The 42,261-nt window shown below is 73.1% G+C and carries 40 protein-coding genes, 5 tRNA genes and 1 pseudogene; 13 read left to right on the top strand and 33 right to left on the bottom strand.

Going from position 1 to position 42,261, the window contains the following annotated elements:
• Nucleotides 1–110 precede the first annotated feature (110 nt).
• Nucleotides 111–1,319, bottom strand: coding sequence for a signal recognition particle-docking protein FtsY (gene ftsY / locus ABT092_RS25505; RefSeq protein WP_351247743.1), 1,209 nt, complete (start codon nt 1,317–1,319; stop codon nt 111–113).
• 129 nt (nt 1,320–1,448) lie between these two features.
• On the opposite strand from ftsY, the gene ABT092_RS25500 reads away from it, so the two are divergent.
• The gene (locus ABT092_RS25500) at nt 1,449–2,684 is read left to right on the top strand and encodes a GNAT family N-acetyltransferase (RefSeq protein ID WP_351247741.1); all 1,236 of its coding nucleotides are present in this window, start codon (nt 1,449–1,451) and stop codon (nt 2,682–2,684) included.
• Nucleotides 2,685–2,717: 33 nt separating this feature from the next.
• Here the strand turns inward: ABT092_RS25500 and ABT092_RS25495 are convergent, their stop codons facing one another.
• The 4 genes from ABT092_RS25495 to ABT092_RS25480 form a co-directional block, all read right to left on the bottom strand.
• The gene (locus ABT092_RS25495) at nt 2,718–4,130 is read right to left on the bottom strand and encodes a sugar porter family MFS transporter (RefSeq protein ID WP_351247739.1); all 1,413 of its coding nucleotides are present in this window, start codon (nt 4,128–4,130) and stop codon (nt 2,718–2,720) included.
• 195 nt (nt 4,131–4,325) lie between these two features.
• Nucleotides 4,326–7,901, bottom strand: a complete 3,576-nt coding sequence (gene smc / locus ABT092_RS25490; protein ID WP_351247737.1) for a chromosome segregation protein SMC — start codon at nt 7,899–7,901, stop codon at nt 4,326–4,328.
• Nucleotides 7,902–8,192: 291 nt separating this feature from the next.
• Nucleotides 8,193–8,402, bottom strand: coding sequence for a hypothetical protein (locus ABT092_RS25485; RefSeq protein ID WP_351247735.1), 210 nt, complete (start codon nt 8,400–8,402; stop codon nt 8,193–8,195).
• A gap of 380 nt (nt 8,403–8,782) precedes the next feature.
• Nucleotides 8,783–9,064 (bottom strand): acylphosphatase, encoded by a 282-nt coding sequence (locus tag ABT092_RS25480; protein WP_351247733.1) that lies wholly within the window; start codon nt 9,062–9,064, stop codon nt 8,783–8,785.
• 136 nt (nt 9,065–9,200) lie between these two features.
• Here ABT092_RS25480 and ABT092_RS25475 point away from each other — a divergent pair, with 136 nt between their 5' ends.
• Complete coding sequence (locus ABT092_RS25475; protein WP_351247731.1) at nt 9,201–10,517, top strand: CAP domain-containing protein; 1,317 nt, start codon at nt 9,201–9,203, stop codon at nt 10,515–10,517.
• Between the two features lie 4 nt (nt 10,518–10,521).
• On the opposite strand, the gene mutM is transcribed toward ABT092_RS25475, so the two are convergent.
• The 9 genes from mutM to ABT092_RS25430 all read right to left on the bottom strand — a co-directional run bounded on the left by mutM (nt 10,522) and on the right by ABT092_RS25430 (nt 19,806).
• A complete protein-coding gene (gene mutM / locus ABT092_RS25470) occupies nt 10,522–11,397 on the bottom strand; it encodes a bifunctional DNA-formamidopyrimidine glycosylase/DNA-(apurinic or apyrimidinic site) lyase (RefSeq protein ID WP_351247729.1) in 876 nt (291 codons plus the stop codon).
• An 82-nt stretch (nt 11,398–11,479) separates the two neighbouring features.
• Nucleotides 11,480–12,289, bottom strand: a complete 810-nt coding sequence (gene rnc / locus ABT092_RS25465; RefSeq protein WP_351247727.1) for a ribonuclease III — start codon at nt 12,287–12,289, stop codon at nt 11,480–11,482.
• Nucleotides 12,290–12,308: 19 nt separating this feature from the next.
• A complete protein-coding gene (rpmF, locus tag ABT092_RS25460) occupies nt 12,309–12,482 on the bottom strand; it encodes a 50S ribosomal protein L32 (RefSeq protein WP_006139588.1) in 174 nt (57 codons plus the stop codon).
• Nucleotides 12,483–12,484: 2 nt separating this feature from the next.
• Nucleotides 12,485–13,135, bottom strand: coding sequence for a YceD family protein (locus tag ABT092_RS25455; RefSeq protein ID WP_351247725.1), 651 nt, complete (start codon nt 13,133–13,135; stop codon nt 12,485–12,487).
• A gap of 175 nt (nt 13,136–13,310) precedes the next feature.
• Complete coding sequence (locus ABT092_RS25450) at nt 13,311–14,426, bottom strand: cell division initiation protein (RefSeq protein ID WP_351247723.1); 1,116 nt, start codon at nt 14,424–14,426, stop codon at nt 13,311–13,313.
• A 129-nt stretch (nt 14,427–14,555) separates the two neighbouring features.
• Nucleotides 14,556–15,038 carry a pantetheine-phosphate adenylyltransferase gene (gene coaD / locus ABT092_RS25445; RefSeq protein WP_351247721.1) on the bottom strand — a complete coding sequence of 161 codons (483 nt, stop codon included), beginning with the start codon at nt 15,036–15,038 and terminating at the stop codon, nt 14,556–14,558.
• Between the two features lie 26 nt (nt 15,039–15,064).
• Nucleotides 15,065–15,664: a 16S rRNA (guanine(966)-N(2))-methyltransferase RsmD gene (gene rsmD / locus ABT092_RS25440; protein ID WP_351247719.1), complete on the bottom strand. Its 600-nt coding sequence runs from the start codon at nt 15,662–15,664 to the stop codon at nt 15,065–15,067.
• A 110-nt stretch (nt 15,665–15,774) separates the two neighbouring features.
• A complete protein-coding gene (recG, locus tag ABT092_RS25435; protein ID WP_502968503.1) occupies nt 15,775–17,955 on the bottom strand; it encodes an ATP-dependent DNA helicase RecG in 2,181 nt (726 codons plus the stop codon).
• 156 nt (nt 17,956–18,111) lie between these two features.
• On the bottom strand, nt 18,112–19,806 hold the full coding sequence (locus ABT092_RS25430; RefSeq protein WP_351247715.1) for a DAK2 domain-containing protein: 1,695 nt from the start codon (nt 19,804–19,806) through the stop codon (nt 18,112–18,114).
• Nucleotides 19,807–20,061: 255 nt separating this feature from the next.
• Between ABT092_RS25430 and rpmB the strand changes: the two genes are divergently transcribed.
• Nucleotides 20,062–20,247, top strand: coding sequence for a 50S ribosomal protein L28 (gene rpmB / locus ABT092_RS25425; protein ID WP_003957616.1), 186 nt, complete (start codon nt 20,062–20,064; stop codon nt 20,245–20,247).
• A 115-nt stretch (nt 20,248–20,362) separates the two neighbouring features.
• On the opposite strand, the gene thiD is transcribed toward rpmB, so the two are convergent.
• Both thiD and ABT092_RS25415 read right to left on the bottom strand, forming a co-directional pair.
• Entirely contained in the window at nt 20,363–21,208 is an 846-nt protein-coding gene (gene thiD / locus ABT092_RS25420; protein WP_351247713.1) for a bifunctional hydroxymethylpyrimidine kinase/phosphomethylpyrimidine kinase, read from the bottom strand.
• A gap of 69 nt (nt 21,209–21,277) precedes the next feature.
• Complete coding sequence (locus ABT092_RS25415) at nt 21,278–22,243, bottom strand: thiamine-phosphate kinase (protein WP_351247711.1); 966 nt, start codon at nt 22,241–22,243, stop codon at nt 21,278–21,280.
• 254 nt (nt 22,244–22,497) lie between these two features.
• Between ABT092_RS25415 and ABT092_RS25410 the strand changes: the two genes are divergently transcribed.
• A complete protein-coding gene (locus ABT092_RS25410; protein WP_351247709.1) occupies nt 22,498–22,731 on the top strand; it encodes an Lrp/AsnC family transcriptional regulator in 234 nt (77 codons plus the stop codon).
• Between the two features lie 19 nt (nt 22,732–22,750).
• On the top strand, nt 22,751–23,257 hold the full coding sequence (locus ABT092_RS25405; protein ID WP_451361968.1) for a DUF3515 domain-containing protein: 507 nt from the start codon (nt 22,751–22,753) through the stop codon (nt 23,255–23,257).
• 15 nt (nt 23,258–23,272) lie between these two features.
• Here the strand turns inward: ABT092_RS25405 and ABT092_RS25400 are convergent, their stop codons facing one another.
• The 3 genes from ABT092_RS25400 to ABT092_RS25390 all read right to left on the bottom strand — a co-directional run bounded on the left by ABT092_RS25400 (nt 23,273) and on the right by ABT092_RS25390 (nt 26,298).
• The gene (locus ABT092_RS25400) at nt 23,273–24,424 is read right to left on the bottom strand and encodes a D-alanine--D-alanine ligase family protein (RefSeq protein ID WP_351247707.1); all 1,152 of its coding nucleotides are present in this window, start codon (nt 24,422–24,424) and stop codon (nt 23,273–23,275) included.
• A gap of 93 nt (nt 24,425–24,517) precedes the next feature.
• On the bottom strand, nt 24,518–25,528 hold the full coding sequence (locus ABT092_RS25395; protein ID WP_351247705.1) for an NAD(P)H-dependent glycerol-3-phosphate dehydrogenase: 1,011 nt from the start codon (nt 25,526–25,528) through the stop codon (nt 24,518–24,520).
• Complete coding sequence (locus tag ABT092_RS25390; protein WP_351247703.1) at nt 25,525–26,298, bottom strand: lysophospholipid acyltransferase family protein; 774 nt, start codon at nt 26,296–26,298, stop codon at nt 25,525–25,527. The genes ABT092_RS25395 and ABT092_RS25390 overlap by 4 nt, the downstream gene beginning before the upstream one ends.
• Nucleotides 26,299–26,511: 213 nt before the next feature.
• On the opposite strand from ABT092_RS25390, the gene cofC reads away from it, so the two are divergent.
• The gene (gene cofC / locus ABT092_RS25385; protein ID WP_351247745.1) at nt 26,512–27,177 is read left to right on the top strand and encodes a 2-phospho-L-lactate guanylyltransferase; all 666 of its coding nucleotides are present in this window, start codon (nt 26,512–26,514) and stop codon (nt 27,175–27,177) included.
• A gap of 9 nt (nt 27,178–27,186) precedes the next feature.
• Entirely contained in the window at nt 27,187–27,390 is a 204-nt protein-coding gene (locus ABT092_RS25380; protein ID WP_351247701.1) for a hypothetical protein, read from the top strand.
• An 84-nt stretch (nt 27,391–27,474) separates the two neighbouring features.
• Here the strand turns inward: ABT092_RS25380 and ABT092_RS25375 are convergent, their stop codons facing one another.
• From ABT092_RS25375 to leuC, 4 genes are all read right to left on the bottom strand, one after another.
• Nucleotides 27,475–28,149, bottom strand: a complete 675-nt coding sequence (locus ABT092_RS25375; protein ID WP_351247699.1) for an HU family DNA-binding protein — start codon at nt 28,147–28,149, stop codon at nt 27,475–27,477.
• A gap of 168 nt (nt 28,150–28,317) precedes the next feature.
• Nucleotides 28,318–28,545 carry an SCO5555 family protein gene (locus tag ABT092_RS25370; RefSeq protein WP_351247697.1) on the bottom strand — a complete coding sequence of 76 codons (228 nt, stop codon included), beginning with the start codon at nt 28,543–28,545 and terminating at the stop codon, nt 28,318–28,320.
• A 337-nt stretch (nt 28,546–28,882) separates the two neighbouring features.
• Nucleotides 28,883–29,476 carry a 3-isopropylmalate dehydratase small subunit gene (gene leuD, locus ABT092_RS25365; protein ID WP_351247695.1) on the bottom strand — a complete coding sequence of 198 codons (594 nt, stop codon included), beginning with the start codon at nt 29,474–29,476 and terminating at the stop codon, nt 28,883–28,885.
• A gap of 5 nt (nt 29,477–29,481) precedes the next feature.
• On the bottom strand, nt 29,482–30,912 hold the full coding sequence (gene leuC, locus ABT092_RS25360) for a 3-isopropylmalate dehydratase large subunit (RefSeq protein ID WP_351247693.1): 1,431 nt from the start codon (nt 30,910–30,912) through the stop codon (nt 29,482–29,484).
• A 186-nt stretch (nt 30,913–31,098) separates the two neighbouring features.
• On the opposite strand from leuC, the gene ndgR reads away from it, so the two are divergent.
• The gene (gene ndgR, locus ABT092_RS25355) at nt 31,099–31,815 is read left to right on the top strand and encodes an IclR family transcriptional regulator NdgR (RefSeq protein ID WP_010984119.1); all 717 of its coding nucleotides are present in this window, start codon (nt 31,099–31,101) and stop codon (nt 31,813–31,815) included.
• A 45-nt stretch (nt 31,816–31,860) separates the two neighbouring features.
• Here ndgR and ABT092_RS25350 read toward each other — a convergent pair whose 3' ends face one another.
• Nucleotides 31,861–31,986 (bottom strand): hypothetical protein, encoded by a 126-nt coding sequence (locus tag ABT092_RS25350; RefSeq protein ID WP_502968502.1) that lies wholly within the window; start codon nt 31,984–31,986, stop codon nt 31,861–31,863.
• 168 nt (nt 31,987–32,154) lie between these two features.
• Here ABT092_RS25350 and ABT092_RS25345 point away from each other — a divergent pair, with 168 nt between their 5' ends.
• Nucleotides 32,155–32,400: a hypothetical protein gene (locus ABT092_RS25345; protein ID WP_351247691.1), complete on the top strand. Its 246-nt coding sequence runs from the start codon at nt 32,155–32,157 to the stop codon at nt 32,398–32,400.
• A 106-nt stretch (nt 32,401–32,506) separates the two neighbouring features.
• Here ABT092_RS25345 and ABT092_RS25340 read toward each other — a convergent pair.
• The 9 genes from ABT092_RS25340 to ABT092_RS25300 all read right to left on the bottom strand — a co-directional run bounded on the left by ABT092_RS25340 (nt 32,507) and on the right by ABT092_RS25300 (nt 36,473).
• Nucleotides 32,507–32,579, bottom strand: a tRNA-Glu gene (locus ABT092_RS25340).
• 21 nt (nt 32,580–32,600) lie between these two features.
• Nucleotides 32,601–32,672: transfer RNA gene (locus tag ABT092_RS25335), tRNA-Gln, on the bottom strand.
• Nucleotides 32,673–32,703: 31 nt separating this feature from the next.
• Nucleotides 32,704–32,776, bottom strand: a tRNA-Glu gene (locus tag ABT092_RS25330).
• Between the two features lie 86 nt (nt 32,777–32,862).
• A tRNA-Glu gene (locus ABT092_RS25325) sits at nt 32,863–32,935 on the bottom strand.
• A gap of 21 nt (nt 32,936–32,956) precedes the next feature.
• Nucleotides 32,957–33,028, bottom strand: a tRNA-Gln gene (locus ABT092_RS25320).
• Between the two features lie 88 nt (nt 33,029–33,116).
• On the bottom strand, nt 33,117–33,839 hold the full coding sequence (locus ABT092_RS25315; RefSeq protein ID WP_351247689.1) for an HAD family hydrolase: 723 nt from the start codon (nt 33,837–33,839) through the stop codon (nt 33,117–33,119).
• A 16-nt stretch (nt 33,840–33,855) separates the two neighbouring features.
• A complete protein-coding gene (gltX, locus tag ABT092_RS25310; RefSeq protein ID WP_351247687.1) occupies nt 33,856–35,331 on the bottom strand; it encodes a glutamate--tRNA ligase in 1,476 nt (491 codons plus the stop codon).
• Nucleotides 35,324–36,121: a fumarylacetoacetate hydrolase family protein gene (locus tag ABT092_RS25305; RefSeq protein ID WP_351247685.1), complete on the bottom strand. Its 798-nt coding sequence runs from the start codon at nt 36,119–36,121 to the stop codon at nt 35,324–35,326. The genes gltX and ABT092_RS25305 overlap by 8 nt, the downstream gene beginning before the upstream one ends.
• Nucleotides 36,122–36,290: 169 nt before the next feature.
• Nucleotides 36,291–36,473 carry a hypothetical protein gene (locus ABT092_RS25300; protein ID WP_351247683.1) on the bottom strand — a complete coding sequence of 61 codons (183 nt, stop codon included), beginning with the start codon at nt 36,471–36,473 and terminating at the stop codon, nt 36,291–36,293.
• 606 nt (nt 36,474–37,079) lie between these two features.
• On the opposite strand from ABT092_RS25300, the gene ABT092_RS25295 reads away from it, so the two are divergent.
• The 4 genes and pseudogenes from ABT092_RS25295 to ABT092_RS25280 all read left to right on the top strand — a co-directional run.
• Nucleotides 37,080–41,228, top strand: coding sequence for a sensor histidine kinase (locus ABT092_RS25295; protein WP_351247681.1), 4,149 nt, complete (start codon nt 37,080–37,082; stop codon nt 41,226–41,228).
• Nucleotides 41,229–41,238: 10 nt separating this feature from the next.
• Nucleotides 41,239–41,652 (top strand): roadblock/LC7 domain-containing protein, encoded by a 414-nt coding sequence (locus ABT092_RS25290; protein WP_030787430.1) that lies wholly within the window; start codon nt 41,239–41,241, stop codon nt 41,650–41,652.
• Nucleotides 41,653–41,793: 141 nt separating this feature from the next.
• A complete protein-coding gene (locus tag ABT092_RS25285; protein ID WP_351247679.1) occupies nt 41,794–42,204 on the top strand; it encodes a DUF742 domain-containing protein in 411 nt (136 codons plus the stop codon).
• Nucleotides 42,185–42,261, top strand: a pseudogene (locus ABT092_RS25280) (ATP-binding protein); the annotation flags it as partial. The gene ABT092_RS25285 and the pseudogene ABT092_RS25280, both read left to right, overlap by 20 nt.

Below are 42,261 nucleotides of genomic sequence, written 5' to 3'. Positions count from 1 at the left end.
CAACAACCCGGCGGCCTTCGAACTCTTCTCCGAACTCGCCTGGACGGACGGTCCGCCCCCGACGCCGCCGGGCCCGCTGGGCCGGCCGGCCAGCCGCACCGCGGCCGCCGTTACTCCCCGATAAGCGCATCCACGAACGCCTCGGGCTCGAAGGGTGCGAGGTCGTCCGCGCCCTCGCCGAGGCCCACCAGCTTCACCGGTACGCCCAGTTCCCGCTGGACGGCGATCACGATGCCGCCCTTGGCGGTGCCGTCCAGCTTGGTCAGCACGATCCCGGTGATGTCCACCACCTCGGCGAAGACCCGGGCCTGCACCAGGCCGTTCTGTCCGGTGGTCGCGTCCAGGACCAGCAGCACCTCGTCCAGCGGGGCGTGCTTCTCGACGACCCGCTTGACCTTGCCCAGTTCGTCCATGAGGCCGGTCTTGGTGTGCAAGCGTCCGGCGGTGTCGATCAGGACGACGTCGGCGCCGTCCCGGATGCCCTCCTTGACCGCGTCGAACGCGATGGAGGCGGGGTCCCCGCCCTCGGGGCCGCGCACGGTCCGGGCGCCCACCCGCTCGCCCCAGGTCTGGAGCTGGTCGGCGGCGGCGGCCCGGAAGGTGTCGGCCGCGCCCAGGACCACGTTCTTGCCGTCCGCGACGAGCACCCGGGCGAGCTTGCCGGTGGTGGTGGTCTTGCCGGTGCCGTTCACGCCCACGACCATCACGATGCCGGGCGTGTCGAGCCCCGACTCGGTGTTGACGGCCCGGTCGAAGTCCGGCACCAGCAGGGTCAGCAGTTCCTCGCGCAGCAGGGCGCGCAGCTCCTCGGGGGTGCGGGTGCCCAGCACCTTGACCCGTTCGCGCAACCGCTCGACCAGTTCCTGGGTGGGCTGGACGCCCACGTCGGCGGTGAGGAGGGTGTCCTCGATCTCCTCCCAGGTGTCCTCGTCGAGGTGCTCCCGGGAGAGCAGGGTCAGCAGGCCCTTGCCGAGGGCGTTCTGGGATCGGGAGAGCCGGGCGCGCAGCCGCACCAACCGACCCGCGGTCGGCTCCGGCACCTCGATCGACGGTGCCGCGGGCTCCTCGACCACGGGTTCCGCGGCGGGCTCGACCGCGGTCGAGGGCCCGGGCAACGGGACCTCGTCGACGGTGCGGCGGGGCTCCTCTCGGGGAGGCTCGGCCTCTTCGCCGACCCGGGGTTCGGCCGGCGGGGCGGTGAGGTCGGGTGTGCTCGGCGGCGGGGGCAACGGCCGCTTGCGGCGGCTGCCGACCACCAGGGCGCCGATCGTCCCGAGCGCCACCACGGCGATGACTACAGCAAGAATGACGATGTCCATAACGCCCTCCAGTATCGACCACCCGGGCCCGGTGGCGGGCGTAGGAAGCGATCCCGGCGGGCCGTGGGCGCGTTGCCGCGGCGGAAAACCGGAAGACCCGCCGCCGCGGCCCGGGTTAGCGTCGCGGCCATGACCGTGGAGTACCGCACGATCCCCGAGACCGACCTCGACCGCGCCCTGGACCTTCACTACCTGGTCTTCCTGGAGAAGTCCCCGGAGGACGAGACCCGTACCGGCCACCGCGAGATCCTCGCCCGCTGCGAGCGCATCGGCGCCTACGAGGGCGAGGACCTGGTCGGGCTGCTGGCCGCCCACCACTTCGACCTGTCCGTCCCCGGCGGCGAGCTGCCCGCGGCGGGCGTGACCTTCGTCTCCGTCGCCCCCACCCACCGCCGCCGGGGCGTCCTCACCGGCATGATCGACGAGCTGTGGCGCCGCTGTGCGGCCCAGCGGCGCCCGCTGGCGGCGCTGTGGGTGTCGGAGGCCACCATCTACGGTCGTTTCGGCTGCCACCCGGCGACCCGTGCGTACACGGTCACCATCGACGCCACCCATCCGCTGGACCTGCGGATCGAGTCGGACGACCGCCCGCTGCGCCTGGTGCCGTTCGCCACCGCGTCCGAGACGATCGGCGCCCTGCACGGGGCGGCCCGCCGGGAGCGGGCGGGCCGGGTCTCCCGGGACGAGTGGTGGTGGCGCACCCACGTCCTGCCGGAGGCCTTCGAGGAGGACGAGGACATGTCGGAGCCCCGGGTGGTGACCCTGGGCGAGCCGGGCCAGGCGCCGGCGGGGTACGTGGTGTATCGGACCAAGTCCGACGACGAGGGGCGCGGCACCGCCCACGTGGCCGAGCTGGAGGCGGAGTCCCCGCAGGTCGCGGCGGCCCTGTGGCGCTATCTGGTGTCGATCGACCTGGTGGACAAGGTACGGGCCTGGGGGCGTCCGGTGGACGACCCGCTGCTCCGTTTCAGCGCCGACCGCGACCAGGTCGACGTCACCCGCGAGTTCCCGGCGCTGTGGCTGCGGCTGGTCGACGTGCCGGCCGCGTTGGAGGGCCGCACCTGGTCGGCGCCCCTGGACCTGGTGCTGGAGGTGACCGACGCGGGGGTGCCCGACAACGCCGGCCGCTACCGGGTGACGGCGAAGCCGGACGGGGAGGCGTACCGGGCCCGGGTGACCGCCACCGGGGACGCGGCGGACCTGACGCTGGACGTCCGGGAGCTGGCCGCCTGCTACCTCGGCGACGCCGACCCGGCCGAGTTGCTGCGCGCGGGCCTGGTCACGGAGCACCGGCCGGGCGCGGCGGCCCTGTTCGGGGCGGCGTCCCGCACCGCGCTGCTGCCGCACACCTCGGACGAGTTCTGAGCGGGGTCCCGTGGCCGCCCGGGCCGCGGGACCTCAGCCCATCTCCTCCAGCGTCTTGCCCTTGGTCTCCTTGACGAACCGCAGCACGAACGGGATCGAGAGGGTGGCGAAGCAGGCGTAGATGACGTAGGTGGCGGAGAGGTTCCAGTCGGCCAACGAGGGGAAGGTCGCGGTGATGGCCCAGTTGGCGATCCACTGGGCGGAGGCGGCGACGCCCAGGGCGGCGGCGCGGATGCGGTTGGGGAACATCTCGCCGAGGAAGACCCAGACGACCACGCCCCAGGACATCGCGAAGAAGAAGACGAACCAGTGGGCGGCGATCAGCGCTACCCAGCCCTGGGTCTCCGGCAGCTTTCCGTCCACCAGGTCGTAGCTGAAGGCCCACGCCTCCATCGCCAGCCCGATCACCATGCCGACCGAGCCGATGAGGGCCAGCGGGCGGCGGCCGATCCGGTCCACGAAGATCATGGCGACGACGGTGCCCACGATGTTGATGATCGACGTGGTGAAGGAGTAGAAGAAGGAGTCCGTGGGGTCGACGCCGACCGACTGCCACAGCGTGGACGAGTAGTAGAAGGCCACGTTGATGCCCACCAGCTGCTGGAACGCGGAGAGTCCGATGCCGACCCACACGATCGGCAGGAACCAGAACCGCCCGCCGAGCAGGTCCTTGAAGGTGGGCTTGTGCTCGCGGCGGAGCTTCTCCTCGATCTCGACGATGCGGGCGTCGAGGTTCCCCTCCTCCCCCTCGACCTCCTGGAGCACGGTGCGGGCCCGGTCGCGTTTGCCGACCGAGATCAGGTAGCGCGGGGACTCCGGGATGACGAAGGAGAGCAGCCCGTACAGCGCGGCCGGGACCACCATGACCCCCAGCATCACCTGCCACGCCTCCACGCCGAGCAGTTCGCCGCGCTGGTCGCCGTCGGCGGCCTGGAGGATGCCCCAGTTGACGAGTTGGGAGGTCGCGATGCCGATCACGATGGCGGCCTGCTGGAACGAACCGAGCCGGCCCCGGTAGGCGGGCGGGGAGACCTCGGCGATGTAGGCGGGGCCGATGACCGAGGCCATGCCGATGGCGAAGCCGCCGATGATCCGCCAGAACGCCAGGTCGTACAGGGCGAACGGCAGCGCCGATCCGATCGCGCTGATCATGAAGAGCACCGCGGCGATCTGCATGCAGCGGATGCGGCCGATCCGGTCCGCGATCCGGCCCGCGGTCGCCGCCCCGATCGCACAGCCGATCAGGGCGATGGCGATGACCTGGGCGAGCGCCGCCGAGCCGATGTCGTAGCGGTCGCGGATGGCTTCCACGGCCCCGTTGATGACGGAACTGTCGTAGCCGAACAGGAAGCCGCCCATGGCCGCCGACGCCGCGATGAACACCACGTGCCCGAGGTGTTCGGGGTGGGCCGCGCGGGGGTCGGACGGGTTCGCTGCACGGGTCACGTCTCACTGCTCCTCGGGCAGGCGGGGCGGGCGGGGCCCTTCCAGTGGGGCACAGGTGACGGCCGCCCACCACCGGGACGGCCCACCTGCCGCGGGACGGGGCCGCCGCCTCCCCTCAACGGGTGAACGTGGTCCGTCGCGTACCCGGTCGTCACCGGTGCACACCGCCCGCCCGGCGGCGGTCGGCGCTCCGGTTCAGCGCAGCCGCTGGCTGATGACCTTCGAGATGCCGTCGCCCTGCATGGACACCCCGTAGAGCGCGTCGGCCACCTCCATCGTCCGCTTCTGGTGGGTGATGACGATGAGCTGGGACGCCTCCTGGAGTTCACGCATGATGCCGATGAGGCGCTGGAGGTTGGTGTCGTCGAGGGCGGCCTCGACCTCGTCCATCACGTAGAACGGGCTGGGCCGGGCCTTGAAGATCGACACCAGCAGGGCGACGGCGGTCAGCGACCGTTCGCCGCCGGAGAGCAGGGAGAGCCGCTTGACCTTCTTGCCCGGCGGGCGGGCCTCCACGTCCACCCCGGTGGTCAGCATGGAGTCCGGGTCGGTGAGGACCAAGCGGCCCTCGCCGCCGGGGAACAGCCGCGCGAACACCCCTTCGAACTCCCGCGCGGTGTCCCGGTACGCCTCCGTGAAGACCCGCTCCACGCGGGCGTCGACGTCCTTGACCACCTGGAGCAGGTCGGTGCGGGTCTTCTTCAGGTCGGCGAGCTGTTCGCTGAGGAACTGGTGGCGCTCCTCCAGCGCCGCGAACTCCTCCAGGGCCAGCGGGTTCACCTTCCCGAGCTGCTGGTGGGCGCGCTCGGCGGCGGCGAGCCGCTTCTCCTGCTCGGCCCGGACGAACGGGCGCGGGCGGTTGCGCGGGTGGTCGGGGTCCTCGGGCGGTTCCTCGCCCTCGGCGGGCGGGGACGGCGGCACCGGACGGTCGGGGCCGTACTCGTCGACCAGCACGGCGGGCTCCACGCCCAGTTCCTCCAGCGCCCGGGTCTCCAGCTGTTCGATGCGTAGTCGCTTCTCGGCGCCCAGCACCTCGCCCCGGTGCACCGAGTCGGTCAGCCGGTCCAGCTCGCCCTTCAGGGTGCGTCCGGTGTCGCGGGCGGCGGCCAGTTCCCGTTCCCCGGCGGCCCGGGCCCGCTCGGCGGCGCCCCGCTCCTCCTCCGCCCGGGCCAGGGACACCTCGACGTGGGCGAGGAGTTGCCGGGCGCCCGCGGCGACCGCGGCGGCCACGGTCGCCTCGTGGCGCAGCCGGGCGGCACGGTGCTCGGCCCGGGCCCGGGCCTCGCGTTCGGCGCGGGCCGCCCGGTCGAGCCCCTCGGCCCGCCCGGCCAGGCCCTTGACCCGCTCCTCGTGGGTGCGGACCGCGAGGCGGGCCTCCATCTCCGTCTGACGGGCGTTCGCCCCGTCGGCGGCGAGCCGGTCGCGGGTCTGGGTGTCGGGCTCCTCGCCCTCCTCGGCCACGGCGGCGTCCTCCTCGGCGACGGCGAGGCGTTCGGCCACCTCCTCTGCCTCGGACCTGGCTTCCTCGGACGCCTCGCGGGCCCGGTCGGCGGCGGCCCGGGCGCGGTCGGCCTCCTCGGCGGCCCCGCGCGCCCGGCCGGCGAGCCGACCGAGTTGCTGGGCGACGGAGGAGGCGGCACGGTCCGCGGCGCGCCGCTGCTCGGCGAGGTCCTCGACCCGAGCGGCGCAGGCCGCGCGGTGGTCTCGGGCGGCGCCGTGGGCCTCGGCCAGCGCCGCGCAGCGGGCGTCGAGCGCGGTGAGTTCGGCCGCGGCCTCGGCCACGGACGCCTGCACCTCGATCAGGCTGGGCGCCCCAGCGGAGCCGCCGTGCGCGAGATGGGCTCCCAGGAGGTCGCCCTCGGCGGTGACGGCCACGAGTTCGGGGTGGGCGCGGACCAGGTCCTCGGCGTCGTCCAGGGCCGGCACGACGACGTACCCGGCGAGCAGGCGCCGCACCGCGGGCAGCAGTTCGGCCGGGCCGTGCACCAGGTCGGCCGCGTACGGGGGGTTGCCGGGCAGTGCGGGACGGGGGGCCCAGGCCGCCGGTTCGGGGGCGTCGGCCAGCAGCAGGGCGGCCCGGCCGGCCTCCTGTTTGCGCAGGTGGCGCAGGGCCTCGACGGCCCGGGCCGGGGAGGTCACGGCGAGGGCGTCGGCGGCCGCGCCGAACGCCGCCGCCACCGCGACCTCGTGCCCGGGGGTGACCGTGAGGAGTTCCGCGGCGGGACCGAGCAGCCCGGGCGGGGCGTCCTGCGCGGCGAGCAGGGCGGCGGTGCCGTCCTTGCGGCGCAGTCCGAGGGCGAGGGCGTCGTGGCGGGCGGCGACCGCGGCGCGCCGGCGGTCGGCGTCGGTGGCCGCCTCCCGGGCCGCGGCGAGCGCGGTCTCGGCCGCGGCGAGGTCCGCGCGGGCCGCGGCGTGGCGGGCGGCGACTTCCTCCTCCCCGGCGTGGTGGCCCTCGACCTCGGCGTGCAGCCGCTGGTGTTCGTCCCGGGCGCTGGCGGCACGTTCCTGCGCGGCTTCGTGGGCCGCGGCGAGCCGGTCGATCTCGGCCGCGGTGGCGGCGGCGCGGCTGCGGGCGGCGCCGACCCGGGCGTTCAACCGGGCGAGCCCGTCCCTGCGGTCGGCGATGGCGCGGGCCACGTCCTTGAGGCGGCGTTCCTCGGCCAGCAGGGCGCCTTCGAGTTCCGCACGGTGGGCGACGGTGTCCTCCAGCGCTCGGGCGGCGGCTTCGAGGGCGGCGGTCAGTTCCGCCTCCTGCTCGCGGACGCGGGCGGCCTCGCGCTCCAGGTCCTCGGGGTCCCGACCACGGCGCTCCTCGGGCGGTGCCGCCCGGGCGCTGGTGACCCGGGCGTCGGCGAGGGAGACCGTGCCGCGGACCCGTTCGAGGAGTCGGGAGAGGTCCACGTGGGTCTGCGCGGCGCGTTGCAGGCGGGGGGTCAGTCGTCGGACCCGGTCCTCCCACTCCCCCTCCCGCTTCGACGCGGCCCCGAGTTGTTCCTCGGCGGCCTCCTTGCGGCGCTTCAGCTCGGCCTCGTCGGCGATCTCGGTGGCGAGCGCCCGGCGCAGGGTCACCAGGTCGTCGGAGAGCAACCGGAGGCGGGCGTCCCGCAGGTCCGCCTGGATGACGGCGGCGCGGCGGGCCACGGCGGCCTGCCGGCCCAGGGGCTTGAGTTGGCGGCGCAGTTCGTCGGTGAGGTCCTGGACCCGGGCCAGGTTGGCCTGCATGGCGTCGAGCTTCCGCAGCGCCTTCTCCTTGCGCTTGCGGTGCTTGAGGACACCGGCGGCCTCCTCGATGAAGGCCCGCCGACCGGAGGGGTCGGCGTGCAGCACGGAGTCGAGTTGTCCCTGGCCGACGATCACGTGCATTTCGCGACCGATTCCGGAGTCGGAGAGCAATTCCTGGATGTCGAGGAGTCGACAGGTGTCCCCGTTGATCTGGTATTCGCTACCGCCGTTGCGGAACATGGTCCGGGTAATCGTCACTTCGGCGTAGGCGATCGGCAGGGCGCCGTCGGAGTTGTCGATCGTGAGGGAGACTTCGGCACGCCCCAGCGGAGGGCGGCCGGTGGTCCCGGCGAAGATGACGTCCTCCATCTTGCCGCCGCGCAGGGACTTGGCACCCTGCTCGCCCATGACCCAGCTCAAGGCGTCCACGACGTTGGACTTGCCGGAACCGTTCGGTCCGACGACACAGGTGATGCCCGGTTCGAAGCGCAGGGTGGTGGCGGAGGCGAAGGACTTGAAACCGCGCAGGGTGAGGGCCTTGAGGTGCACGCCCCCGGACTCTACCCCTCCCCCTGAGGGCGCCCCGTGAGGTGGAACGTCGGGGCGCGGGGGCGTCGCCACCGCACGGACGCAGGGCGTGCGCGTCCGGGACGCGATCCGATGGCGCGGTTTCACCGGGGAACCCGCAGGGCACATCAGACGGTAACGGTGAAGGAGGGGGGCCGGCCGGGGCCACATGACAGAAGGGACGCCGAAGCGTCCCTTGCAGATCGGGCGAGCGATCACGGTCTTGACGAGTGGGGCGGCCCGACCACGTGTCAGCGGGGCTCAGCAGGGTGGTCAGGTGAGCGCAGGCTCCGCCTGGGGTACGTCGATGCTCTTGAGGAGCGAGTCGCTGTCGTGAGAAGCGGCAGCCGCCAACGCGTCGTTCTCGGCCTGAATCCGTAGGAGCTCGGATTCGAGGTCCTGGACGCGCTGCTGGAGCCGTCGCATCTCGGCGAGGAGTCGCGGGTCGGAGCCGCCGACGTAACCGAGAAGCGCCTTTGCCATGATGGATGGTCCTCCACAATGAGTGACCGACCGAAGCGGTGTGGGTCGAAGGATTCGCACCCGCGGTGCTTGGCACTCTTGAGTTCTCGTTGCCGTTCTTCCATGCCAAACAGCTAAGGTGCGCGGGGCTTCCAGAGTCTCACCAAAAAGTTTGACGGTCAACACGATCACGCCCCGTGCCGGTGGGCGGCCCGGGGGCCGACGGCCGCAGCAGAAGCGGCCGAGCACCGACCTGCGGGGCCCCGGGGGCGTGTCGATCATCGTCGCCGCGAGCCTGTCACGGCCGGCCCTCCTCGGCAACCACCTGGCACTTCTCCCCGCCGCCCCGCCCTCCGAGCCCTCGGTGCGGGGACGTCCCGTTCCCCGGGCGGAGCAACCCCTCAGCGGATCGCGAAGCCGTCGTACCCGGCCCGCGGTGTGCCCCATATCTCCGTCACCCCGTCCACCCGGCCCGGCGTGTCGCCCGTCCTGAGCCATTCCAGGAGTGCCGTGCAGTCGCCCCGGGCGCCCTCGGCGACGACCTGCACCCGGCCGTCCTCCAAATTGAGAGCAAAACCACTCAGCCCCCCGATCTCCAATGCCCTGGCCCTCGTGTACCAGCGGAAACCCACTCCCTGTACCCGGCCGCGTACCCATGCGGTGAGCCGCACGTCTTCCGTCATGGCTGCACGGTAGCCCTCGAAATGCCCTATGGACACTTCGTCCACATCTGCCATGGGGTACCGTCCCGACGCAATGAGCCTCACCCGAATGGGGGAGTCGCATTGACCGCACGGAACAGAAAGGCCGGGACAGGACATGGGACGCCACCGACGATCCACCGCCGGACCCACCCCCGGCGGTGACGGCTCCCCGCAGGGCGCGCCCGACCCGTGGTTCGGCCGGGGCACGCCCGATCCCGCCGCGCACCCCTCCCCCGACGACCCCGCCGGCGTGGCCCGCCCCTACGTGCCGCAGCCGGATGACGGCGGACCCGCGACCGCACGGGGGGACCACCCCGACCCGGCCGGCTACGGCGGCACCGACCACCACCGGTACGACGCCGTCTACGGCGGTTCCTCCGCCTACGGACGGGGCCTGGCCGGCTACGCGGGCAGCGGGAGCGGCAGCGCGGCGGACGGCTTCCCCGATCTGAGCGCCCCCGACGTCTTCTGGGCCGAAGCCGCCCGTCCGGAGCCCGAGCCGGTGGAACCGGTGACCGCGGCCCTGCCGCTGGTGCCGGGCCCCGAGGGTCGCTCCGCCGCCCGCCGCAAGCCCCGGGGCCGGGTCTCCGCCCCGGTCCGCACCGGACTGCTCGGGGTGTCCGCGGCGGTGGCGCTGGGCGCGGTGGCCGTGGCCGCCGGGGTGCTGCCGAACGGCGACGCCACCAAGGTCAACGACGCGGCCGACCGGGTGCGCACCGGCGAGACGCCGAACGGGGTCGCCAGCAACGGCGGCACCAGCGCCTCCCCGACGCCGTCCGAGGCGGTGCCCGCCCCGCCCTCGGCCCCGATGAAGCCGACCACGGACCCGGGCAAGCAGGGCGGGGCCGACCGGGAGCACCGGGAGGCCGCGAAGCCCTCGCCGGCGCCGACGGAGCCCGCCGCCCCCACCGCGAAGGAACCCGCGCCGCAGCGGACCACCCCCGCCGAGCGTCCGACGACCGCCCCGGCGACGCCCCCTAAGCCCTCCGCTCCGGCGCCGAAGCCCGCCCCGTCGACCCCGGTGGCGCCCCCGCCGGCCGCGGAGGTGCCGACCGGCGGCACCGCGGAGGCCCAGGTGCTGGCCCTGGTCAACCAGGAACGGGCGAAGGTCGGTTGCCAACCGCTCGGCGCCGATGACGAGTTGGCGCGGCTCGCGGAGGGCTTCAGCCGGGACATGGCCGCGCGGGGCTTCTTCGACCACACCGACCCGGACGGGGACAGCCCCTGGGACCGGGCGGCGGCGGCCGGCATCGACGGTCTCGGCGGGGAGAACATCGCCCGCGGCCAGGCGGACGCGGCAGCGGTGATGGACGCCTGGATGAACAGCCCGGGCCACCGGGCCAACATCCTGAACTGCGACTTCAAGACCCTCGGCGTCGGCGCCCACTTCGCCTCCGGCGGCCCCTGGTGGACGCAGAACTTCGGTTACTAGGCCGTCACCCCGCGGTGCGGGGCGGTCGCTGGCAGCGGGGGCAGTAGTAGCTGGAGCGGTTCATCCAGGCCCGGCGGGCGACGGGGGTGCCGCAGCGGCGGCAGGGCAGTCCCTCCCGCCCGTAGGCGTCCAGGGAGCGGTCGAAGTAGCCGGACTCCCCGTTCACGTTGACGTAGAGGCTGTCGAAGCTGGTGCCGCCGACGGCGAGGGCCGCGTTCATGACGTCCCGGACGTGACCGAGCAGTTCGGTGGTGCGGGGCGCGGTGAGGGTGGCGGTGGGGCGGTCGTAGTGCAGCTTGGTCCGCCACAGCGCCTCGTCGGCGTAGATGTTGCCGACGCCGCTGATCAGGGACTGGTCCAGCAGGGCCCGCTTGACGGTGGTGCGCCGGCGGCGCAGTGCCGTCCGGAAGGCGGCGTCGTCGAAGAGCGGGTCGAGCGGGTCGCGGGCGATGTGCGCGATCACGTCCGGCAGGCCGTCCACGGTGGTGTCGTGCAGGCTGAGCCCGCCGAAGGTGCGCTGGTCGACGAAGCGCAGCTCGGTGTCGGTGGGGTCGGCGAAGCGGACCCGCAGCCGGAGGTGCTTCTCGTCGGGGGCGGCGTGCGGTTGGACCAGGAGTTGGCCGCTCATGCCCAGGTGGGCCAGGACGGCGGTGTCGGGGTCGGTGGGCTCCGGACCGTGCAGCGGGAGCCACAGGTACTTGCCCCGGCGCTGCGGGACGCCGATGCGTTCGCCGACCAGGCGGCGCGCGAAGTCCTCGGCCCCGGCGAGGTGCCGGCGCACGGCGCGCGGATGGCGCACCTCGACCTCGGCGACGGTCCGTTCGGCGACCCAGCGGGCCAGTCCCCGCCGCACCACTTCGACTTCCGGCAGTTCGGGCATGGGCGCGTCCTCGGTCGACGGTGGGGTGCGGACGGCGTGAGCGCCCGCCCCGAGGGGGCGGGCGCTCACCACAAGCGGTGGTTCAGCCGGTGGTCGAGGGGGTGTCGGCGTTCTCCTCGACCACGGCTTCGGCTTCGGCGGCCTCGGCCGCGCGGCGGTCCGCGTCGGCGCGGATCGACCGCCAGGCCGACTCGGCGGCCTGTTGCTCCGCTTCCTTCTTGCTGCGGCCGGTGCCGGTGCCGTACGAGACGCCTCCGACGCGGGCCGCTGCGGTGAAGGTCTTCTCGTGGTCCGGTCCGGTCTCGGTGACCAGGTACTCCGGGACCCCGAGGCCCTCGGTCGCGGTGAGTTCCTGGAGGCTGGTCTTCCAGTCCAGTCCCGCACCGAGGTTGGAGGACTTCTCGATCAGCGGGTCGAAGAGCCGGTGCACCAGCTCGGCCGCCGCGTCCAGGCCCTGGTCAAGGTAGACCGCGCCGATCACCGCTTCGAGGGTGTCCGCGAGGATCGACGCCTTGTCCCGGCCTCCGGTGCCCTCCTCGCCCCGGCCCAGTCGGATGAACGCTCCGAGGTCCAGCCCGCGTCCCACCTCCGCGAGCGCGCGCGAGTTGACCACCGCGGCCCGTAGCTTCGCGAGCTGCCCTTCGGGCAGATCGGGGTGGCTGCGGTACAGGGTGTCGGTGACGACCAGTCCGAGCACGGAGTCCCCGAGGAACTCCAGCCGCTCGTTGGTCGGCAGACCACCGTTCTCGTACGCGTACGAGCGGTGGGTCAGCGCACGCACGAGAAGGGCGGACTCCAGCTGATAGCCGAGCCGCCCTTCCAGAAGCGTGTGGGACGAGGCCGCCGGGCCACCCCCGGTGTGACGGGGGTCGCTCTTCTTGGCGTCTGGCATCGTGCCCCTCACCAGCCGCTCAGACCTCGAGGACCTGGCGCTTGTTGTAGGTGCCGCAAGCCGGGCACGCGATGTGCTGCAGCTTGGGCTCGTGGCAGCGCTCGCACGCAACCAGGGTGGGGACCGCAGCCTTCCACTGCGACCGGCGGTGGCGCGTGTTGCTGCGCGACATCTTCCGCTTCGGAACAGCCACGGCTACTTCTCCTGCTTCTCGTCGACGCCCGCATCGGCGCCGCTCATGTCGTCCTTCTCGCCGTCCTGGATGGAGTCAGCGAGTCCTTGCAATGCCGCCCAACGGATGTCGACGGCGGCGTGGTGGTGGTCCGGGTCGTCCGCGAGCCGCACTCCGCATTCGGAGCACAGGCCCGGGCAGTCGTCCTGGCACACCGGCTGCATGGGCAGTGCGAGCACCACCGCATCCCGCAGCACGGGTTCGAGGCCGATCAGGCCGTCCTCGATGGAGAGCCTGTCCTCGTCGTCCTCGTCGCCGGCGTCCGGGGCCGTGACACGGCCCCGCTCGTCGGTCTCGGGGTACGAGAACATCTCCTGGAAGTCCGCTTCGAGCTCCAGCTCCAGCGGCTCCAGACACCTTACGCACTCCCCCTCGGCCGCGGCACGGGCGGTGCCTGTGACGAGCACCCCTTCCATGACCGATTCGAGACGGAGCTCCAGTTCCACCGGGGCGCCGGCGGGCACTCCGATGACTCCGGGCAGCCCGAGTGCGGCGTCCTTGGCGGGCGCGTCGACCGTGCGGGTCAGCCGCAGCAACGCACCAGGACGCCGACCCAGCTCGTGCGTGTCGAACACGAGGGGGTCGCGGTGGTCCAAGCGGGCGTTCAGGGCCATCCCTGCTTTCGTCGTCGGCGCCCACGCGGAAGGGCCCGGCGAGCTGTGAAGGGGGTGACCGCGCACTCGACGCACGCGACCGAAGAGCCAGGATACTGGACCTTTCCCCCTGGTCCCAACCGCGCCTCCCCCCGCCCCCGCCCCGGAGGGCCTCGGGGCGGGGAACCCCGGGCGGTCAGCGGCCCTGTTCGTACCGGCGGAGCTGCTCGGGCGTGATCATGGCGGTGTCGAACAGGCTGGTCTCGTCGAGCGCGGTCGGCCGGGGGGCCGGGGGCTGCTGCGGGGTCCCGTACGCCTCGTGGCCGTCCGCCGGTGCGGGGTACCCCTCCGGGGCGGCGGCCGGGTAACCCTGCGGTCCGTAGTCGTACGGCTCCGGGTAGCCGTAGCCCTGCGGCTGCTCGTAGCCCTGCGGGTACCCGTAGGCGTCCTGGGCGTAGCCGTAGGGGTCCTGCTGCTGTCCGTAGGGCTCCGCGACGGGCGGCTGGGCGGACGCGGCGGCGACGGCCGCGGGCGACGGGGGCGGCGGGGGTTGCGGCGGAGCGGGCACCCCTCGCCGACCCGGAGCCGGGTCGGCGAGGGCAGCGAGGTCGGCGAGGTAGTCGGCGTCGCTGGTCGGGCGGGGGCCGGCGGCCCCGTCGGCGAGCAGGCCCAGTTCGTCGGCGGCGACCCGGCCGTGCAGCTTCTGGCGCCCCCGCCCCACCGCCTCCAGGGTCTTGGCGAGCACCGCCTCGAAGGCCCGGAGCTTGGCGTCCACGTACGCGTCGGCCCGCTGGCGCAGGACCTCCGGGTCGTGGCTGCGCTCGGGGGCCTCCGCGTAGTCGGGGTCCTCGTGGCCGTCGAGGCCGGGGCCGGCGCCCAACAGCTTGTCCCGGCCGCGCCCGACCGAGCCGAGCGTCTTGGTGAGGACGACCTCGAAGTTGGCGAGCTTGGAGTCGACGTAGTCGTCGGCCTCCGCCCGGACCTCCTCGGCCTCCCGCCGGGCCTCGTCGAGGATGCCGTCCGCCTCCGCGCGGGAGCGACGGGCGACCTCGGTGTCGGCGATCAGGGTGCCGCGCTCCTGGTGGGCGGCGCCGATGATGCGCTCCGCCTCGGCGCGGGCCTCGGCGACCATGCCCTCCCGGTCGCCGAGCAGCTCCCGCGCCTGGGCGAGGGAGCCGGGCAGGGCGGCGCGCACCTCGTCGAGGAGGGCGAGCAGCTCGGCCCGGTTGACCACGCACGAGGCCGACATGGGCATGGAGCGGGCGTTGCCCACGGCCGCGACGATCTCGTCCAGCTTCTTCTGCACGTCCACCGTGTGCTCGCCACTCTCCGTGCCTCGTTGGTGCCTGGTTCCAGACGGACAAGCCGACTGTACGGGTACGGAACGCCCCGCGGGCACCGGACGGCGGGGCCGCGGGGGCGCCGCCCCGGCGGAGTCGGCTCAGCCGCGTTCGCGCAGGCGCTGGGTGAGGGCCGTCAGCACCGGCTCGGGCACCAGGTGGGAGACGTCGCCGCCCCAGGCCGCGACCTCCTTGACCAGGGAGGAGGAGAGAAAGCTGTACGTGGGGTTGGTGGGCACGAACAGGGTCTCGATCCCCGACAGGCCGATGTTCATCTGGGCCATCTGGAGTTCGTAGTCGAAGTCGCTGACGGCCCGCAGGCCCTTGACGATGGCGGGGATCTGGCGCTGCTTGCAGAAGTCCACGAGCAGTCCGTGGAACGCCTCCACCCGCACGTTGGGGTAGGGGGCGGTGACCTCCTGGATCAGGGCGATCCGCTCGTCGATCTCGAAGAGCCCCTTCTTCGACTTGTTGATCATCACTGCGACGTAGACCTCGTCGTAGAGCTTGGAGGCCCTGCCGATGATGTCGACGTGGCCATTGGTGATGGGGTCGAAGGACCCCGGACAGACGGCGCGGCGCAACGGTGGTTCCTGCCTCTCCGGTCCGGTCATCGTGCGTGCTCGCACGTGGGGGCGGTGTCGCTGGTGGCGGCGCGACCGTACCAAAACGTTCCCTCGCCGTAGCGACGGGACCGAACGGGTTCGAAGCCGTCGGGCCAGGGGAACGTGCCGCCCCTGGTGCTGCGTTCCACGGTGACGAGCGCGTCCTCCGCGAACCAGCCTCCGGCCAGGAGTGTGAGCAGGATCTCGCCAAGATCGACGTCGGTGACCGCGTAGGGCGGGTCCAGGAAGACCGCGTCGTACGGCCCGCCGGGCGGCGGGCCGGCGACCACCTGTTCCGCCCGGGCCGCGCGCACCTCGGCGCCGGGAAGGCCGAGGCTGCGGACGTTCTCCCGGACCACCCGGGCCGCCCGCGCGTCGGCCTCGACCAGCAGGGCGTGGGCGGCGCCCCGGGACAGCGCCTCCAGGCCGACCGCACCGGAGCCCGCGTACAGGTCGGCCACCCGGATGCCGTGCAGGGTGCCCAACAGGGACTCCCAGGTGGAGAAGAGCGCTTCCCTCGCCCGGTCGGAGGTGGGACGGGTGCCTCGGCCGGGCGGGACGGCGAGCCGCCGTCCCCCGGCGACGCCGGCGATCACGCGGGTCATGTGCGGTCGGGTCCTTCGCGGTGCGGGTCGGTCACGGTGCGCAGGCGCACGTCACCACGATAGGCGCAGCCCGGGCGGGGGGAGCGCCGGTGGTGGGCCGGACCGGGCGGTCAGCCCTTCTCCAGGTAGCGTTCGCGCTCCTCGTCCACCAGGGCGTCCAGCGCGGTCCGCAGCCCCGGCTCCGCGCGGAGTTCCGGATCGGCCGCGACCACCGCGGCGGCCTCCTGCCGGGCCTCGGCGATGATCTCCTCGTCCTCCAGGACGGCGAGCACCCTCAGCGAGGAGCGCACCCCGGACTGGGCCTGGCCGAGGACGTCGCCCTCCCGGCGTTGTTCCAGGTCGATGCGGGAGAGGGCGAAGCCGTCCAGGGTGGCCGCGACCGCGTCCAGCCGGGCGCGGGCGGCGCTCGCCCCGGGCATCTCGGTGACCAGGAGGCAGAGCCCGGGGGCCGTGCCCCGGCCGACCCGGCCGCGGAGCTGGTGCAACTGGGAGACCCCGAACCGGTCCGCGTCCATGATCACCATGACGGTGGCGTTGGGGACGTTGACGCCGACCTCGATGACCGTGGTGGCGACCAGGACGTCCGTCCGGCCGGCGGCGAAGCCCTGCATCACCGCGTCCTTGTCCTCGGGCGCCATCCGGCCGTGCAGCACCTCGACGGCGAGCCCGTGCAGCGGGCCCCGGGCGAGTTCCTCAGCGACGTCCAGCACCGCGAGCGGCGGGCGCTTCTCGGCGGCCTCCGCCCCGGCGTCCTCCTTGGCTGCGGTCCGGCCCGCCGCCGTCGCGGACTCCTCCGGGAGCTCGCCGATGCGGGGGCACACCACGTACGCCTGGTGGCCCTTGGCGACCTCCTCGCGCACCCGTTCCCAGGTGCGGGCGAGGAAGTGCGGCTTGTCGGCGGCGGGCACGACGTGGCTGGCGATCGGTGAGCGGCCGGCGGGCAGTTGGTCCAGGACGGAGGTCTCCAGATCGCCGAAGACGGTCATCGCCACGGTCCGCGGGATCGGGGTCGCGGTCATCACCAGCAGGTGCGGGGTGCGCCGTTCCCCGCCGTCCCCGAGGGCGGGGCCCTTGCCGCGCAGGGCGTCACGCTGCTCGACGCCGAAGCGGTGCTGCTCGTCCACCACGACCAGGCCGAGGTCGTGGAACCGGACCTTGTCCTCGATCAGCGCATGGGTGCCGATGACGATGCCGGCGTCCCCGCTGACCAGGTCCAACAGCGCCTGGCGACGGGCCGCCGTGCCCATCGAGCCGGTGAGCAGGACGACCTTGGTGCCGTGCTCGGCGCCGCCGAGCATGCCGCCCTCGGCCAACTCGCCCATCATCTCGGTGATGGACCGGTGGTGCTGCTGGGCGAGGACCTCGGTGGGGGCGAGCATCGCGGTCTGTCCCCCGGCGTCCACCACGGCGAGCATCGCCCGCAGCGCCACCAGGGTCTTCCCGGAACCCACCTCGCCCTGGAGCAGCCGGTGCATGGGGTGCTCGGTGGCGAGGTCCTCGAAGACCTCCGCGCTGACCTTGCGCTGCCCCTCGGTGAGGGTGAAGGGCAGGCGGGCGTCGAAGGCGGCGAGGATGCCGTCCGGGCCCGGCCGGCGGGGCGTCGCGGGCAGTTGGGCGTCGCTGTGGCGACGGCGGGCCAGGGCGACCTGGAGGACGAACGCCTCGTCCCACTTCAGTCGGGCCCGGGCGTCGTGGACCTCGGCCTTGGTGCGCGGGCGGTGGATCTTCTCCAGGGCCTCGGGGAGCGGGACCAGGCCGCGGCCCTCGCGCAGGGCGGGCGGTAGCGGGTCGACGGCACCGGGGGCGCTGGGGAGCACCGCGTCGACCGCCTTGGCGATCTTCCAGGACTCCATCTTGGCGGTGGCCGGGTAGATCGGGATGAGCGCCCCCGCCCAGGACTCCACGGCGTCGCCCCCGCCGCTCGCCCCGTCCTCGCCGCCGAGCAGCTGGTAGGCGGGGTGGGCGAGTTGGAGTTTGCGGTTGAACAGGGAGGCCTTCCCGGCGAACATCGCCCGGGTGCCGGGCAGCAGGTCCTTGTGGGGCTTGTGGACGCCCCGGCCGAAGAAGACCAGTTGCAGCCGCCCGCTGCCGTCGGTGATGACCACCTCCAGGCGTTGGCCGCTGCCGCCGTTGAACCTGAGCACGCGTGCGGTCTCCACCTGGGCGACCACCGTGACGTGTTCGTCCAGGGGGAGGTCGGCGAGCCGGGTCAGCTCACCGCGCTCCGCGTACCGGCGGGGGTAGTGGTGCAGGAGGTCGCCGACGGTGTGCAGGTCGAGGGCCTCGGCCATCACCTTCGCGGTGGCGGGACCGAGGACCTTCTTCAGCGGTTCTTCGAGCGCGGACACCCCCCCATTGCACACCACGCCGCCGACATCGCCGGGGAGCCGCTGTGCGCCGGCCCCCCTCCGTCCGGAGGATCCGCTGGTCGGCCGGTCGGTTCGGGCTCACTCGACGCCGATGAGCAGCAGCGCCGAGTGGCGTCCGCCCCGGTAGACGACGGTGTCGACCGCGAGGTGGGACTCGCGCACATGGCGCTCCAGTCGCTCCGCGACCCCTTCGGGGGCGTCCTCCCCGAGCACCAGGGTGACCAGTTCGCCGCCGGCGGCGAGCATCCGGTCCAGCACCGCCACCGCGGTCCGGGCGAGCGGGTCGGTGCCGGTGCCCGGGCCGGGGGCGGCCTCGATCACGGCCACGTCCCCGTCGATGAGTCCGAGCAGGTCGCCGGCCTGGCAGATGCCCGCCATGGTCCAGGACTGGCGTTCCGCGACGGCGAGTTCGCCGTACCGGGTGGCGCCGGCCGCGGAGGTCATCGCCACCACGTCCTCGTCGAAGCGGCGGCCGGGCTCGTGGACGGCGAGGGCCGCGATGCCCTGGACCGCCGACCGGGTGGGGATCAGCGCGACCCGCACCCCGTCCGCGCGGACCTGCTCGGCCGCGGCGGCGGCGGTGTGCCGCAGTCCGGCGTCGTTGGGCAGCACCACCACCTCGCGGGCGCCGGCGCGCCGGATGACCTGCGCCAGCTCCCCGCTCGCCGGCGGCTCACCGGGGCGGGCCAGCACGGGCACGGCACCGGCCCCGGCGTACAGGTCGGCCAGGCCCTCGCCGGGCACCACGGCCACCACCGCCCGGGGCACCGGTTCGGCGGCGGGGCGCTCCGGTCCGGGGCGCACCGCGTGGGCGTCTCCGGCGCCGAAGTGGGTGATCCTGATGCGGTGCGGGCGGCCCGCCTCCACTCCGGCCTCGACCGCCGCCCCGGCGTCGTCCACGTGGACGTGCACGTTCCACAGCCCGTCGCCGCCGACCACCACCAGGCAGTCGCCGAGCGCGTCGAGGCGGGCCCGCAGCCGGTCCACCGCCGCGTCGGTGGCCTCCAGCAGGTAGATCACCTCGTAGGCGGGCCCGTCTACCGGTTCGGGTTCTCCACAGCCCGCGTCCGCGGCGACCGGGATGAGGGGCCGGGCCGGGCCGACCGCGACGGACGCCGGACGCTCCCCCGTCACCGCCTCCACCAGCGCCCCGAGCACGGCGACCAGTCCCCGTCCGCCGGCGTCCACGACGCCGGCGCGCGCCAGCGCCGGCAGCTGCCCGGGGGTGGCCTCCAGCGCGGCGAGCGCGCCCCGGTGGGCGGCCCGCACCACGGTCGCGGCGTCGGCCGTCCCCCCGGCCTCGGCGGCCCCGCCCGCCGCGTCCGCCGCCGCCGTCGCCACGGTCAGGACGGTGCCCTCCACGGGGTGGGCCACCGCCTCGTAGGCCGACTCGGCGGCACGGCGCAGCGCCCGGGCGAGCCGCCGGGCCTCTTGGCGGTGGCCCGCGGGCGGTTCCTCGGCGAGCACCTGGGCCATGCCCCGCAGCAGCTGGGCGAGGATGGTGCCGGAATTGCCGCGCGCGCCGATCAGCGCGCCGTGCGCCATGGCGCGCACCGCTTCGGCGTTCTCGGGGAGCCGGGGCTCGTGTCCGGCGAAGACCGCTTCCACCGCCTGGGCCGCGGACTCCGCGGTCAGGTAGAGGTTGGTGCCGGTGTCCCCGTCGGCGACCGGGTAGACGTTGATGGCGTCGATCTCCTCGCGGGCCCGGCCCAGTGCCTCCAGGGACCGTGCGCACCAGGCACGGACCGTGACGGCGTCGAGGATCTGGGGCACTGCTTCGCCTCCTTGGCATCCGGACTGCGACGCAGCGTAGACCCCCGGGGCCGGGGTGCCGGGAAGCGGCCGGTGACCTGGGGCGGGGCGCCGGTCCTGGGCGACCGTGGTAGTTTCGTTCTACCGAGGCAGCCGTAGTATGCTGCTCCGGTTGCCCGATACACATCGGGCCTTCCCCCTGGCACCGCCACCCGATCACTGATCCCGGCATGCCGGGTTCAACCGTAAGTGCATCTGAAGTCTTTGGAGTGACCCGTGGCTGCCAACTGCGACGTCTGCGGCAAGGGGCCGGGCTTCGGCAACAACATCTCCCACTCGCACCGCCGTACGTCCCGTCGCTGGAACCCCAACATCCAGCGCGTGCGTGCCGTGGTCGGTCGGACGCCGAAGCGGCTCAACGTCTGCACCTCGTGCATCAAGGCCGGCAAGGTCTCGCGCTGACGTAAGGCTTAGCGCGGCCACTTGCTGGTTGCTGAGAAGCCGGTCCCCCCTGGTGGGAGGGCCGGCTTTTTCGTCTGCGCGCCGTCGCCCCCCGCGGTCGCGGCGGGCGGTGCGGCTACGCGGTGTACCCGGCGGTGTTCCGCAGGGCCCAGGCGTGGTCCACCGGGCCGATGCCCGCGCCCAGCGGGTACCCGGCGCCGATCGCCCCGGTCACGTACTCCTTGGCCGTGGCCACCGCCCTCGGCACCCGGTCCCCGTGGGCGAGCCGGGCGGCGATGGCGCTGGCCAGGGTGCAGCCGGTGCCGTGGGTGTGCCGGCTGTCGATGCGCGGGGTGCGCAGCCAGTGCTCCTCGGCGCCGTCCGTGAGGAGGTCGACGGCGTCCCCGGCGAGGTGTCCGCCCTTGATCAGCACCCAGCGCGGCCCCATCCGCAGCATCGCGTCGGCGGCCCGGCGCATCCCGTCCTCCGAGATCACCTTGACCCCGGTGAGTTGGGTCACCTCGTCCAGGTTGGGGGTGGCCACGGTCGCCGTGGGGAGCAGCTCCAGCCGCACCGCGTCCAGCGCGGTGGGCGCCAGCAGGGCGTCCCCGTGCTTGGACACCCCCACCGGGTCCACGACCACGGGCGCGTCGGTCGCGGCCAGCAGGCCGGCCACCGTCTCCACGAGTTCGGCCGAGGCCAGCATGCCGGTCTTCACCGCCTGGACGCCGATGTCGTCCGCCACGCTGCGGTACTGGGCGCGGACCGCGGCCACCGGCAGCTCCCAGGCGCCCTGGACGCCCCGGCTGTTCTGCGCGGTGACGGCGGTCAGCACGCTCATGCCGTGGGTGCCGAGCGCCAGCATCGTCTTGAGGTCGGCCTGGATGCCGGCCCCGCCGCCGGAGTCGGAGCCGGCGACGGTGAGCACGCGGGGCGGTGCCGAGCGGGCTATCGGGGTGGCGGAGGGCGGCTGCGGAGTCATGGTCGTCGTTCCTCAGTCCGTTCGGGGCCCGGTCCGGGCCGGTGGTGGGGGTGCGTCGGAGGGCCGCCGTCAGCCCTCGATGTCGCCGAAGTGGTCCCAGCCGCTCGCCCGGGTCCAGGCCGCCCCGTCGACGGTGACCTGGGGAAGTGCCGAGGGGTTCAGCACCTCGCCGATGACCCGCCAGCGGGCCGGGAGCTTCACGTCCGGGGGGAAGGTGGCCACGATCGCGTGGTCCTCCCCGCCGGTGAGTACCCACAGCAGCGGGTCGATGCCCACCGCGGCGGCGATGTCGTTCATCTGCGAGGGCACGTCGACCGCGGCGGAGCGGACGTCGATGCGGACCTTGCTGGCTTCGGCGATGTGCCCGAGGTCGGCGATCAACCCGTCGCTGACGTCGGTCATGGCGGTGGCGCCGAGGCCGGCCGCGGCCGGGCCCGCGTGGTACGGCGGCTCGGGTCTGCGGTGGGCCTCCACGAAGGCGCGCGGGGAGCGGAAGCCGCGGGAGAGCACGGCGTGCCCGGCCGCGGACCACCCCAGCCAGCCGGTCACCGCGACCACGTCGCCGGGTTGGGCCCCGGCCCGGGTCACCGCTTCGTGGCCGCGCAGGTCGCCGAGTGCGGTGATGGACAGGGTGATGGTGTCCCCGCGGACGACGTCTCCGCCGACCACGGCGGCGCCCGCCACCTGGCACTCGTCCCGCAGCCCGTCCATCAGCTCGGTCGGCCAGGTCACCGGCAGTTCGGCGGGCACCACCAGCCCCAGCAGCAGCGCGGTGGGCACGGCGCCCATCGCCGCGATGTCCGCGAGGTTCTGGGCGGCGGCCTTGCGGCCCACGTCGTAGGCGGTGGACCAGTCGCGGCGGAAGTGGCGGCCCTCCAGCAGCACGTCCGTACTGGCGACGACCCGCCGGTCCGGGGCGCTGACCACCGCGGCGTCGTCCCCGGGACCCAGCCGTACCGCCGGGGTGGTGGTGAGCCGGGCCGTCAGTTCCCTGATGAGCCCGAACTCCCCCAGTTCGCCCACGGTGCCCTTCATCCTCGTCCTGCCCCTTCCGCGCGGGTGCCGTGCCGGCCGCGCGCCCCCGGGACGACCGGGGGCGTCGTCGACCGGGCCGGACCGGTCCTGGTTGCCGGGGTGCCGTGCGGGACGGGCGCGGTCGTCAACCCGTGCCGCCCGTGCACCCCGTGCGCGCCGCGACCGCCGCGGGTCTCCCCGTGACGGACGGCGACGCGATAACGTGGCGTCCCTTTCCCCCGCATATTCCTCGTCATGGCCGCCCTGGAGGTCCCGTGGTACAGGCGTACATCCTGATCCAGACAGAGGTCGGCAAGGCGTCGGCCGTCGCCGAGACCATCGCCGGGATCCCCGGAGTGACCCGGGCCGAGGACGTGACCGGACCCTATGACGTGATCGTGCGCGCCCAGGCCGACACCGTCGACGAGCTGGGCCGCATGGTGGTGGCCAAGGTCCAGCAAGTGGACGGCATCACCCGCACCCTGACCTGCCCGGTCGTCCATATCTAGCCCCGTCTACGCTTGGCCGGTGAACTCTTCGCGCCGCCGGCCCCGTCCGTTCGGACCCTCCGCCCCCGCCCTGCTCGGTGTCTTCGGCGTGCTCGGCGCGCTCGCCGGCTGCACGTCGGTCGACGGACCGGTGACGGCGGCGGTCCCCTCCCCCGGGGCCAAGGCGGCCGGGCTCTGTCGGGACCTGCACGCGGCGCTGCCGGAGCGGGTGGACGGCTTCGACCGGGTGGACCCGGCGCCCGCCTCCGAGCTGACCTCGGCCTGGGGCGATCCGGCGATCATACTGCGCTGCGGGGTCCCCCGGCCCGTGCGGATGAACGACCCGGAGGCGGACGGCGTCGACGTGAACGGGGTGGGGTGGCTGTTGGAGGAGCAGGACGACGGCTCGTTCCGCTTCACCACCGCACTGCGCCTCGCCTACGTCGAGGTGACCCTGCCGAAGTCGCTCAAGGACCGCGGCATGGGCCCGTTGACCGATTTCGCCGGGCCCATCACCGCCACGGTGCCCGAGGGCATCGCCGACTGAGCCCGGCGGCCCCCGCTACCGCAGTCCGGTCGACCGGTCCAGCGCCGCCCGGACCAGCCGGTCCACCAGCTCCGGGTACGAGACCCCGCTCGCCTCCCACATCCGCGGGTACATGGAGATGGGAGTGAAACCGGGCATCGTGTTGATCTCGTTGATCACGAAGCGGCCGTCCTCGGTGAGGAAGAAGTCCGCGCGGACCAGGCCCTCGCACCCGGCGGCCTCGAACGCGGCCACCGCCAACCGCTGGATCTCGGCGGTCTGTTCCCCGTCCAGCGGGGCCGGCACGATCCCGTCGGCCGAGTCGATGTACTTCGCCTCGAAGTCGTAGAAGTCGTGGGACTGCACGGGCGGGATCTCGGCGGGCAGGCTCGCCCGCGGCCCGTCCTCGAACTCCAGCACCCCGCACTCGATCTCCCGGCCCCGCAGCAGCGACTCCACGAGGAACTTGGGGTCGTGGCGCCGGGCTTCGGCGATCGCCTCGTCGAGACCGGCGAAGGAGTCGACCTTGGTGATGCCCATCGAGGAGCCGGCCCGCGCCGGCTTGATGAACAGCGGCCAGCCGTGCTCGCCGGCGAAGTCGGCGATCCGCTGCCGGGCGCCCTGCTCGTCCCGCTCCCACTCCCGCGGCCGGACCACCAGGTAGGGCCCGACCGGCAGGCCGAAGGAGATGAAGACGCGCTTCATGTACTCCTTGTCCTGGCCCACCGCGGAGGCGAGCACCCCGGAACCCACGTACGGGATGCCGGAGAGCTCCAGCAACCCCTGGAGGGTGCCGTCCTCGCCGTAGGGGCCGTGCAGCACCGGGAAGACCACGTCGACGTCGCCGAGGGCCTTGGGCACGGAGCCGGGCTCCTGGTAGACGACCTCGCGGTTGGACGGGTCGACCGACAGCGCCACGGTGCCCTCGGGCGATTCGGCCAACTGGTCGACGTCCGGGACCGCCCGGTCGGCGATGGCCATCCGTTCGGGGTCGTCGACGGTGAGCGCCCAGCGCCCGTCCCGGGTGATGCCGATGGGCAGCACGTCGTACGTGTTGCGGTCCATGGCGCGCATCACGGCGCCGGCCGTGACGACGGAGATGCCGTGCTCGGAACTGCGACCGCCGAACACGACGGCCACGCGCGGCTTGCGGAGCCTGGGGCTCTGGGGTGAGGTCTCGCTGCTCATAACGGGTCGAGCGTACCCGCTGCCCCGCCCGGGGTCAGCGTCCGCGGCGGCCCGGACGTCCGGCACCCGGGTGAGACCGGGCGCCGGGCCCGGTCAACGGCGTTCGGGCTTGGCGCTGCGGGACATGAGTTCCTTCAGCGCGACCACCGGCGGCTTGCCCTCGTGGACGATGCCGACGACGGTCTCCGTGATGGGCATGTCGACGCCGTGCCGGCGGGCCAGGTCCAGCACGGACTCGCAGGACTTGACGCCCTCCGCGGTCTGCTTGGTGACCGCGATGGTCTCCTGGAGGGTCATGCCCCGGCCCAGGTTGGTGCCGAAGGTGTGGTTGCGCGACAGCGGCGAGGAACAGGTGGCGACGAGGTCCCCGAGGCCGGCGAGCCCGGAGAACGTCAGCGGGTCGGCGCCCATCGCGAGGCCGAGGCGGGTGGTCTCGGCGAGCCCCCGGGTGATGAGGGAGCCCTTGGCGTTGTCGCCCAGGCCCATGCCGTCCGCGATGCCCACGGCCAGTCCGATGACGTTCTTGACCGCGCCGCCCAGTTCGCAGCCGACCACGTCGGTGTTGGTGTAGGGGCGGAAGTACGGGGTGTGGCAGGCGGCTTGGAGCCTCGTGGCCACGGCCTCGTCGGCACAGGCCACGACGGAGGCGGCGGGCATCCGGGCGGCGATCTCCCGGGCGAGGTTGGGCCCGGTGACGACGGCGACCCGCCCTGCGTCGACCTTCGCCACGTCCTCGATGACCTCGCTCATCCGCATCGCGGACCCGAGTTCGACGCCCTTCATCAGGGACACCAGGACCGTGTCCGGGGCGAGCAGCGGCGCCCAGGAGGCGAGGTTGCCGCGCACCGTCTGGGAGGGGACCGCGAGGACCGTGAAGTCCGCGCCCGCGGCGGCCTCGGCGGCGTCGGTGGTGGCGCGCAGGCCCGCGGGCAGTTCGACGCCGGGGAGGTAGTCCGGGTTGGTGCGGGTGGAGTTGACGGCCTCGGCGAGGTCGGCGCGGCGTCCCCACAGGGTGACCTCGCAGCCGGCGTCGGCGAGCACCATGCCGAAGGCCGTGCCCCAGGAGCCGGTGCCGAAGACGGCTGCCTTGACGGTGCTGGTCACGTGTCGTCCTTCGAGTCGTGGTGGAGTGCGGTGCCCTCGCCCGCGGTGCGCCGGCGCTGCTGGTCCCGCACCTGACGCGGATCGTAGGGGGTGGCCGGGGCCTTCTCCCCGCGCAGCACCTCCAGTTGGGCGGTGATGGCGGCCATGATGACCTCGGTCACCTCCTTCAGGAGCTCCGGGGTCTGTTCCTCGCCGTAGAACCGGGACAGGTCCACGGGCGGCCCGGCCAGCACCCGGTGGGTCTTGCGGGGCCACGGGCGCGGTCGCGTCGCGTACGGGGGGAGCAGGAGGTTGGCGCCCCACTGGGCGACCGGGATCACCGGGCAGCGGGTGGTGAGGGCGACCCGGGCGGCTCCGGTCTTGCCGGCCATGGGCCACTGGTCCGGGTCGCGGGTGAGGGTGCCCTCGGGATAGAACGCCACGCACTCGCCGCGCCGCACGGCGTCGATCGCGGCACGGAAGGCGCTCAGCGCGTCGGTGCTCTCCCGGTAGACGGGGATCTGACCGGTGCCGCGCATCGCGGCGCCGACGAACCCCTTGCGGAACAGTCCGTGCTTGGCGAGGAAACGCGGCGGGCGCCCGGTGTTGTATTGGAAGTGCGCGTAGGCGATCGGGTCCACATGGGAATTGTGGTTCACCACCGTGATGAATCCGCCCGAAGCCGGAATGTTCTCCGTTCCTCGCCAGTCCCGCTTGAACAGCACCACCAGGGGTGGTTTGCAGAGGGCCGCCGCGAGGCGGTACCAGAAGCCGAATTTTCGGCGGGACACGCGAACACCTTCCTCTGATCACTCCACCCGACCCCCGGTTCGGGCCTGGTCAGGGGCCCAAGTGTGGCCGCGGGCCGCCCCCTGTGTCGAGCACACGGTACGCCCGGGGTCCGACGCGTCCGCGCCTCGCGACACGGGCGGAAGGGGGTCCCCGCGACGCCTGCGCAGCGGGCCGTGAGGACAATGGGCGCGATGCGTGGGGACGGAGCGGCGGTGCAGTGGACCTTGATCGTCCCGTTGAAGCCCTTGGCACGGGCCAAGAGCAGGCTCGCGGACTCCGTCGCGGACGCGTTCCGCCCGGGCCTGGTCCTCGCCTTCGCCCAGGACACCGTGGCCGCGGCGCTGGCCAGCCGGGCGGTACGGGATGTGGTGGTCGTCACGGACGACACGCTGGCCGGCCGCGAACTGGCGGGGCTCGGAGCCCGTGTCGTGCCGGACGGGGCCCGGGGCCGGGGGCTGAACGCCGCGCTGGAGCACGGGGCGGGCGTCGTCCGGGAGGAGCGGCGGGCGGCCCCGCTCGCCACCTTGAACGCCGATTTGCCCGCATTGCGACCGAAGGAATTGACCCGTGTCCTCCTCCGTGCCGCGCAATTCCCGCGCGCTTTTCTCCCGGACGTCTCGGGAATCGGAACGACACTGCTGACCGCATTGCCCGGAACGGAATTGCGCCCGCTGTTCGGCGGGGCTTCGCGGCTGCGGCACCGCTCCTCCGGGGCGGCGGAGCTCGTCCTGCCGGGCGCCGTCTCGGTGCGTCAGGACGTGGACACCGGCCGGGACCTGCGGGCCGCCCTGGCCCTGGGGGTGGGACCGCACACCCGGCGGGCGGCGCCGCACGCCCTCGGGCCCCGGGGGCCGCGTCCCGGCGACCGCGCGCCGTAGGGTTGTCCCATGCAAGCCACCGCGTACACCTACGAACCGGATACCCGCAGCGGCAGCGTGCTGTTGGACGACGGGACCCCGGTCCCGTTCGACGCGGCGGCGTTCGACGCGGGGGGCCTGTTGCTGCTCCGCCCGGGGCAGCGGGTGCGGATCGAGGTCGACGGCGGCGGTCCGGCGCCTCGGATCACCCTGGTGACGCTCCAGACCTTCTGAGTCCGCGGATCCCGAACGGCCCGCGGGCCGGGCTCCCCGAGGGGAGTCCGGCCCGGCGCACGGATGACCACGAGGCCCTTCGGCCTACCGCTTGCGCGCGGTGGTCTTCTTGGCGGTCGTCTTGCGCGCGGTGGTCTTCTTCGCCGGCGCCTTCTTGGCGGTGACCTTCTTGGCCGGGGCGGTCTTCTTCGCCGCGGTCGTCTTCTTCGCCGCGGCCGTGGTCTTCTTGGCGGCCGTGCTCTTGGCTGCGGTCGTCTTCTTCGCCGCGGAGGCCCGCTTCGCGGTGGTGGCCTTCTTGGCGGCGGCCGTGGTCTTCTTCGCCGCGGCCGTGGTCTTCTTCGCCGCGGCGGCCGTGGTCTTGCGGGCCGTCGTCTTCTTGGCGGTGGCCTTCTTGGCGGCGGCCTTGGCCGTCGTCTTGGTCCCGCCGGTCAGGCTGCCCTTGGGAGCCTTCTTGACGGAGACCTCGCCGCCCTTGGGGAGCTTCTTCGAGCCGCTCACCAGGTCCTTGAAGCCCTGACCGGCACGGAACCGGGGCACCGAGGTCTTCTTGACCCGGACCCGCTCGCCGGTCTGCGGGTTGCGGGCGTACCGGGCCGGTCGCTCGACCTTCTCGAACGAACCGAAACCGGTGACCGAAACCCGGTCCCCCGCGACGACCGCGCGGACGATGGCGTCGAGTACGGCGTCCACGGCGTCAGCGGCTTGCTGACGCCCACCGAGCTTGTCGGCAATGGCTTCTACGAGCTGCGCCTTGTTCACGTCTTCCCCTTCGGAAACATTGCTCGAACGCATCCGCTCAAGCTTTTTCGCACGTTAGGCAGATATATACCGCAAATCAAACACGAAACGGGCTAATCACCCTTGTGCCGCAATGAACTCGACCGCTGCCCGCTCGGTCGACCCACTGCGGCCCGATGCCGGTGCCGCTCAGTCGCCTTCAGGGAAACGACCTTCGTCGAGATCCACACTCAATCGCTCCAGACGCCTTGCCGCATCGGCGAGATCGTGCTTGGCCACGGCCGTAATGACCAGCAGCTTCCGGGTCAGCGCCATCCGTACGCCCTCCGGGACTTGCAGTGTGCGCACAGTGGCGTGCGCCTCCTTCAAACGGTCCGCGACGACCCCGTAGAGCTGGAGTTGGTCGTCACGTCCCATGCACCGATTGTGCCATCTAGGGCGAGTTGTCGCCCGCCCAGGGGGCAACTACCCCCCTCGGAGGGCATTTCTCGGAGCTGTCAGGGTCTCATGCGCAAGGGTACTTTCGGCCTCTTGTGGCCCTCAACGGTGGTGAGTTGGCGCACGTGTCGGTGTCCCACGAACGGGTGGGACGGGGACACGGGAGCACACACGGATGTACCCCCAACCGTGGGACGGCTGGGGGTACATCGACGGCGCCGGAGGGCGCCGGGAGGGGCGCTCGGGGACGATCGCGGAGCGCGCGGCTCCGACCGGACGAGCCCCGGTCGGACCCGCCGGGCGGGTCGCGCTCCGGTCAGACCGTGAGGGTGCGCGGCTTGAACGAGGGGCGTCGAGCCTCGTAGGTGGCGATGTCGGCCTCGTTGGCCAGGGTGATGCTGATGTCGTCGAGACCGTTCAGCAGGCGCCAGCGGGAGTTCTCGTCGAGCTCGAACGGGGCGGTGACGCCGGCGGCGCGGACCTCGCGGGCCTGGAGGTCCACGGTGATCTCGGCCTGCGGGTCGCTCTCGACCAGCTCCCACAGCGCGTCCACGACCTTCTGGTCCAGGACGACGGTGAGCAGGCCGTTCTTCAGCGAGTTGCCCCGGAAGATGTCGGCGAAGCGGGACGAGATGACCGTCTTGAAGCCGTAGTTCTGGAGCGCCCAGACGGCGTGCTCGCGGGAGGAGCCGGTGCCGAAGTCGGGGCCGGCGACCAGCACGGTGGCCCCGGCGCGCTCGGGGCGGTTGAGGACGAACTCGGGGTCCTTGCGCCACGCCTCGAAGAGCCCGTCCTCGAAGCCGTCCCGGGTGACCTTCTTCAGCCAGTGGGCCGGGATGATCTGGTCGGTGTCGACGTTGGAGCGGCGCAGCGGGACGGCTCGGCCGGTGTGGGCGGTGAAGGCTTCCATGGCTCTCAGACTCCTGCGGGGGTGGCGACGCCGGCGTCGGCCAGGTCGGCGGGGGAGGCCAGATGGCCCAGGACCGCGGTGGCGGCGGCGACCTGCGGGGACACCAGGTGGGTGCGTCCGCCCTTGCCCTGCCGGCCCTCGAAGTTGCGGTTGGAGGTGGAGGCGGACCGCTCGCCGGGTGCGAGCTGGTCGGGGTTCATGCCCAGACACATCGAACAGCCCGCGTGCCGCCATTCGGCGCCGGCCTCCTTGAAGACCTTGTCCAGGCCCTCGTCCACGGCCTGGAGGCCGACCCGGGCGGAGCCGGGGACGACCAGCATCCGTACGCCGTCCGCGACTTTGCGGCCCTCCACGATCGCGGCGGCGGCCCGCAGGTCCTCGATGCGGCCGTTGGTGCAGGAACCTACGAAGACGGTGTCCACCGTGATGTCCCGCAGCGGCTGGCCGGCGGTCAACCCCATGTACTCCAGGGCCTTTTCGGCGGCCAGGCGCTCCGAAGCGTCTTCGTACGAAGCGGGATCGGGGACCTGCGCGGACAGCGGGGCGCCCTGACCTGGGTTGGTGCCCCAGGTGACGAACGGCGAGAGGCTGGCGGCGTCGATGACGACCTCGGCGTCGAAGACGGCGTCCTCGTCGGTCCTCAGGGTCTTCCAGTAGGCGACGGCGGCGTCCCAGTCCTCGCCCGCCGGGGCGTGCGGACGGCCCTTCAGGTAGGCGAAGGTGGTCTCGTCGGGGGCGATCATGCCCGCGCGGGCGCCCGCCTCGATGGACATGTTGCAGATGGTCATCCGGGCTTCCATCGAGAGCTTCTCGATGGCGGAGCCGCGGTACTCCAGGACGTACCCCTGTCCGCCGCCGGTGCCGATCTTGGCGATGATCGCCAGGATCAGGTCCTTGGCGGTGACGCCGTCGGGCAGGTCGCCGTCCACGGTGATGGCCATGGTCTTGGGCCGGGCCAGGGGCAGGGTCTGGGTGGCCAGCACGTGCTCCACCTGGGAGGTGCCGATGCCGAAGGCCAGACCGCCGAACGCCCCGTGCGTGGAGGTGTGCGAGTCGCCGCAGACCACGGTCATGCCGGGCTGGGTCAGGCCCAGCTGGGGACCGACGACGTGGACCACGCCCTGCTCGACGTCGCCCAGCGGGTGCAGCCGCACCCCGAACTCGGCGCAGTTGCGGCGCAGCGTCTCCAGCTGGGCGCGGGACACCGGGTCGGCGATCGGCTTGTCGATGTCGAGGGTCGGGGTGTTGTGGTCCTCGGTGGCGATGGTGAGGTCCAGCCTGCGCACCCGGCGACCGTTCTGCCGCAGGCCGTCGAACGCCTGCGGGCTGGTCACCTCGTGCAGCAGGTGCAGATCGATGAAGAGGAGGTCGGGCTCGCCCTCTGCGCGCCGGACGACGTGGTCGTCCCAGACCTTTTCCGCGAGTGTCCTACCCATCGCTTTCCCTCCGGTCGGCCGTCGTTGGTCGACCCAACTAGGTGTGTGAGAGTCGTCGCCCGTTCCCCTCGTGCCGGGGCGACCGCCGACGCCCGTCGGTCCACGGGTCGGCGTGTGGGTACAGGGTGACAAGTTCCTCGGAGAATTGAACTTGCGTTTCACAGAGTGAGACGCGAGTATCGTTGCATGGACAACTCTAGTGGGGTCGGCGTTCTCGACAAGGCTGCTCTCGTGCTGAGCGCCCTGGAGTCCGGTCCGGCCACCCTCGCCGGGCTGGTCGCGGCGACCGGACTCGCTCGGCCCACCGCCCATCGTCTCGCGGTCGCCCTGGAGCACCACCGGATGGTGGCCCGGGACATGCAGGGCAGGTTCATCCTGGGCCCGCGGCTCGCGGAGCTGGCCGCGGCGGCCGGGGAGGACCGGCTGCTCGCCACGGCCGGGCCGGTGCTCACCCACCTGCGGGACGTCACGGGCGAGAGCGCGCAGCTCTACCGGCGCCAGGGCGACATGCGGATCTGCGTGGCCGCCGCCGAGCGACTGTCCGGACTGCGGGACACCGTCCCCGTGGGCTCCACGCTCACCATGAAGGCCGGCTCCTCCGCGCAGATCCTCATGGCCTGGGAGGAGCCCGAGCGGCTGCACCGCGGCCTCCAGGGCGCCCGCTTCACGGCCACCGCCCTCTCGGGCGTCCGCCGCCGCGGCTGGGCCCAGTCCATCGGGGAGCGGGAGCCGGGCGTGGCCTCGGTCTCCGCCCCGGTGCGGGGCCCGTCCAACCGCGTGGTGGCCGCCGTGTCGGTCTCCGGCCCGATCGAGCGGCTGACCCGCCACCCCGGGCGGATGCACGCCCAGGCGGTCATCGACGCCGCGGGCCGCCTCTCCGAGGCGCTGCGCCGCACCGGCTGAACGCACGGAGGGGGCGCCGCGGCGCCCCCTCCCGGCCCCGCCCGGTCAGCCGGCGGCGAACCGCTGGGCCGCCCGGTCGCCACGGCGGGCCACCGGGGCGGTGCCGTGGGCCGCCCCCAGCCCGAAGGCGGGCATGTCCACGTAGATGTTCTCGTAGCCCCCCGCCGGCACGACGTAGGTCTCGTGCCAGACGCCCAGGCCGGCCGGTGCTCGGCGTCCGGCTGTGCGGCGTAGGGGCCGTGGACGACGACTCCCTGGACCACCACGACCGGCTCGGCGCGGCGGTGGGCGCACTCCCCCACGACGCGGGGCGGAACGGTTCCGCAGCCGCTGGCGGAGGTGGCCCGCTTCGGATACCCCTGGGACGCCGACCACTTGGCGCCGTACGGGCGCCTGGCGCAGGAGTTGGCGGTGACGGACCTGGACTTCGTGGAGCGCTACGGGTCGCCGGAGGAGCAGGTGGAGGCGGCGGTGGCGCTGACGGTGCTGTACGAGCCCGTGTTGCTGAGCCTGCGGCGACTCGCGGACACCGCGGAGTCGTACCGACGCTTCGCCGCTCCGCGGACCGGGGAGGCGGGGGCCTGAAGCCCGATCGGTCGGCGCGGGACGGGCGGGGGCCGATCGGCCCCCGCCTCCGACGCACGCACGGAGAGGGCGCCACCGCTGGGTGGCGCCCTCTCCGTTCTCGATGTACCCCCGACCGGATTCGAACCGGCGCTACCGCCTTGAGAGGGCGGCGTGCTAGGCCGCTACACAACGGGGGCCTTGCAGATGAGCTCTGCGAGCTGGCCTACCAGGACTCGAACCTAAACTAACTGAACCAGAATCAGTCGTGCTGCCAATTACACCATAGGCCACTGTCGGAACCGGTTTCGCGGAACCGAAGCGTACCCCCGACCGGATTCGAACCGGCGCTACCGCCTTGAGAGGGCGGCGTGCTAGGCCGCTACACAACGGGGGCTTTGGGCGATCCCACCCGGCCGACGGCCGGGTGTTTTCACCGCTCGACCGACGGGAGCGACCCGATGATCACGCGGGATGGATCTGTACCCCCGACCGGATTCGAACCGGCGCTACCGCCTTGAGAGGGCGGCGTGCTAGGCCGCTACACAACGGGGGCTTTGCAGATGAGCTCTGCGAGCTGGCCTACCAGGACTCGAACCTAGACTAACTGAACCAGAATCAGTCGTGCTGCCAATTACACCATAGGCCACCGTGACGCAATCCCCTGTCGGGGACCTTGTTCGGTACTGCGCTTCCCGCCGGACCTTTCGGCCCTCTCGGGCGGCGCAGGAAGAACATTACCCGAAGGTGGACGGCGCTCCAAAACGGGTATCCCCGCGCAGGAGCGCGGGGAGTTCGGCGAGCGAAGCGATCCGGTGCGGTCCGGCGGGCACCCCGCCGGTCCAGGTGCCGCGGTCGAGCCACACCGAGAAGAGCCCGGCCGACGCCGCCCCCGCCCCGTCGATCTCGGGGTGGTCGCCCACGTACACCACCTCGTGGGCGGGCAGTCGCAGAGCGTCACAGGAGGCGTGGAACGCTTCGGCCGCGGGCTTGGCGACCCCCAGCTCCGCGGCGCACAGCAGCGACTCGAAGCGGTCGCGGACCCCGAGGGCGCGCAGCTTGCGCTCCTGGTGGTGCGCGCTGGAGTTCGACAGCACGGCGTGCCGGAGGTCGGCGAGGGCGTCGAGGGCGGGCAGGACGTCCGGGAAGAGGGCCCAGGCGGCCTCGTAGTGGGTCAGGTAGCGGCCGAACCAGACGTCGGCCTGCTCGTCGGTGAGCGGGGCGGCCAGGAAGGCCCGGACCCGGTCGCGGCGCTGCCCCTCGAAGGTGGTCTCCCGCGCCGCGAAGCGCGCCCAGTGGACGTCGGTCAGCTCCCGCCAGAGCGCGAGGGCCCGCTCGGCGGTTCCGTACCGCTCCAGCAGGCCCTCGGCCCGCAGGTGGTGCCAGAGCCCGGCGCGGTCCGCCGCGGTGTAGGCGAAGAGGGTGTCGTCGACGTCCCACACCACGGCGCGCACGTTCATGCGGACACGCTACCCGTCAGCCCCCGAGCTTCGACAGGGCGGCGTCGATCCGGGCCAGGGCGCGGTCCTGGCCGAGCACCGCCAGGGACTCGAACAGCGGCAGGCCCACGGTGCGGCCGGTGACGGCCACCCGGACCGGGGCCTGCGCCTTGCCCAGCTTGAGTCCGTGCTCCTCGCCGGCCGCGAGCACGGCCGCCTTGAGCGCCTCGGGGCTGTTCCAGTCGGCCTCGGCGAGCTTGGCCCGCGCGGTGCGCAGCAGGTCGGCCGCGCCCTCCTTCATCGCCTTCTGCCAGGACGCCTCGTCCTCGACGGGCTCCTTGAGGAAGAGGAAGTCCACGTTGGCGGTGATGTCCGACAGGACGGTCAGCCGGGTCTGCGCGTAGGGGGCGATGGCCTGCCACGCGACGGGGTCGAAGTCCTCCGGGGCCCAGGGGGCGTGCGGGGCGCGCAGCCACGGCTCGCACGCCTCGGCGAACGCCTTCTCGTCGAGCAGCCGGATGTGGTCGGCGTTGACGGACTCGGCCTTCTTCAGGTCGAAGCGGGCCGGGTTGGCGTTGACGTCCGCGATGTCGAAGGCGGCGACCATCTCGTCCAGCGAGAACACGTCCCGGTCGGCGGCGAGGGACCAGCCGAGCAGCGAGAGGTAGTTCAGCAGCCCCTCGGGGAGGAAGCCGCGCTCGCGGTACAGGTTCAGCGAGGACTGCGGGTCGCGCTTGGAGAGCTTCTTGTTGCCCTCGCCCATGACGTACGGCAGGTGCCCGAAGGCCGGGACCGCCTCGGCCGTGCCGAGTTCGATCAGCGCCCGGTACAGGGCGATCTGGCGCGGGGTGGAGGAGAGCAGGTCCTCGCCGCGCAGTACGTGGGTGATGCCCATCAGGGCGTCGTCGACCGGGTTGACCAGGGTGTACAGCGGGGCGCCGTTGGCCCGGACGATGCCGTAGTCGGGGACGTTCTCCGGGGTGAAGGTCAGCTCGCCGCGGACCAGGTCGGTGAAGGTGACGGGCTCGTCGGGCATCCGGAAGCGGATGATCGGCGTGCGGCCCTCGGCCTCGTACGCGGCGCGCTGGGCGTCGGTGAGCTCGCGGCAGTGGCCGTCGTATCCGGAGGGCTTGCCGGCGGCGCGGGCGGCCTCGCGGCGGGCGTCGAGCTCCTCGGTGGTGCAGTAGCAGGGGTAGGCGTGGCCCGCCTCGCGCAGCTTGGCCGCCACGTCCGCGTAGAGGTCCATGCGCTGCGACTGCCGGTACGGGGCGTGCGGGCCGCCGACCTCGGGGCCCTCGTCCCAGTCGAGGCCGAGCCAGCGCAGCGAGTCGAGGAGCTGCTCGTACGACTCCTCCGAGTCGCGGGCGGCGTCCGTGTCCTCGATGCGCAGGACCAGGGTGCCCTGGTGGTGCCGGGCGAAGGCCCAGTTGAACAGGGCGGTGCGGACCAGGCCCACGTGGGGGTTGCCGGTCGGCGAGGGACAGAAACGTACACGGACGGGGCCGTTAACCACGCTGGATCACCTTGTTGGTGAGAGTGCCGATGCCTTCGATGGTGACGGCGACCTCGTCGCCGACGTTGAGGGGGCCGACCCCGGCGGGGGTGCCCGTGAGGATGACGTCGCCGGGCAGCAGCGTCATGGCCTCGGTGAGGTGGACGACCAGGTCCTCGACGGACCTGACCATGTCCTTGGTGGAGCCGAGTTGGCGTTGCTGGCCGTTGACCGTGCACTGGACGGTCAGGTCGGCCGCGGTCGCCAGGTCGATGCCGGTCTCCACCCAGGGCCCGAGCGGGCAGGCGCCGTCGAAGCCCTTGGCCCGGGTCCACTGTCCGTCGCTGCGCTGGACGTCACGGGCGGTGAGGTCGTTGGCGCAGGTGAAGCCGAAGACCACGTCCTTGACCCGGTCGCGGGGGACGTCGCGGCACAGCCGGCCGATGACCACGGCCAGCTCGGCCTCGTGGTGGACCTCCTGCGAGAAGCCCGGGTAGGCCACGGGGTCCCGGTGGCCGACGACGGAGGTGCTCGGCTTGAGGAAGCTGACGGGGGTGGCCGGGACCTCGTTGCCGAGTTCGGCGGCGTGTTCGGCGTAGTTGCGGCCGATGCCGATGACCTTGCTCGGGAGGACCGGGGGCAGCAGGCGGACCCGGTCCAGGGGGATCCGGGTGCCGGAGAGCTCGAAGTCGGCGAACGGGATGCCCTTGATGACGTTCACCAGGAGGCCCTCGGTGGAGCCGGGCGGACCGTCGCCCTCGATGGCGCCGAAGGCCACGTTGCCGTCGATGGAGAACCTGGCGATGCGCACGGTGGCTCGCGCCCCTTTGTTGTTGCCGGTGGATGTCGGGCGTCCAGGCTAACGCGGGTCGCCCGGGTGACCCGGGCGACCCGTGGCGGACGGCCCGACCGCGGCGGCGTTCCGGACCCGGTGGGCGGGGGTGCGCGCCCCGCCGGGCGGGGGTGGCCGTCCGGGAGGGTCAGGAGGTCGGCTCGGCGGGCCGGGGGACCTCCATCAGGACGGTGCGGCGGGGGTTGGCCGTCTGGGCGGGGAGGTCGAGGGAGTGGGTCGGCAGCTCCGCCGGGGCGAAGGCGGAGGCGTCCTCGAGGTGGGCCAGGGTGGTGCGGCGGGGGTTGGCCGTGGTGCTCTGCGGCGTCGTCATCTGGATGCGGGCCCTGTCCTGGACTCGGGGCGCCGAATTCACCCGCCACGGGGCGCTCCCGGCGCGCGGGTTGTCATTTGTGGAATCGTTGTAAAGCGTCAGGCTAAGCGCGCAATTCCCCGATGCGGGTGCACTAACGCGGGGATGAGTGTGTGAGTTTGCTCACGACTCATAAGACATTTCCGGCATTCCACAGACGGGGCGGGCGGGATCGAAACGGACATCAACCACCCGAAGCACCCATTCCGCTCCCGATCATGTCGACTGGGACACCCGAGTAACCCCAGCACGACATAGCGATATGCCCGCTTTGCCCTAGATAAGGGTCTACTTCTGGTGACTCGCGGCTCACGCCGTGTCACCGCCGCCATCGCCTGCCCCTCCGGTCTTGTTGGAGTTCCGGCACTGTGCTGGAATTCCACGGACCGCCGCGAGAACCAGACCGGCGCACAGGGGGCGCAACGGAGCGCCGAGTGAGCGGCGGGATGAGGACAGCGCCGGTCACTCACGACCACCACAGGGGTGCGGCACCGCGCGGCGCCCCTGATTGACGCCGACACCGTCCCGCCGTGCGGGGGGACGCCTGGTCCAGAGGTTGCGACGCTAGTGCAGGGACGTTTCAAGAGGGATGGCAGCGGTCCGGCAGAGCCGGAACCGCGCGGCGGGACCGACCGTGGCTCCTCGCCCCAGCACGCCCAGAACCCGGGACCCGTGTCCGTGGTGAGCAACAACGACGGCGCCCGGCCCGCGGGGCCCGGCGGCCCGCAGGGCCCCGGCGGCACGTCGGAGGCGGCGCCTGCCGGCGCCGGCGGCACCCCGCCCCCCGCCCCGTCCGCCAAGCCCAAGGTCCCGACCGGCCCCGGCTCCCGAATAGCCCTGCGCAACTGGCGGATCTCGACCCGTCTGGTCTCGCTGCTCGCCCTCCCCGTGGTCGCCGCGACCTCGTTGGGCGCGCTGCGCATCAACGAGTCCATGGACGACATCCAGCAGCTCGACAACATGAAGCTGCTGACGGACATGACGGACCACGCGATCCAGCTGGCCACCGCGCTCCAGAACGAGCGCGACAAGTCCGCCGGCCCGCTCGCGAACGGCGGCAAGGCCACCGACTTCGAGGTCAAGGGGCCCCGGGAGCGCACCAACCGGGCCCGGGAGACCTTCTTCCAGGGCACCCACGCCATCGACGAAGCCCGCGGACGCGACGGTCTGGAGGGCATCGACTCCACGATCCAGTCCATCTCCAGCCGGCTCACCGGTCTGACGAGCGCCCGCGAGAAGGCGTTCAAGGACCCGATCGCGTACTCGCAGACCGTCGACCTGTACAGCGAGCTCATCGAGGACCTGCTCGCCCTGACCCAGGACATGGCGCAGGCCACCAGCAATCCGGAGATGATCCAGCGGACCCGTTCGCTGGCGGCGTTCGCCTCCGCCAAGGAGTACGCGTCGGCCCACCGCGCGGTCATCGCCGCTTCGCTGCCGCCGAACAACAAGGAGCGCAGCGAGCTCTCGGAGCTGGACCGCCACTACGCGCAGACCCTCTCCGACAAGGAGATGTCCGAGCTCAGCGTCTTCGGACAGGTCTACCAGGGCAACGACATCGAACTGCTCAAGCCCATCGACAAGGGCCAGGCCACCATCAAGGAGTCGGAGGAGTACGCCACCCGACTCCTCAGGGTCGGCCCCGAGCGGGCCACCAAGCGGTCCTACAAGGACTGGCTGGAGGCCAGCACCACCAAGATCAACGCGATGAACAAGATCGAGCGGACCCTGCTCGACGAGATGGAGCAGAAGGCCCGCGAGCTGCGCAAGGAGTCGGAACGCGGCGCGATCATCAGCGGTGCGCTGATCCTGGTCGTCCTCGGCGTCTCGCTCATCGGCGCGTTCATCGTCGCCCGGTCCATGATCCGCTCGCTGCGGCGCCTCCAGGACACCGCGACCAAGGTCGCCCAGGACCGGCTGCCCGAGCTGGTCAAGCAGCTCTCCGAGTCCGACCCGCAGGACGTCGACACCTCCGTGGAGTCGGTCGGCGTGCACTCCCGGGACGAGATCGGCCAGGTGGCCGCGGCCTTCGACGACGTGCACCGGGAAGCGGTCCGACTCGCAGCCGAGCAGGCCCTGCTGCGGGGCAACGTCAACGCGATGTTCACCAACCTCTCGCGTCGCTCCCAGGGCCTGATCCAGCGTCAGCTCTCGCTCATCTCCGAACTGGAGTCCCGCGAGGCCGACCCCGACCAGCTCTCCTCGCTCTTCAAGCTCGACCACCTCGCGACCCGCATGCGCCGCAACGGCGAGAACCTCCTCGTCCTCGCGGGCGAGGAGCCCGGCCGCCGGTGGACCCGCCCGGTGCCGCTCGTCGACGTGCTGCGCGCGGCGGCCTCCGAGGTGGAGCAGTACGAGCGGATCGAACTCTCCTCGGTGCCCGGCAGCGAGGTCGCCGGCCGGGTCGTCAACGACCTCGTGCACCTGCTCGCCGAGCTGTTGGAGAACGCCACCTCGTTCTCCTCCCCCCAGACCAAGGTCAAGGTCACCGGACACGCGCTGCCGGACGGCCGGGTCCTGATCGAGATCCACGACACCGGCATCGGCCTCTCCCCCGAGGACCTGGCGGCGATCAACGAGCGGCTCGCCTCGCCGCCCACCGTGGACGTCTCCGTCTCCCGCCGCATGGGCCTGTTCGTGGTCGGTCGGCTGTCCCAGCGGCACGGCATCCGCATCCAGCTGCGGCCTTCCGACTCCGGCGGCACCACCGCGCTGGTCATGCTCCCCGTCGACGTCGCCCAGAGCGGCAAGCGCCCGCCGGTCGGCAAGCCCGGCGCGCCCGGTGCTCCGACCGTCGGCCCGCCCGGTGGCGTCCCCTCCGCGGCCCAGGCCGCGGCCGGCGCGGCAGCGGCCCGGCAGAACCGACCCGGCGGCGCCCCGGCCGGACCCGGCGGTCGCCCCGCACCTGGCCCCCAGGGCCCCGGTGGACCGGGCGCCACGCCGCCGGTCCGGCAGCCGGGCCGGCCGGCCCCCGCGGGCACCGGCGCCTTCTCCCCTGCTGCCCCGGGCACCCAGGGCCTCCAGTCCACCGGCGCCGGACAGCGGGGCGGACGACCGCCGGGCGGCGCGCCCGCAGCGGGTGCGCCCGGCTTCGGCGGCCCCCGACAGGGCGGCGACTCCTTCGACGGATTCGGTGCCCGCCCCGGCAAGTCCCCCGCCGACCGGCCCGACCCCCGCCCCGAGCGGGTCCGCCCGGGCCAGGACGCCCCGCGCCCGCAGCTGCCCGCCCGCGGCGGTCCGCGGGCCGAACTCCCCGGCGCCGACGGCCCGCAGTCCACCCCCGACTGGAGCGCCCCGAGCACGGTCGCCCCGGTCCCCCGGGCATCCGGCGACACCCCGCGCGGCCACGAAGAACCTCAGAGGACGCCGGGCGCGCCCGGGGCTCCGCGCTTCGACGAGCGCCCCGGCAACCCCCCCGCGTTCCCCCCGGTCGACCGTCAAGGGGCCGGTGCCACCGCGGAGTTCGGCCGGCCGGAACTCGACGCCCCGGCGCCGGACTTCGGCACCCCCCGTCCGGACCCCGGCTTCGGCCGGCCCGGCGACGGTGCCCAGGACGGCCGGTTCGTCCGCTCGGACGTCTTCGGCGCCCCGAAGACGCCGGCCGAGCCCGCCGGCCCGATCGTCCCCGCCGGCCCGGACACCCGGAACCCCGCCGCCACCGGCCAGTTCCCGGTGGCCCAGCCGCCCTCGTACGACGACCGCGAGCAGCACGCTCCCGGCTACGGCCAGGGTGCCGTGCACACCGGCCAGTTCGAGCGGCCCGCCCAGGACACCGGGCAGTACGCGCTCCCCGCGCCCGGCGCCGGCGCGTTCCCGCCCGGGGCCCAGGACACCGGCTCCTACGAGCGGCCGGCGCCGGAGCCCGCGCCGTACGAGCCTCCCCTCCAGGACACCGGCTCCTACGAGCGCCCGGTGCACCGGACCGGCCAGTTCGAGCTGCCGGCCCAGGAGAGCGGTCGGTTCGAGCAGCCGGGCGACACCGGCGCGTACGAGCTGCCCGCCCACCGGACCGGCCAGTTCGAGCAGCCCGCTCACGACACCGGGCAGTACGCCCTGCCGGACCAGGACACGGGCCAGTACGAGCAGCCCGCCCACGACACCGGGCAGTACGCGCTGCCGAGCCACCAGACGGGTTCGTACGAGCGCCCGGTCCCGCCCTACGGGCAGGCACCGGATGTCGTCGACGGACCGTCGGCGGCGCGTCCGGCCGCCCCGCTGCCCCCCGCGGGCCCGGGTGACGGTCGCACCCCGCTCTTCGACACGCTGGAGACGGACTGGTTCAGCGGCCAACGGGGCGCCGAACAGCAGCCGGCCGAGGAGACCGCGGCCCCCGGGCTGCCGGAGCGCCCGACGCTGTCGGTCTCCCCGGCGGGGCGTTCCGACGCCGAGGCTCCCGCGGGCCGCGGGCCGCAGGGCTCCGGCTCGTGGCGGACCTCCCCCAACGACGAACTCGTCCGGCAGGCCGAGCGGGTGCGCCAGCCCACCGCCGGCGGAGTCACCACCTCCGGGTTGCCGCGGCGGGTCCCCCGCGCGAACCTCGTCGCGGGCACGGCTCAGCAGCAACAGCACCAGACCGGTCCGCAGGTCTCGCGCGCGCCCGACGACGTGCGCGGCCGGCTGACCAACCTCCGTAGGGGCATCCAGCAAGGTCGGCAGGCCGGCAACGGTCCGTCGACCGGTAGCTACCCCCGCCCCACTCACCAGCAGGAGCACTAAGTTGAGCGCGATGAGCCAGGCGGCACAGAACCTGAACTGGTTGATCACCAACTTCGTGGACAACACCCCCGGGGTGTCCCACACCGTGGTGGTCTCCGCCGACGGACTCCTTCTGGCGATGTCCGAAGGCTTCCCCCGGGACCGGGCCGACCAACTCGCGGCGGTCGCCTCCGGCCTCACCTCGCTGACCGCGGGCGCCTCGCGGATCTTCGAGGGCGGTACCGTGACGCAGACCGTGGTGGAGATGGAGCGCGGCTTCCTCTTCATCATGTCGGTGTCGGACGGTTCCTCGCTGGCCGTCCTGGCGCACCCGGAGTGCGACATCGGCCTCGTCGGCTACGAGATGGCCCTCCTGGTCGACCGCGCGGGTGCGGTGCTCACCCCGGACCTGCGCGCCGAACTCCAGGGCAGCCTGCTCCACTGACCCCGCCCTCTCGTCTCCCGACCCGTCCGACCCGTCGCCCAGCCGATCGAACCGACCACCCACCGTCCGGCCGCCACTCGATCCCCCCACCGGCTCTGTCAGACGGCACGCAGACTCCCTGCTGTCCCGCCCGGAGGATTCATGACCCCGCCAACCGCCTCGCACGATCCGTACGGAGCTTCACACCACGCGTCGTACGGGCACGAGGGTGACCAGCCGCTGGTGCGTCCGTACGCGATGACCGGCGGTCGGACCAGGCCGCGGTACCAGCTCGCCATCGAAGCCCTGGTGAGCACCACCGCCGATCCCGCAGCCCTGATGGGGCTGCTCCCCGAGCACCAGCGGATCTGCCACCTGTGCCGTGAGGTCAAGTCGGTCGCGGAGGTGTCGGCCCTGCTGTCGATGCCGCTCGGTGTGGCCAGAATCCTCGTCGCCGACCTGGCCGAGGCGGGACTCGTCGCGATCCACCAGCCCGGTGGCGACGAGAACGCCGGTGGTCAGCCGGATGTGACACTGCTCGAAAGGGTGCTCAGTGGACTTCGCAAGCTCTAGCGGCGGGGCCGCCCGGTCGACCACCAGCGCGAAGATCGTGGTGGCGGGCGGCTTCGG

Origin of the sequence: Streptomyces sp. NPDC002490 (assembly GCF_040296045.1) — a bacterium.
In the GTDB taxonomy this organism is placed as follows: Bacteria; Actinomycetota; Actinomycetes; order Streptomycetales; family Streptomycetaceae; genus Streptomyces.
Note: the sequence above shows the minus strand (reverse complement) of the source record. Positions and strands in the feature narration are given on the sequence as shown.

Excerpts from the sequence above, each read along its gene's own strand:
- ftsY (WP_351247743.1), bottom strand. The coding sequence starts at position 1,319 with ATGGACATCGTCATTCTTGCTGTAGTCATCGCCGTGGTGGCGCTCGGG.
- ABT092_RS25500 (WP_351247741.1), top strand. The coding sequence starts at position 1,449 with ATGACCGTGGAGTACCGCACGATCCCCGAGACCGACCTCGACCGCGCC.
- ABT092_RS25485 (WP_351247735.1), bottom strand. The coding sequence starts at position 8,402 with ATGGCAAAGGCGCTTCTCGGTTACGTCGGCGGCTCCGACCCGCGACTC.
- ABT092_RS25480 (WP_351247733.1), bottom strand. The coding sequence starts at position 9,064 with ATGACGGAAGACGTGCGGCTCACCGCATGGGTACGCGGCCGGGTACAG.
- ABT092_RS25475 (WP_351247731.1), top strand. The coding sequence starts at position 9,201 with ATGGGACGCCACCGACGATCCACCGCCGGACCCACCCCCGGCGGTGAC.
- mutM (WP_351247729.1), bottom strand. The coding sequence starts at position 11,397 with ATGCCCGAACTGCCGGAAGTCGAAGTGGTGCGGCGGGGACTGGCCCGC.
- rnc (WP_351247727.1), bottom strand. The coding sequence starts at position 12,289 with ATGCCAGACGCCAAGAAGAGCGACCCCCGTCACACCGGGGGTGGCCCG.
- ABT092_RS25455 (WP_351247725.1), bottom strand. The coding sequence starts at position 13,135 with ATGGCCCTGAACGCCCGCTTGGACCACCGCGACCCCCTCGTGTTCGAC.
- rsmD (WP_351247719.1), bottom strand. The coding sequence starts at position 15,664 with ATGACCCGCGTGATCGCCGGCGTCGCCGGGGGACGGCGGCTCGCCGTC.
- recG (WP_502968503.1), bottom strand. The coding sequence starts at position 17,955 with ATGGCCGAGGCCCTCGACCTGCACACCGTCGGCGACCTCCTGCACCAC.
- thiD (WP_351247713.1), bottom strand. The coding sequence starts at position 21,208 with ATGACTCCGCAGCCGCCCTCCGCCACCCCGATAGCCCGCTCGGCACCG.
- ABT092_RS25415 (WP_351247711.1), bottom strand. The coding sequence starts at position 22,243 with ATGAAGGGCACCGTGGGCGAACTGGGGGAGTTCGGGCTCATCAGGGAA.
- ABT092_RS25400 (WP_351247707.1), bottom strand. The coding sequence starts at position 24,424 with ATGAGCAGCGAGACCTCACCCCAGAGCCCCAGGCTCCGCAAGCCGCGC.
- ABT092_RS25380 (WP_351247701.1), top strand. The coding sequence starts at position 27,187 with ATGCAAGCCACCGCGTACACCTACGAACCGGATACCCGCAGCGGCAGC.
- ABT092_RS25370 (WP_351247697.1), bottom strand. The coding sequence starts at position 28,545 with ATGGGACGTGACGACCAACTCCAGCTCTACGGGGTCGTCGCGGACCGT.
- leuD (WP_351247695.1), bottom strand. The coding sequence starts at position 29,476 with ATGGAAGCCTTCACCGCCCACACCGGCCGAGCCGTCCCGCTGCGCCGC.
- leuC (WP_351247693.1), bottom strand. The coding sequence starts at position 30,912 with ATGGGTAGGACACTCGCGGAAAAGGTCTGGGACGACCACGTCGTCCGG.
- ndgR (WP_010984119.1), top strand. The coding sequence starts at position 31,099 with ATGGACAACTCTAGTGGGGTCGGCGTTCTCGACAAGGCTGCTCTCGTG.
- ABT092_RS25315 (WP_351247689.1), bottom strand. The coding sequence starts at position 33,839 with ATGAACGTGCGCGCCGTGGTGTGGGACGTCGACGACACCCTCTTCGCC.
- ABT092_RS25300 (WP_351247683.1), bottom strand. The coding sequence starts at position 36,473 with ATGACGACGCCGCAGAGCACCACGGCCAACCCCCGCCGCACCACCCTG.
- ABT092_RS25290 (WP_030787430.1), top strand. The coding sequence starts at position 41,239 with ATGAGCCAGGCGGCACAGAACCTGAACTGGTTGATCACCAACTTCGTG.
- ABT092_RS25285 (WP_351247679.1), top strand. The coding sequence starts at position 41,794 with ATGACCCCGCCAACCGCCTCGCACGATCCGTACGGAGCTTCACACCAC.